The sequence below is a fragment of the Bradyrhizobium sp. KB893862 SZCCT0404 genome (assembly GCF_018130885.1).
Lineage (GTDB): Bacteria > Pseudomonadota > Alphaproteobacteria > Rhizobiales > Xanthobacteraceae > Bradyrhizobium > Bradyrhizobium stylosanthis.
The window spans coordinates 1-56104 of the sequence record NZ_JAFCLT010000016.1; the positions used below are offsets into that span (position 1 = coordinate 1).

The window sequence follows — 56104 nt, forward strand, 5'->3', positions numbered from 1 at the left end:
GGCGAATAGGCGTCGTCATACTGGATCAAATTGATCTTGCGGCCGTTGATGCCGCCCTGATCGTTGATCATCTTGAAGTAGGCGGCCTGGGTCTTGCCGATATTGGCGTAGACCGAGTAGGCGCCGGAGAACGGCACGGTCTGGCCGATCTTGATCTCGGTGTCGCTCGCGCCGGTGTCGTATTTCTTCTGGGCGAGAGCTTGGCTGGCGGAGAGTGTAAGGGCGAGCGCCGCCGTGGCAGCTAAGAAGGCTCTGCGATGGGTCATGTTGGGTTGTTCCTCCTGACGGAATTTCCGGTCGACGGTCTTTTCCCGTTGATTGCAACGGTCGCCATCGCTGCCGAAGATTGTGGAGGAAGGGCAGCGGCCGCGCAAGGCGCGCGGCGCTGCGCCGAAGCGTCTCAGGCGAGAAGCAAGGCAACCAGCGCGAGCGCCGCCGGCAGCGCCTGCACGATCAGGATCCGCACGCTGACGGTCGCCGCGCCATAGGCGCCGGCCACGATCACGCAGAGCAGGAAGAACACCTTGATCTGGAACGCGAAGGCCGGGTTGCCGTGGAACAGGCCCCAGACCAGGCCGGCAACCAGGAAGCCGTTATAGAGCCCCTGGTTGGCGGCCATCACTTTCGTGATCGCGGCCTTCTCGGGCGAATTGCGGAATATCTTAAGGCCTATCGGCTTTTCCCAGAGGACCATCTCCAGGACCAGGAACAGGACATGCAGCGCGGCGACCAGCGCCACCAGGACATTGGCGATCAGATTCAAGTTGAGCCCCCCAAAAGCGTCAGCTTTCGGGTGGACGGTAGCACATCCGGCGTGGCAAACGCGACGGGTGTGTTTCGACTGCCGGGGTCGCCGCAATGCCCGCTCGCTCAACCAGGATGCCTGAACGCTTCGGCCTCGATCGCCTGGCGACGCCGATCGGGACCGCGCTGCTCGTCACCGATGCCGACGGCAATCTGCGCGCCCTCGACTGGGACGACTACGAGCATCGCATGCGCGATCTGCTGCGCCTGCACTATGGCGCGGTGGAGCTCGGTGACCAGCCTGCGCCGACGCAAATGCGGACTGCGCTGTCGCGCTATTTCGACGGTGATCTCGGCCAGCTCTCGCGCGTTGCATGGCGTGTCGCCGGCACGCCTTTCCAGCAGAAGGTCTGGACCGCGCTGGCGCACATCCCGGCCGGCACGACGATGAGCTATGGCGCAATGGCGGCACGGATCGAGATGCCCCGGGCCATTCGCGCCGTCGGCCATGCCAACGGCTCCAACCCGATCAGCGTGGTGCTGCCGTGTCACCGCCTGATCGGCGCGGACGGCTCGCTGGTGAAGTACGGCGGCGGGCTGGAGCGCAAGCGCTGGCTGCTGCGGCACGAGGGCGTCGAGGTCCGAGAGCCCGTTCGCGAAAGTGCGAAGGATTGATTCCGAAGCCGTCAGACTTTCGACGTCATCACTTTCTGCACGATTGTCCAGGACCCGTTCACCTTCAGGCATGACAACAGGTCCGTGACGGAGCGCGGCGGAATCTGCAAAGTCACCTTCAGGAGCGCGAGCTCTCTTTCAACGTCGATCGACAGGATCCGGTCATCCCGCTCGAAGCCCTGCTGCTTCGGAGCCTTGATGTTGTGGACTGCTGCGAGCCAAGTCGCAATCGGCGTCACGTTCACGGCGCCGTCCTCGGCGACCTTTGTCACGGAACTCGAGGGGTGAAATATGGATGCAAATTTGTCGGCATCCATTTCATAGGCCGCATCGAAATAGGTTTGCGCGAGGGAGCGCAAGGCTGAAGCGTCCGTATCCATTGTCATCCTCAAAGCTGTTGCTTGCGCAAATCCCTACGGCAAGCCGGCTTATGAGACTAGACGCCTTGAATGGCACAGGCTCATGAGCGATATTCATGAACGATGACAAACGACATGAACGAGCTCGCGACATTTGCGGTCGTGGCCAGCGAACGAAGCTTTACGCGCGCTGCGATAAAGCTGGGCGTCTCTCAGTCTGCCCTGAGCCACACGATCCGGCGGCTGGAGCAGCGCCTCGAACTGCAACTGCTCGCCCGAACAACCAAGAGCGTTGCACCGACCGCTGCCGGGGCGGCTCTCCTGGCGGACTTGTCTCCGGCGCTCGAGCAGATTCGCTATGCCCTCGACAAGGCTCGAAGCGTTCGACACCAGCCCCAAGGCCGCCTTCGAATCGTCATGTCACGGTCGGCTGCCGTGATGGTGTTGTTGCCGCGGCTCAAAGCTTTTGCCGAGGCCTACCCTGACATCGTTCTGGACGTTGTCACCGTCACCGGCCCCGTCGACCTCGTCGCAGGCGAGTTCGATGCGGGCATTCAGCTTGGCGAGTACATTCAGAAGGACATGATCGCGGTTCGCGTCACGCCCGAACTGCGATTGGCGGTGGTGGGATCGCCGCGCTATTTCGCGACACGAGGCATCCCCGAGAAGCCAAAGGACCTTAGCGATCATCGGTGTATCACCCTGCGTCTTGCGGGTGGTCCCTATCGGTGGGAGTTCGAGCAGGGACGAAAGTCGGTCACGATCAATGTGAACGGTCCGCTGATCATTGACGATACCCACCTGGTGATTCAGGCGGCGCTCGCTGGAATTGGTGTTGGCCTCGCCTACGAAGACCAGGTCGCCGGATATATTGCGAAGGGCCGCCTCGTCAGGGTGCTGGAGGATTGGACGCCGCCGATCCCCGGCTTCTACATGTATTATCCCAGTCGTCAGCATCAGCCAGCCGCGCTGTCAGCGCTGGTGAACGCGCTGCGATACTCCGAACGAAAGTCGGCGCGATGAGGCCGGGACGGCGAAAGAAAGTCACGCCGCCGGTTGAACCGCCTTGTCGCCGGCCATCACGTGGGTCAGCGCGCTCTTGATCGCGGATTGCCGCGTCGGCGCGTTGATTTGGGCGCCGAGGAGATCGGTGACGTAGAACACGTCGCGGGCGCGCTCGCCGAAGGTCGCGACATGGGCTGACGCAATGTTGAGATTGAGCTTCGAGATCGCGGTGGTCAGCTCGTAGAGCAGGCCGGGGCGGTCGAGGCCGGAGACCTCGATCACCGTGTAGCGGTCGGACCATTGGTTGTTGATGGTCACCTCCGGCTCGATCACGAAGGGCCGCGCCTTGCTGCGCACGGTGCGACGCGCCACCACCTCGGGCAGGCGCAGCTTGCCCTCCAGCACGTCCTCGATCATCTCGCCGATGCGCGTGGCGCGGCGGCCCTCGTCCTCGTCGCGGTCATATTCCCGGGAGATGGAGATGGTGTCGAGCGCGCGGCCGTCGGTCGTGGTGTAGATCTGCGCGTCGACGATGTTGGCGCCGGCCGAGGCGCAGGCGCCCGCGATGATCGAGAGCAGCCAGGGATGGTCGGCCGCGAAGATCGTCAGCTCGGTCACGCCGCGCACCTCGTCGAAGCCGACATTGATCGCGAGCTTGTGGCCGGCCTGCTCGCTGGAGCGGACGAAGCGGGCATGGCGGATTTTTCGCGGCAGCTCGACCTTGAGCCAGTAGGCCGGATAGTGCCGGCCGATATAGGCGTCGAGCTCGTCTGCCGGCCACTCGGCGAAGGCGTTGCGGAATTCCGCATAGGCGGCCGTGAGGCGCTTGCCGCGATCGACTTCCGAGAAGCCGCCGGTGAGCACCGGCTCGGTCTCGTAATACAGCGAGCGCAGGAGCTGCGCCTTCCAGCCGTTCCACACGCCCGGGCCGACGCCGCGGATATCGGCGGTGGTGAGGATCGTCAGCAGCTTCATCTGCTCGACCGATTGCACCACGGCGGCAAAATTCTCGATGGTCTTGCGATCCGACAGGTCGCGCGATTGGGCGACCGTGGACATCGTCAGATGCTCCTCGATCAGCCAGGCCACCAGCTCGGTGTCGGCCGCGCTGAATCCGAGACGCGGGCACAGTCGCCGCGCCACCTTGGCGCCGGCGATCGAGTGGTCCTCGGGCCGGCCCTTGGCGATGTCGTGCAGCAGGGTCGTGATGTAGATCACCGCACGATGCTCGGGACGTGTTTTGCGCATCAGGTCGCTGGCGAGCGCGAACTCCTCGATGCCGCCGCGCTCGATGTCCTGGAGGAAGCCGACGCAGCGGATCAGGTGCTCGTCCACGGTGTAGTGATGATACATGTTGAACTGCATCATCGAGACGATCTTGCCGAAGGCGCGGATGAAATGACCGAGCACGCCGGTCTCGTTCATCCGCCGCAGCACGATCTCGGCGTTGTCGGAGGTCAGGATCTCCATGAACAGCCGGTTCGCTTCCGGATTCTCGCGCATCTGCGCGTTGATCAGGCCGAGCGAGCGCGTCACGTCACGCATCGCATCCGGATGGAAGGCGAGGTTGTTCTTCTGCGCCAGGCGGAAGATGCGGATCAGATTGACCGGATCGTGCTTGAAGACGTCGGGCGCGGCGACGTTGATGCGGTTGTTGTCGACGATGAAATCGTCGCTGTCGGGCACGCGCCGCTTCACCTGGGTCGGGCGCAGCCGCGCCATCATCCGGCTCAGCACCGGCGCGGGCTTGGCCTGCTGGTCCTCGAGCTTGGCGCAGAGGATGGCGGTGAGGTTGCCGACTTCCTTGGCGACAAGGAAGTAGTGCTTCATGAAGCGCTCGACGTCCTGCATGCCGGGATGCGAGGTGTAGCCGAGCCGCACGGCAATCTCGCGCTGGAGATCGAAGGAGAGGCGCTCCTCGGCGCGGCCCGAGTAGAAATGCAGGTTGCACCGCACCGACCAGAGGAAGTCGGCGCAGCGGCGGAAGCTGCGATATTCCTGCGCGTCAAACACGCCGCGCTCGACCAGCTCGTCGGTGTCGCGGACGCGGTAGACGTATTTCGCGATCCAGAACAGCGTGTGCAGGTCGCGCAGCGCGCCCTTGCCGTCCTTGACGTTGGGCTCGACCAGATAGCGCGACTGGCCGCCGCGGCGATGCCGCTCCTCGCGCTCGGCGAGCTTTGCGGTGACGAATTCGGACGCGGTGCCCTGCACCACTTCCTTGTCGAAGCGCTCGACCAGCTCGTCATAGAGCGGCTGGTCGCCGGTGAGGAAGCGCGTCTCCAGGATCGCGGTGCGGATGGTCATGTCGCCGCGCGCCTGCCGGATCGACTCGTCGACCGAGCGCGTGGCGTGGCCGACCTTCAGCCCCATGTCCCAGAGGCAATAGAGGATGGCTTCGGCGACCTGCTCGCCCCAGGCGGTCTGCTTGTAGGGCAGGATGAACAAGAGATCGATGTCGGACTCCGGCGCCATCAGGCCGCGGCCATAGCCGCCGGTCGCCACCACCGCCATGCGCTCGGCACCGCTCGGGATCGGCGAGCGGTAGAGATGGCGGGTCGCGGCGGAATAGAGAATGCGGATGATCTCGTCCTGCACGTGGCACAGCCGCTCGGCGCAGCGGCGGCCGTGACGGTCCTTGAGCAGGATCGCCTGCGCCGCCGCGCGTGCCGCGATCAGCTCGGCCTTGAGCAATTGCGCCATGGCGGTGCGGAACGCGTCCTCGCGTCCCTGGTGCTTTTCAGCAAGTGCATCGACCGCGGCGGTGATCCGCGCGGTGTCGAAGCGGTCGTCCACCTCGGCCTTATGTTCAGTCGCGACGCTGTCCATGTCTCACCGGATATAAGAGGTGACAGGCGCTGTCACCCGTCATTCACAGGCAATAGTCGTTCCGTGCTGGAAAAGGCCGGCTTCGGGCAAATCTGTTCTCGGCCGGCGGCCTTTCAAGGGGCGGATTTTCTCGTTGACCTCTAGATATAACTCATTGAAAAACAATGAAGTTTCGGAGGAGGCTGGGCATGACCAGGATTACACGACGCATTCTGCTGGCGGGCGCGATGACGCTTGCCTTGATCCCCGCGGCACAGGCCGCCGATCCGCTCAAGGAAATCCGCATCGACTGGGCCACCTACAACCCGGTGTCGATGGTCCTGAAGCAGAAGGGGCTGTTGGAGAAGGAGTTCGCCAAGGACGGCATCACCGTCACCTGGGTGCAGTCGGCCGGCTCGAACAAGGCGCTCGAATTCCTCAATGCCGGCTCGATCGATTTCGGCTCGACCGCCGGCTCGGCCGCGCTGGTGGCGAAGATCAACGGCAACCCGATCAAGTCGATCTATGTCTATTCGCGCCCGGAATGGACCGCGCTGGTCACGGGCAAGGATTCCAAGATCGCTGGCGTTGCCGACCTCAAGGGCAAGCGCGTCGCGGTGACGCGCGGCACCGATCCGCACATCTTCCTGGTGCGCGCGCTGCTTGGTGCCGGCCTGACTGAAAAGGACATCACGCCGGTGCTGCTGCAGCATGCCGACGGTAAGACCGCGCTGATCCGCGGCGACGTCGATGCCTGGGCCGGCCTCGATCCCATGATGGCGCAGGCCGAGGTCGAGGAAGGCGCGAAGCTGTTCTATCGCAAGGCCGATGCCAACACCTGGGGCATCCTCAATGTGCGCGAGCAGTTCCTGAAGGACTATCCGGACGCGGCCCGCCGCGTGCTCGCGGTGTATGAGGACGCGCGCAAATATTCGCTGGCGAATTACGACGAGCTGAAGAAGACCTTCATCGCGGTGACCAAGCTGCCCGAGGCGGTGGTGGACAAGCAGCTCAGGGAGCGCACCGAGCTCACTCACAGCCGCATCGGCGCACCGCAGCGCGAGTCGATCCTCGCCGCCGGCCTCGCGCTCCAGCAAGCCGGCGTCGTCGACGCCAAGGTCGACGTGAAGGCAACGCTGGATGCGCTGATCGACGACCAGGTCCCGCTGCCGACGAATTGATGGTCTTAACCCTCCCCCCGTGCGGGGGAGGGTGGCTTCGCGGAACGCGAAGCCGGGTGAGGGGTATCTCTCCTCACAAATAGTCGTGCGAACGGAACGAACCCCTCATCCGGCGCTTTGCGCCACCTTCTCCCGCAAGGGGAGAAGGAAGAAAGCCGGCCGGAGCCGCGGCAAGAGTAGTGTTGCATTCCCGCCCCAGACGCGCTTCCTACCGGCCATGATCTCCGACGCGCCAGTCCTGCAACAGACCTCGGAACCCGCCGAAAGCGCCGCCGCACCGTCACGGCTGTCGCGCTATGCGCGGCCGATGCTGGGCGTGCTGCTGCCGCTGACGCTCGCGCTCGGCTGGGAGCTGGTGGTGTGGTCCGGCTGGTCCAATGGACGCCTAGTGCCGCCGCCCTCGCGCGTGTTTGCCACCATCACCGAGCTCGCCCGCTCCGGCGAGCTGGTCCGCCACATCGCAGCGACGCTGTGGCGCGTCGGGCTCGGCTTCGCCTTCGGCGTGGTCGCGGGTACGCTGCTTGGTGCCATCTCCGGCTATTGGTCGCTGGCGCGGCGGCTGCTCGACCCGACCGTGCAGGCCTTGCGCGCGATTCCGTCGCTGGCCTGGGTGCCGCTGTTCATCCTCTGGCTCGGCATCTTCGAGACCTCGAAGATCGCGCTGATCGCGGTCGGCGTGTTCTTTCCGGTCTATCTCGGCGTGATGGGCGCGATCCTCTCCGTCGACCGCAAGATCGTCGAGGTCGGCCGCACCTTCCGCCTTTCCGGCTTCGCGATGATCCGCCGCATCCTGCTGCCGGCGGTGCTGCCGGCCTATGTCGTGTCCTTGCGCGTCGGCCTCGGTCTCGGCTGGATGTTCGTGGTGGCGGCCGAGCTGATCGGCGCCTCCGAAGGCCTCGGCTATCTCCTGCTCGACGGCCAGCAGCTCGGCAAGCCCGCGCAGATCCTCGCCGCCATCGTGATCTTCGCCATCCTCGGCAAGCTCACCGACTGGCTGATCGAGGTCGCGGCCGCGCCGTTCCTGCGCTGGCAGGACGCCTTTGGCCGCGCGAGGGGAACGTAACGCGATGCTGGCGCTCGACCGGGTCAGCAAGACCTATCCCAATGGCGTCGAGGCGCTGGCGCGCTTCTCCGCACAGATCAGGCAGGGCGAGATCATCGCCATCATCGGCGGCTCCGGCTGCGGCAAGTCGACATTGCTGCGCGCCATCGCCGGCCTCGATCGCGCCAGCTCGGGCACCGTGACGCTCGACAGCGAGGCGATCGCCTCGCCGCATGCCAAGATCGGCATCATCTTCCAGGAGCCGCGGCTGCTGCCCTGGCTCAGCGTCGCCGACAATATCGGTTTTGGGCTCGCCGATCTGCCCGCCGCCGAGCGGCGCGAGAAGGTGGCGCGTGCGCTCGCCCGCGTCGGCCTTTCCGACAAGGCGCAGGCCTGGCCGCGTGAGCTCTCCGGCGGACAGGCGCAGCGCGTTGCGATCGCACGCGCGCTGGTGCCGCAGCCCGAGGTGCTGCTGCTCGACGAGCCGTTCTCCGCGCTCGATGCCTTCACCCGCCGCGACCTGCAGGATCATCTGCTCGACCTCTGGGCCGACACGCGTCCGACCTTGATCCTCGTCACGCATGACGTCGACGAAGCCGTGGTGCTGGCCGATCGCGTGCTGGTGATGCGGCCGCGGCCGGGCCGGCTGTTCGACCAGATCGAGATCAATCTGGGACGGCCGCGCGACCGCAATTCGCCGCTGTTCGAGAATTTCAAACGAAGTGTGCTGACGTCACTCGACCGTTCGCTCGACCGCAACGTCCCCGACCGTGACGCAACCCAGGGTCCCGGTCAGGCCATGTGGTGGTGACAATTTCTCCCCGAGCCGGTACATCGGGGAGCAATTTTTCCGGGAGAGAACAATGGACGCCGCCGAACTGCGCCAGATGCAGGCCCCGATCAAGGAACGCTACAAGACCGATCCCAAGACCGCGATGATCACGCTGAAGGCCAAGGGTTCCACCGACAGCGAAGGCATCGCCTGCAAGGTCGAGACCGGCCGCGCCATCGCGATGGCTGGCCTGCATCCCGCCACCGGCGGCTCCGGCCTCGAGCTCTGCTCCGGCGACATGCTGCTGGAGGCGCTGGTCGCCTGCGCCGGCGTCACGCTGAAATCGGTCGCGACCGCGATCGAGGTGCCGCTCAAGACCGGCAATGTCTACGCCGAGGGCGACCTCGATTTCCGCGGCACGCTCGGCGTCGACAAGGAGACCCCGGTCGGCTTTGCCGAGATCCGTCTCCGCTTCGAGGTCGATACGCCCGCGCCACAGGACAAGCTCGATCTCCTGCTCAAGCTCACCGAGCGCTATTGCGTGGTCTACCAGACCATCAAGAACGGCCCGAAGGTTTCGGTGTCGATGCAGCGGATGTGAGAGAAGCGGAAGACGCTGCGCCACAATTGGTGTCGTCCCGGGGCGCGCCGCTTGGCGCGAGCCGGGGACCCATAACCCCAAGGCCGTCGTGATTACGGACGGTCGTAGCTCCAGCAAACGACCCACCACAGCCCTTGATTATGGATTCCGGGCTCGCGCTTCGCGCGCCCCGGAATGACAGACAGAATATTTCGCCTTCCATCCGGATGGGTGCTTCGCCCGTCCGGGACGACAGAACAAAAATGTCCCTCGACCTCCACCTCATCCTCTTCCTGCTCCTGCGCATGGCGATCGCGGCGGCGTTCGTGGTGTCGGCGTCGGTCATCACCGAACGTTCGGGGCCGGTGATCGGCGCGTTGGTGGCAACCCTGCCGGTGTCGGCCGGTCCCTCCTACGTCTTCCTCGCGATCGACCATGACGCGTCCTTCATCGCGCAGGGCGCATTGGCGAGCCTGCCGGTGAATGCGGCGACGATCTTCATGGGCCTCGTCTATGTCGTGCTGGCGCAGCGGCAGAGCTTCGCCGTGAGTGTCGCCAGCGCGGTCGGGGTCTGGATCGTGCTGGCCTCGATCATCCGATTGTTCGACTGGACCCTTGCCGCCGGGCTCGCCGTCAACGCGGTCGCCTTCGGCATCTGCATCCCGCTGCTGGCCAAGTACCGTCACGTGAAAATGCCGCTGGTGACGCGCCGCTGGTATGACATTCCGTTCCGCGCGGCGCTGGTGGCAACGCTGGTTGCGATCGTGGTGTCGACCTCGGGCTGGGTCGGTCCGCGTGTCTCCGGCTTGATCGCGCTCTACCCGATCGTGTTCACCAGCATGATGATCATCCTGCACCCGCGCATCGGCGGCCCGCCGACCGCCGCCGTGCTGGCCAATTCCGCCTGGGGCCTGCTCGGATTCGGCATGGCGATTGCCGTGATGCACGTCGCCGTTGTGCAGTTCGGCTCGGCCGCCGGTTTGATGCTTGCACTCTGCACCTGCGTCACCTGGAATCTGACGCTGTGGTGGCGCGGCCGGCGTGCGATGCAGCGGGTGCGAAAAGAGCCGTGAGACACGGTCGCGCGCGACATGGCGTCGCGAGAATCCATTATGCCAGCTCAATCCATGCCGATGGATTCACGCGGTCTCTGCGCAAGCCGTTGAATGAGAAGTATCATTTCAAAAATTGCTATTTTTTCCCGGTTTTTGCGCTGTTGTTGATCGTCCGGACGGGTGATTCACCGGCCGCCGGATTCCGACATTTCTATTAGAACTTTGTTCGAGCTTTTCACGTACGAATCGGATTGCAGACCGCGCAAATCGGCGCGGCTCATTTTCAAGCGAACGGCTCGCGGAGATACGGCGACGCTGCCGCGCGGTCCCTTTCCCTGTTCCGACGGGCGCGTCCCCATCGGCGATATTTCGAGATGGAGATTGTTTGATGTTTGGTCGCAAGTCCCACGGTCATGCGGAAGCACAACTCGCCGCCATCGGCCGTTCGCAGGCGATGATCGAATTCAAACTCGATGGGACGATCATCACGGCCAACAAGAACTTCCTCGATGCCCTCGGCTATCGGCTCGACGAAATCCAGGGCAAGCATCACTCCATGTTCGTGCCGGCCGACCAGCGCGACAACGCCGAGTACAAGGCGTTCTGGGCCGCGCTGAACCGTGGCGAGTATCAGGCGCGCGAGTTCAGGCGGATCGCGAAGGGCGGCCGCGAGGTCTGGATCGAAGCATCCTACAATCCGGTGCTCGACGGCGAGGGCAAGGCGGTGATGGTCGCCAAGATTGCGACCGACATCACCGAGAAGAAGATCCGAAGCATGACGGATGCCTCGAAGATCGCCGCCAGCAGCCGCGCCCAGGCCGTGATCGAGTTCAAGCTCGACGGCACTGTCGTCGCCGCCAACGAGAATTTCTGCAAGGCGCTCGGCTATTCGCTCGCCGAGATCGAGGGCAGGCATCACAGCCTGTTCGTGGAACAGGCCGAGCGCGACAGCGCGGCCTATCGCGAGTTCTGGGCCAGGCTCAATCGCGGCGAATACCAGGCCGGCGAGTTCAAGCGCATCGGCAAGGGCGGCCGCGAGGTCTGGATCCTCGCCTCCTACAATCCGCTGTTCGACGAGAACGGCAAGCCGTTCGGCGTCGTCAAATACGCAACCGACGTGACCGCCGAGAAGCTGAAGAACGCCAATCTCTCCGGTCAGATCTCGGCGATCGACAAGGCGCAGGCCGTGATCGAGTTCAACATGGACGGCACGATCATCACCGCCAACGCCAACTTCCTTGCGACGCTCGGCTATTCGCTGGCCGAGATCCAGGGCAAGCATCACAGCATGTTCGTCGAGCCCGGCGAGCGCGACGGCGCCGCCTATCGCGAGTTCTGGGCTGCGCTCGGCCGCGGCCAGTACCAGGCGGCCGAATACAAGCGCATCGGCAAGGGCGGCAGGGAGGTCTATATCCAGGCCTCCTACAACCCGATCCTCGATCTCAACGGCAAGCCGTTCAAGGTGGTGAAATACGCCACCGACACCACGCGCCAGGTGCTGGTCCGCATGGGCAACGAGCGCGTCCGCGGCATGATGGAATCGGTCGCGGCCGGCTCCGAGGAGCTCAACGCCTCGGTGCGGGAGATTTCCGAGGCGATGACCAAATCGCGCGAAACCGCGATGGGCGCGGTCGAGCAGGTCGCCTCCGCCGACGCGCAGGCCCAGCGCCTCACCGAGGCCGCGCAGGCGATGACCGGCATCGTCGAGATGATCAACAGCATCACCGGGCAGATCAACCTGCTCGCGCTCAACGCCACGATCGAATCCGCCCGCGCCGGCGAGGCCGGCCGCGGCTTCGCGGTGGTCGCCTCCGAGGTGAAAAGCCTCGCCAACCAGGCCAAGCAGGCGACCGACAAGATCGGCCAGGAGATCGGCAGCCTCAACGGCATCTCCGCCGACGTCGTCAACGCGCTGGGCTCGATCAAGCAGGCGATCAGCAATGTCAGCGAATACGTGACGTCGACGGCGGCTGCCGTCGAGGAGCAGAGCACGGTCACCAACGAGATGTCGACCAGCATGCAGCGCGCCGCCGCGGAAGCCGCGGCGATCGCGGCGCGGGCCTAGCTGAGTGCTAGAACGCGTAGGGTGGGTTAGCGAAGCGTAACCCACCTCGTTGGTTTCTGCGGCGACAGAAGCGGTGAGTTACGCCTTCGGCTAACCCACCCTACGGCAACATCACTGCTTCGGCAGCTTGGCCTTCAACGCATAGAGCGCATCGAGCGCGTCGCGCGGGGACATCTCGTCGGGGTGCAGCGCCTTCACGGCTTCCATCAGCAGCTCGGCCTCGCTCGGCGGCGCGGCCTCCGCGGCGGCGCGCGAGGGCACCGCGAACAGCGGCAGATCGTCCACCAGGGCTCGCGCGGTCTGGCCGCGGTCCTGCGCCTCCAGCTTGGAGAGCACGGATTTCGCGCGCGTGATCACCGCCGGCGGCAGGCCGGCGAGCTTCGCCACCTGGATGCCGTAGGAGCGGTCGGCCGAGCCCGGCAGCACCTCGTGCAGGAACACGACATTGCCCTGCCATTCCTTCACGCGCACCGTGGCGTTGAACAGGCGCGGCAGTTTGGCCGAGAGCGCGGTCAGCTCGTGATAATGCGTCGCGAACAGGGTGCGGCAGCGGTTGCTCTCGTGCAGGTGCTCGATCGCGGCCCAGGCGATCGAGAGGCCGTCGAAGGTCGCGGTGCCGCGGCCGATCTCGTCGAGGATCACCAGCGCGCGCTCGCCGGCCTGGTTGAGGATCGCAGCGGTCTCGACCATCTCCACCATGAAGGTGGAGCGGCCGCGGGCAAGATCGTCGGCGGCGCCGACGCGCGAGAACAGACGGTCGATGATGCCGATCCGCGCGCGCGTGGCCGGCACGAAGCTGCCGATCTGCGCCAGCAAGGCAATGAGCGCGTTCTGGCGCAGGAAGGTCGACTTACCGGCCATGTTCGGACCGGTGAGCAGCCAGAGCTGGCCGGATTGTTGCGCCGGGCCTGGCGACAGATCGCAGGCATTGGCGATGAACGGCTCGCCGTTGTGCTTCAGGGCCTGCTCGACCACGGGATGGCGGCCTGCTTCGATCGCGAAGGCGAGGGAACCATCGACCTCGGGCCGCACATAGTTCTCGTCGACGGCGAGCCTTGCCAGCGACGTCGCGACGTCGAGCAGCGCAAAGCCTTGCGCGGCGGCACGCAGATCGTCGCTGATCTCGAGCGCCTTGGCGCAGAGCTTCTCGAAGATCTCGAGCTCGAGGCCGAGCGCTCGGTCGCCGGCATTGGCGATCTTGGCCTCGATCTCGCCGAGCTCGGAGGTGGTGAAGCGCACCTGGCCGGCTAGCGTCTGGCGGTGGATGAAGGTCGCGTTCAGCGGTGCCGACATCAGCTTGTCGCCGTGCTGCGCGGTGACCTCGACGAAATAGCCGAGCACGTTGTTGTGCCGGATCTTGAGACCCTTGACGCCGGTGTCGTCGGCGTAGCGCGCCTGCATCGAGGCGACCACGAGGCGCGAGGCGTCACGCAGGTTTCGCGTTTCGTCCAGCGCAGGCTCGTAACCCTGGCGCACGAAGCCGCCGTCGCGCTTGATCAGCGGCAATTGCTCGTCGAGCGCGCCGGCAAATTCGGCTGCAAGCTCGCGCGACGGACGCCTCAGCGCCGCCATCACCGCTGCGATCTCCTGCGCCGGCTGGTCGATCTCGCCAAGCCGCGCCAGCACCTGGTCGGCGGCGATGATGCCGTCGCGCAAGCCCGCGAGGTCGCGCGGTCCGCCGCGGCCGACCGAGAGACGGGCCAGCGCGCGCGACATGTCGGGCGCGCCGCGCAGGATGCTGCGGATGTCTTCGCGCGTCGCGGAATCCGCAACGAAGGTGCCGACCGCGTCGAGCCGCCGCGCGATCGCCGGCGCGTCGGTCAGCGGCGCGGCGAGGCGCTGCGCGAGCAGGCGCGAGCCCGCCGAGGTCACCGTGCAGTCGATGGCGTCGAGCAGTGAGCCGCGGCGCTCGCCGGCGAGCGTCCGCGTCAGCTCGAGATTGGCGCGCGTGGCCGGGTCGATCGCCATGGTCGCGCCGGAAGCTTCGCGCGCGGGCGGCGACAACGGCGGATGCTTGCCGACCTGGGTGCGGTCGACATAGGTGACGGCGGCAGCCGCGGCGGTGGCCTCTAACCGCGTGAGCTGAGCCAGGCCGTCCATGGTCGCGACGGCAAAATAGTCGCAGAGGCGCTTCTCGGCGGTGGCGCCGTCGAAGACGTCGCGGGTCAGCGGCGTCACCGCCGGCAGCTCGCGCAGGGTCTGGCCGAGCTCGTTATCGCCAAAGAGCGCGTCGGTGACGATCGCCTCGTTCGGATTGATGCGCGCCAGCGTCGCGGCGAGCTCACCGCCGGAGCATTCGGTCACCATGAATTCGGCGGTCGAAATGTCGATCCAGGCAAGGCCGAAGCGGTCGCCGCCCGCAGAGGAGCGGGCGCGCGCGATCGCCAGCAGATAATTGTTGGCACGCGCATCGAGCAGCGTGTCCTCGGTCAGCGTGCCCGGGGTGACGAGCCGCACCACGCCGCGGCGCACCACGCTCTTGTTGCCGCGCGCTTTCGCTGCGGCAGGATCCTCGGTCTGCTCGCAGACCGCGACGCGGTGGCCAGCGCTGATCAGACGATGCAGATAATCCTCGGAGCGTTCGACCGGCACGCCGCACATCGGGATGTCGGCGCCCTGATGCTTGCCGCGTTTGGTCAGGACGATGCCGAGTGTCCTGGAGGCGATCTCGGCGTCCTCGAAGAACAGCTCGTAGAAGTCGCCCATCCGGTAGAACAGCAGCAGGCCCTGATGCGCCGCCTTGATTTCGAGGTACTGTTCCATCATCGGCGTGACGCGCGCGGCGGCTTCCGGCTGCGGCGCGGGCGTTTCGTCGGGGGGCGGGACGGGTATCGGCTGTTGCATCGTCATGAGCGGCGCAACCTACAAAATTTCGCCTCCTGCTCCTATCGGTTTGGCCGATGGGAGAGGGTTTTCCACGTTGTCCGCACCGCGGCATGCGCTGCGGACGGCAGGCCCCTGCAAATCGCACGCGAAACCGTCAATTGACCTGCCGCGGGCGCCCTCCTAAAACTCCGCGGACATTGAAGAATTCTGGCCGGATCGCGGCATTCAGGGAGAACAACGATGCGTGACGTCTTTATCTGCGATGCCGTGCGGACCCCGATCGGCCGTTTCGGCGGCTCGCTCGCCAAGGTGCGCGCCGACGATCTGGCTGCCGCGCCGATCAAGGCGCTGATGGCAAAGCACCCCAATCTCGACTGGGCGCAGGTGGACGAAGTGTTCTTCGGCTGCGCCAATCAGGCCGGCGAGGACAACCGCAACGTCGCGCGCATGGCGCTGCTGCTGGCGGGCCTGCCTGACTCGGTTCCCGGCCAGACCCTGAACCGGCTCTGTGCCTCCGGCCTCGATGCGGTCGGCGCGGCCGGCCGCGCGATCCGCTCCGGCGAGATCGAGCTTGCGATTGCCGGTGGCGTCGAATCCATGACCCGCGCGCCCTTCGTGATGGGCAAGGCGCAGGAAGCCTTCTCGCGTTCCGCCGAGATTTTCGACACCACCATCGGCTGGCGCTTCATCAATCCGCTGCTCAAGGCGCAGTACGGCGTCGATGCGATGCCCGAGACCGGCGAGAACGTCGCCGAGGAATTCCAGGTCTCGCGCGCCGACCAGGACGCCTTCGCCATCCGCTCGCAGCAGCGCGCGGGTAAGGCGATTGCTGCCGGCTATTTCGCCGAGGAGATCACCCCGATCACCATTCCCGGCGGCAAGGCCGGTCCGATCACCATCGACAAGGACGAGCATCCGCGTCCCGAGACCACGCTGGAAGGCCTCGCCAAGTTGAAGCCGATCGTGCGCAATCCGGGCACCGTGACCGCCGGCAACGCCTCCGGCGTCAATGACGGCGCCGCCGCGATGATCCTCGCGTCCGAAGCCGCGGTGAAGAAGTTCGGCCTTACGCCCCGCGCGCGCATCCTCGGCCTCGCCTCGGCCGGCGTGCCGCCGCGCATCATGGGCATCGGTCCGGTGCCGGCGACCCGCAAGCTGATGGAGCGTCTCGGCAAGAAGATCAGCGATTTCGACCTGATCGAGCTGAACGAAGCCTTCGCTTCGCAGGGCATCGCCTGCATGCGCCAGCTCGGCGTCGCCGACGACGCCGACTACGTCAACCCGCATGGCGGCGCCATCGCGCTCGGCCATCCCCTCGGCATGAGCGGCGCGCGCCTCGCGCTCACCGCGGTCCACGGCATGGAGAAGCGCGGCGGCAAGCTCGCGCTCGCCACCATGTGCGTCGGCGTCGGCCAGGGCGTCGCCGTTGCGATCGAGAAGCTGAACTGACGAGACGCTTAGCGTCTCGTCATCCCGGAGCCGCTCGTTAGAGCGGAATCCGGGATCTCGAGATTCCGGGTTCAGCCCTGTCGGGCTGCCCCGGAATGACAATGCTGAGGTTTCGCGGGTCGCTTCAAGGACCGTCCCATGATCATCGAGCGCGAGCAGGACGTCACGACCGCGGCCCTGGCGGTGATGGAGCGGACGTCCGATCCGCGGCTTCGCCAGATCATGGTCTCCCTGGTCAAGCACCTCCACGCCTTCGTGCGCGACGTGCGCCTGACCGAGAAGGAGTTTCGCGACGCCACCGCTGTGATCGCCGAACTCGGCAAGCTGACGACCGACACGCATAACGAGGTCGTGCTGATGGCGGGCTCGCTCGGTGTCTCCCCGCTGGTGTGCCTGCTCAACAATGGCGACAACGGCAATACCGAGACCGATCAGTCGCTGCTCGGACCGTTCTGGCGATTGAACTCGCCGCGGGTCGAGAATGGCGGATCGATCGTGCGCTCGGAGACGCCGGGCGCGCCGCTGTTCGTCAGCGGCCGCGTCGTCGATAGGGACGGCCGTCCCGTTGCCGGTGCCGAGGTCGATGTCTGGCACGCCTCCCCGGTCGGTCTCTACGAGAACCAGGATCCCGAGCAGGCCGACATGAACCTGCGCGGCAAGTTCACCACCGACCAGGACGGACGCTTCGCCTTCCGCTCGGTGATGATGGTCGGCTATCCCATCCCGACCGATGGCGTGGTTGGGCGCCTGCTCGAGGCGCAGAGCCGGCACCCCTACCGGCCCGCGCATCTGCACGCCCTGATCTTCAAGCCCGGATTCAAGACGCTGATCTCGCAGGTCTACGATCCCGGCGATCCCCACATCGACAGCGACGTGCAGTTCGGGGTGACAGAGGCCCTGATCGGCAAGTTCCAGCGCCACGATACGCCGCATCCGAGCGCGGGCGACGTCACGGTCCCCTGGTATTCGCTGGATCACACCTACCGGCTCGAGGCTGGGGAAGCCGTGCTGCCGCGTCCGCCGATCAAATAGGGCGCGCATGGGCCCGCTGCCCCGGGGGCAGGAACGCCGCTAAACCCGCTTCCCCAAATTAGTTATGTCCTATAATGATTGGCGGAAATGTTGACCGGCCGGACTAAAACATGGCCGGGGAGGAGCTCGCCATGACGTTCATCTATCCCACTGACAGCAACAAGGCGCATCCGCTGCCGCTGTCGCCCGAGTACAAGAGCTCGATCAAGCGTGCGCCGAACAAGCCCTTGATCCCGATGCGCCACACGCTCTCGGAATTGACCGGTCCGGTCTACGGCCACGAGACCGTGCGCGAAGGCGATGCCGACCTCACGACCATGCATGCCGGCGAACCGATCGGCGAGCGCATCATCGTGCACGGCCATGTGCGCGACGAGGACGGCCGCGGCGTGCCGAATTCGCTGGTCGAGATCTGGCAGGCCAATTCCTGCGGTCGCTACGTCCACGTCCGCGACCAGCACCCGGCGCCGCTCGATCCGAATTTCACCGGCGCGGGCCGCACCGTGAGCGATGCCTCCGGCTATTACCGCTTCGTCACCATCAAGCCCGGCGCCTATCCGTGGGGCAACCATCACAACGCCTGGCGTCCGGCGCATATCCATCTGTCGGTGTTCGGCCATTCCTTCGTCACGCGCCTGGTGACGCAGATGTATTTCCCGAACGACCCGCTGTTTCCGTTCGATCCGATCTTCAACTCGGTGCCGGACGAGAAGGCGCGTGCGCGGATGGTCTCGTCGTTCGACCTCGAGAATACCCAGCCCGAATGGGCGCTGTGCTACCGCTTTGACATCGTGCTGCGCGGCAAGAACGCTACCCCCATGGAGAATCACTAGTGCAGGACAACGGTATCACCCCATCGCAGACCGTCGGTCCGTTCTTCAAATACGGTCTGACGCCGACCGGTGACTATGCCTGGAACGACGCTTTCACCAATTCGACGCTGACGCCCGATGTCACGGGCGATCGTATCCGCATCGAGGGCCGCGTGTTCGACGGCGACGGCGCCGTCGTGCCGGATTGCATGCTGGAGATCTGGCAGGCGGATGCACAGGGACGCTTCGCCGATCCGCAGGACAAGCGCGCGCTGCCGAACGCCAGCTTCCGCGGCTTTGCCCGCTGCGGCACCGACAAGGACGGCAATTATTCCTTCGACACCATCAAGCCGGGCGTGGTGCCCGATCCCGACGGCAAGCCGCAGGCGCCGCACATCGTCCTCGCCGTGTTCGGCCGCGGCATGCTGCGGCACCTCTACACCCGGATCTATTTCAGCGACGAGGCCGGCAACGCCGCCGACCCGGTGCTGTCGCTGGTGCCTGGTGAGCGTCGGGCCACGATCACCGCGGTGCGCGAGGCCGGCAAGCCGGTCTACCGGCTCGACCTGCGCCTCCAGGGCGACGACGAGACGGTGTTCTTCGACGTCTGAGGCAATGCATGGCGGCGACATTTGGTCGCCGCCACGCGCTTCTCATTCAGCGCAATCGCAATCCATTGCACGTTTGAGCGTCAGTCTCGCTGACCAAAATCCGATCAACCGGCATCCTATTCCCGTAGTTCTGCGGAGCTTTTCTTCGGCAACTTCCCCGCGAGGAAAGTCCGTATTTACCGTAGCAGTCTAGGCTCGGTGCGGATTTGATTCGTGCCCGGATTGCCTCATGAAAATTCGCTTGTCGTTGTCTTCCGCGATCATTGCGTTCGGGATCGTGCTCGCCATTGGCTTCACCGCGGTCGTCTCCACCAGTCTCTATGCGCTCCGCGAACTCAAGGTCGGCGGTCAGCTCTATTCCGACATCAAGCTCGGCAACGACCTCATCGCCGACATCCTGCCGCCGCCTGAATATGTCATCGAGGCCTATCTCGAAGCCACGCTCGCCATGCGCGAGCCGGATCAGCTGGCGGCCCATGGCGAGCGGCTGGTCCAGCTCCGCAAGGACTATGACGAGCGCAAGGCTTTCTGGGTCGGCTCCAGCCTGTCGGCCGACCTGAAAACGGCCCTGGTGTCGAAATCCGATGCCGAGGTGCAGAAATTCTGGAAGGCGTCCGACCAGCTCCTGCCGGCCCTCAAGGCCAAGGACACGGCCGCCGCCGAGCGCGCCTATACGCAGCTCAAGGACGCCTACACCGCGCATCGCGCCGTGATCGACAGCATCGTCGAGAACGCCAACAAGCAGAATGCCGCGATGGAGAAGCTGGCCGCGGACCGCGACAGCTCGATCCTCTATATCCTGCTCGGCGTCTCCGCCGCGGTTCTCGCCTTCATCGCCGCCGGACTGCTCGGCGTCGCTCTCGGCGTGGTGCGTCCGATCGTGCGCATGACCGGCACGATGCAGAAGCTCGCGACCGGGGATCTCGCCGCCGAGATTCCGTTCGCGCATCGGCAGGACGAGGTCGGCTCGATGGCCGGCGCCCTCGAGGTGTTCAAGCAGGGGGCGATCGAGAATTCGCGGCTGCGCGAGGAGCAATTGCAGAACGAGGAGGATGCCGCACGCGCCAAGCGCTCCGCCCTGCACCAGATGGCCGAGACGGTCGAGCGCGAAACCGGCCGTTCGGTCGATACTGCGAGCGCCGCGAGCCAGGGTGTGGAACGGGTCGCCTCCAGCCTGTCCGAGATCGCCCGCTCGCTGTCCACGGAATCACAGGCGGTGGCTGCGGCCTCGACGCAGGCGCTGGGCAGCTCGCAGACCGTTTCGGCCGCCGCCGAGGAGCTGAGCGCCTCGATCCGTGAGATCGCGACCCAGGTCGCGCGCACCTCGACCGTCACCAAGTCGGCCGTCGCGGGCCGCGAGCAGGCGCGCTCGACCATCCAGGCGCTGGCCGGATCGGTGAAGAAGATCGCCGAGGTCTCCGACCTCATCGGCGGCATCGCCGGCCAGACCAACCTCCTGGCGCTCAACGCCACGATCGAGGCGGCGCGCGCCGGCGAGGCCGGCCGCGGCTTTGCGGTGGTCGCCGCCGAGGTGAAATCCCTGTCCGACCAGACCGCCAAGTCCACCGAGGAGATCGCGCGCCTGATCGCCGAGATCCAGGCCTCGACGCAGGCTGCGGTGGATGCCGTGGAAACCATGGGCGGCCACATCGTCGAGATCGACGGCGTTGCGACCTCGGTTGCGGCCGCGATGGAAGAGCAGGACGCGGCGACGCGGGAGATCGCGCGGTCGATCTCCGAATCGGCGTCCGCCGCAAAGGACGTCTCGGCCAAGATCGGCAATGTCAGCCGCGACGCAACGTCCGTGAACGAGCGCGCCGCGGAGGTCAGGCAGGCCATCGCCGGGATGGCGGCCAATCTCGAGCAGTTGCGGTCGGTCGTGGTCCGGACCGTGCGGGACTCGACCGCGGCGGCGTAGGTCCCGCATCAGGCCCGCCGCTGGTGCCCGGGGTCGTGATCGTGCAGTATGGCGCGGGACAGAGGCATCGTGAATTTCATGACACCTCCACAATTGCCTGAAGTCGTTGAGCCCGCCCGGTTGACGGCGGCGCTGCGCCGGGGCGGCGTGCTGGACGCCGGTGCGGTGCGCGAGGTGAAGGTGCTGGATGAGCGCGACACCCTCGTGTCGCACATCATCCGCCTCGGCCTGCGCTATGTCGGCGAATCCGCCGGCGCTCCGCAATCGCTGATCCTGAAGACGGCACAGGCGAAGTTCGCCAAGACGCTTGCGCATGGCGGACGGCACGAAGTGGCTTTCTACACGCAGCTCGCACCGACGATGCCGCCCGGCCTGGTGCCGCGCTGTTTCGACGGGCATTTCGATGAGGATAGTCTCGTCTGGCACCTGCTGCTCGAAGATCTCACCGACAGCCATGAGATCGCGACGCAATGGCCGCTGCCGCCCTCGCGCGAGCAGGCGATGGCGATCGTCACGACGCTGGCGCGCTGGCACGCGGCCTGGTGGGATCATCCCGAACTCGGCGAAACCGTCGGAAGCTGGACGAGTGCGGAGGATTCCGCAAAACTGGTGGAGACCTTCGCCGGCCATTACGACCGGTTTGCAGACCTTCTCGGCGATCGGCTCAGCGAGGAGCGGCGCATTCTCTACCGCCGCTTCATCGAGCAATCGGACCGGCTGTTGCAGCGCTATCACACCCGCCGGCATCTCTCCATTACCCATGGCGACGCCCATATCTGGAATTTCATGCTGCCGCGCGCCGGCGTCAACGACAGCGTGCGCATCTTCGACTTCGACCAGTGGCGCATCAACGTGCCGACCGGCGATCTCGCCTACATGATGGCGGTGCAGTGGTATCCCGAGCGCCGGCAGGCCCTCGAACGCCTCCTGCTCAACCGCTATCACGAGACGCTGATCGCGCATGGCGTCAGCGGCTATTCGCGCGGCACGCTCGACCAGGATTATCGCCGCTCGGTGCTGTGGCACATCACCAAGCCGGTCTGGCAGTGGAGCATCAACATCCCGCCGCTGATCTGGTGGAACAATCTGGAGCGGGTGATGATGGCCGTGGACGATTTGGGCTGCGAGGAATTGCTGTAGGGGGCGCTTGTCCCGGGCGCGGTGCAGCGCGCAGCGGTGCGCCGCAGAACCGGGACCCATCGTGCCGCGAATATGGGCCCCGGCCCTGCGCTGCGTCCGGGGCGCGAGACCGAACCGCTACTCCATCACCGCATGTTCCGGCCCCGCGGCCTGCTTGCGCAGCGTGGCCTTGGTGGAGCCGATCATCAGCGCCAGGGGGATGGTGCAGAGGATGAAGAACATGATGACCTGGTAGTCGTGCGCGAAGGCGATGATCTGCGCCTGCACGCTGACCATCCTGTCGGCCATGGCGCGGCCGGCGTCGGTCGAGAGATTGATGATGCCGCGGACGTCGGGCATTTGCAGGGCGTGGTTGAACGGGTTGATGTGCTCGGACAGGATCGCGTAGGTCTTGCGCGTGCCCTGCGTCAGCTCGGCGATGACGATGGAGATGCCGACGGAGCTTGCGACGTTGCGCAGCAGCGTCAGCATCGAGGTGCCGTCGGTGCGCAGATGGTTCGGCAGCGTCAGGAAAGACACCGTCGAGAGCGGCACGAAGACGAGGCCGAAGCCGAAACCCTGGATCACGCTGACGATGACGATCTCCGGCACCTGGGTCTGGTCGGTCCAGCCGGTCATCTGGAACAGCGAGGCCGCGGTCAGCGTCAGGCCGCAGATGATCAGGGTGCGCGCCTCGATGTAGCGCATGATGCGGCCGACCATCATCATCGCGAAGAAGGTGCCGAAGCCGCGGCTCGCGAGCAGGCCGCCGGCGGTCATGATGGGATAGCCGATGACGTTCTGCAGGTAAGGCGAGGCCAGCGCCATGGTCGAGTACAGCACGAGGCCCATCACCGTCATGAAGATGCAGCCGGTCAGGAAGTTGCGGTCCTTGAACAGCGCGAACTGGATGAAGGGGCGCGAGGTCGTGAACGAGTGGGCGAAGAAATAGTAGAAGGCGATGCCCGAAACGATGAACTCGGTGACGATCTCGACCGATTCGAACCAGTCGAGCTGCTCGCCGCGGTCGAGCGCGAGCTGGAGCGCGCCGATCCCGACCGCCAGCGCGGCAAAGCCGAACCAGTCGAATTTCAAACTGAGATTCTTGTCGGTCTCGTCCATGAAGACGGCGAGCCCGAGCACGGTGATCGCGCCGAACGGCAGGTTGACGAAGAACACCCAGTGCCAGGAATAGGTCTCGGTCAGCCAGGCGCCGAGCGAGGGGCCCATGATCGGGCCCATCATCACGCCCATGCCCCAGATCGACATCGCCGTGGCGCGTTCCTGCAGGGTGTAATAGTCGAGCATCACCGCTTGCGACAACGGCACCAGCGCCGCGCCGAACACGCCCTGCAGCAGGCGGAACAGCACCATCTGGTTGATGTCCTGCGCGAGGCCGCACAGCACCGAGGCGACCGTGAAGCCGGCCGAGCAGATGATGAAGATGCGCTTGCGGCCGAAGCGGTTGGCGATCCACCCCACCGGCGCCGTCATGATCGCGGCGGCGACGATGTAGGAGGTCAGCACCCAGTTGATCTGGTCCTGCGAGGCCGACAGCGAGCCCTGCATGTAGGGCAGGGCGACGTTGGCGATGGTGGTGTCCAGCGCCTGCATGATGGTCGCGGTCATGGCGCAGATCGTCACCATGTTCCGGCGCAGGCCGGGGACCATCAGGCTGGCATTGGGGCCGGACATCGCGTCAGTCCTTGTCCTTGAACCTTACTCTTTGTCCTGGCCCGCGGTGGCCGACAGGCCGAGCAGGCTGGCGAGCGAGCGCTTGTGGCCGGTGTCGATGGTCGCATAGACGCTCATGCCGGCCTTCAGCTTGCGCACGTACTTGTCGGTCTCGTCGAAATAGATCCGGACGGGCACGCGCTGCACCACCTTGACGAAATTGCCGGTGGCGTTCTGCGGCGGCAGGATCGCGAACTGCGAGCCGGTGCCGGGCGAGAGCGAGCCGATCTTGCCCTTGAAGACGTGGTTCGGGAACGCGTCGACCTCGAGCGTCACAGGCTGACCTTCGGTGACATAGGTGAGGTCGCTCTCCTTCGGATTGGCGTCCACCCAGGGATGGGCGATGTCGACGATGGAGAACACGGCCATGCCGGCGGTGACGAAGCGCCCGAGCTGGATCTGCTCGACCTGCGTCGCGACGCCGTCCATCGGCGCGCGCAGCACGGTGTGATCGAGATTGCGCTGGGCGTCGTCGAGCTTCGCCTTGGCCTGCGCGTAAGGAGGAAACTGCTCGAGCGGCAAATTGGTATCGCCGAGCAATTGCGTCTTCGCATTGGACAGCTGCTGCTTGACGAACTGGGTCTGTGCACCGGCGGTCACCAGCGCGTTGGCGGCGTTGTCGAGATCGAGCTGGGAGCCGTAATTGTTCTTCACCAGCGCCTGCTTGCGCTCGACGTCGCGCTGCTTGAGGTCGACGCCCTGCTGGGCGAGGTTCAGCATGTCGCCGTAGATCTTGATGTTGGCGATGAGGTTGTCGTAGGTCGTGCGCGCCTGGGCGAGCTGCGCCTTGGCCTCATCCACCGCATGGCGGAACGGAGCGGGGTCGATCTCGAACAGCTCGTCGCCCTGCTTGACGACCTGGCCTTCCTTCACGAGGACCTTCTGGATCTTGCCGGAGATGTCTGGCGTCACCAGCACCTTCTGCGCGCCGACATAGGCGTCGTCGGTGCCGACATAGCGGCCGCCGTTCAGATAGAAGGTGAGGCCGCCGACGGCGACGAAGACGGGAAGCACGACCATCAGCAGGAAGCGGCGATGGCGGCGCAGGCCGGCCACGAAGCGGCGGCGCGGATCGGTGCCGGCCTTTTTGGTCGGCTTGCCGCTGTCGCTCTTCTGCTCTGGCGGGAACTTGAGAACCTGATCAGCCATAGCGCTGCTCCTTACGTGCTTGTTCCGCGCCCGATGTCTGGATCGCGCCGCGCACGTTTTCCTTGATTGCTTCGAGTTGAGTGAGGAGACGGTGGGCGTCCGCCGGACTGATGCCGTCGAGCGCGTTGGCCGTGAGCTCCGACTTCAGGCCGCTCATGCGGCCAAGCAGCTGCCGCCCCGCCTTCTTGAGATAGAGCCGCTTGACGCGGCGGTCGGACGCGTCGTTGCGGCGCTCGATCCAGTCATTGTCGCAGAGCTTGTCGATCAGCCGCGTCAGCGTGATCGGCTGCACTTCGAGCAGCTCGGCGAGTTCCGACTGCTTCATGCCCTCGCTGCGCTCCACCTTGGCCAGCACCGCCCATTGCGCGCGGGTGATGCCGAAGCGCGAAGCTTCCTTGTCGGCATAGACCCTCAGCAGGCGGTAGAGCTCACCGAGCGTGAACAGGAAATTGTGGTCGACCGAGCCGCGGCTCATAAGCTTCGTCTCCAATAAGCTTGGGATATAATAAGCAAGCTTATGATTATTTCACACCGGGTTATTGCGGTGCTGTCCCGCGGCATGAGCATGGCTGGCAGCCGCGCGGCCGGTCGCGCTTTGGGTTCCCCCGCTGAAATGCTAGAAAGCGGCCACATGACCCTCGCAAAGCCGGCCTTTCCCGCGCCTGACCATGATCACGGCCGCTGTACTGCGGACGCGCTGGCGCATGCGGAAGCGGTCTGCGAGCAGCGCTCGCAGAAATTCACGCCGATCCGCCGCCAGGTGCTGGGGGCCTTGCTCTCCAGCCACCGCCCGCTCGGGGCCTATGAGGTGATCGACGAGCTAGCGAAATCGATGGCACGGCCGGCGCCGATCACGGTCTATCGTGCCCTCGATTTCCTGATGGCCAACGGCCTCGTGCACCGCATCGAAAGCCGCAACGCCTATCTCGCCTGTGCCGCCCATGACCACGACGCCACCTCGGCGGTGGCGTTCCTGATCTGCGAGCGCTGCGGCCTCGTCGGCGAGATTCCGTCGGGGTCCTTTGCCGGCAATCTCAATGCCGCCGCGCGCAGCTCAGGCTTCGCGCCAAAGCTGTCCGTGGTGGAGATCACGGGCGTCTGCACCCATTGTCAGAAAAAATCTTGAAACAACAACGGCGCAAAGCCGGATTCCAGGAAGAAATGTCCGCACCTCAAGCCATAACCTCCGCCAGCCGTCCTCTCAGCGCCGGCGCCGTCGCCCTGATGCTCATGCTGTGCCTGACCTGGGGATTCAACCAGATCGCGGTGAAGCTGGTGCTGCCGGACATCCCGCCGATGCTGCAGGCGATGATCCGCTCGATGGGCGCGCTGCCGGTGCTGTTCATCATCGGCACCCTGCGCGGCGTGAGATTCTTCGAGCGTGACGGCACCTGGAAGGCGGGCCTGATCGCCGGGCTGATGTTCGGCATCGAGTTCGTGCTGATCTTCCAGGGCCTGCGCCTCACCTCCGCCTCCCGCGCCGTGGTGTTCCTCTACACCGCGCCTTTCTTTGTCGCGCTCGGCTCCTATCAGGTGCTCGGCGAGCGGCTCGGCGCTTCGCAATGGCTGGGTCTCGCGGTCAGCTTCGCCGGTGTCGCGCTCGCGATCGGCGTGCCGCAGCCCAATGTCGATTCGCATGTCCTGCTCGGCGATCTCCTGATCGTCGGCGGCGCCGGGCTGTGGGCGGCTACCACGCTGGTCGCCAAGGGCACGCGGCTGCGCTTCGCCGCGCCGGAGAAGGCGCTGGGCTATCAGGTCGCGACCTCGATCCCGATCCTGGGGCTGGCAGCCTGGCTGTTCGGCGAAACCATCACCCACACCCCGGCGCCGCTCTCGATCGGCCTGATGGCGTTCCAGGCGATCTGGGTGGTTGGAACCACGTTCACGCTTTGGTTCGCGCTGGTGAAGGCCTATTCGGCCAGCAAATTGTCGGCTTTTACCTTCATCACCCCTTTGTTTGGCGTGGTGGGTAGCTATTTCATCATGCACGACACGTTGAGCCTGACATTCGGGGCCGCTGCGGTCCTTGTAATTGCTGGGCTTTTTCTGGTTAACCGTCCCAGCCAAACGGCTGCGGCGCCGCGCGATGCATTGCTGAACGTCACCAAAACCTGATATTTGGACGCCATGAACAAGCTCGAAAACCCTCTCGATTCAGACATCGCGGGCCCCGCGCCCCGGCATCGGACCACCCAGGTCAAGGTCGGCGACGTCGCCGTCGGCGGCGGTGCGCCGATCGTCGTGCAGTCGATGACCAACACCGACACCGCCGATATCGACGGCACCATTGCCCAGGTCGCAGCGCTCTCGCGCGCGGGTTCCGAAATGGTCCGCATCACCGTGGACCGCGAGGAAGCCGCGGCCGCCGTCCCGCATATCCGCGACGGCCTCGCCAAGCGCGGCATCACCACGCCGCTGATCGGTGACTTCCACTATATCGGTCACAAGCTGCTCGCGGCCTATCCGGCCTGCGCCGAGGCGCTGGCCAAGTACCGCATCAATCCCGGCAATGTCGGCTTCAAGGACAAGCGCGACACCCAGTTCGCCGACATCATCGAGATCGCGAACAAGAACGGCAAGCCGGTTCGCATCGGCGCCAATTGGGGCTCGCTCGACCAGGAGCTGCTGACCAAGCTGATGGACGAGAACGCCGCTTCGCCGAATCCGCGCGACGTCCGCGCGGTGACGCGCGAGGCCATGGTGCAGTCCGCGCTGCTCTCGGCCGCACGTGCCGAAGAGCTCGGCATGCCCAAGGACCGCATCATCCTCTCCGCCAAGGTCTCGGCGGTGCAGGATCTGATCGCGGTCTATCAGGATCTCGCCAGCCGTTCCGATTACGCCATCCATCTCGGCCTCACCGAAGCCGGCATGGGCTCGAAGGGCATCGTGGCGTCGTCCGCGGCGCTCGGCATTCTGCTGCAGCAGGGCATCGGCGACACCATCCGCATCTCGCTGACGCCGGAGCCCGGCGGCGATCGCACCCGCGAGGTGCAGGTCGGCCAGGAGCTGCTGCAGACCATGGGCTTCCGCACCTTCGTGCCGCTGGTTGCGGCGTGCCCCGGCTGCGGCCGCACCACCTCGACCACGTTCCAGGAACTGGCGCGCTCGATCCAGGATTTCATCCGCGACGAGATGCCGGCCTGGAAGACCAAATATCCCGGCGTGGAAGAGCTCAACGTCGCGGTGATGGGCTGCATCGTCAACGGCCCCGGCGAATCCAAGCACGCCAATATCGGCATCTCGCTGCCGGGCACCGGCGAAGCGCCGGCCGCGCCCGTCTTCGTCGATGGCAAGAAGTTCCGCACGCTGCGCGGGCCCACGATCTCCGCCGACTTCAAAGCGCTGGTGATCGACTACATCGACCAGCGCTACGGCCAGGGCGCCAAGGTGCCCGCGCCCGCGGCGGAGTAGGCGTCTTCCAAGCATTGGAATCGTAAGGCGGGTTCGCGAAGCGAGACCCGCCTTATTTTTTGCGCGGCCTTAGCCCGGATGGCGCCACCGGGTTGGCGCAAAGCGCCGCCCGATGACAGGCTCCGCGAAATCCGGGGCATTGCCCACCGCGGAACGACCGTTCCCGGATTGCGCTTCGCTCCATCCGGGCTACGATGCTTCCCAATCAACAATGATCGGGAGATACGCTGATGAGCTCACTCGCCGGCAAGCAGGGGCCGCGCTATCGCCACACGACTGACGACGGCGCGCCTTACGAGACCATCGCGGTCGAGAAGCTCACCCCCATCATCGGCGCGGAAATCTCCGGCGTCGATCTCGGCGCGCTCGTCGACGGCGATGCCCGCTCCAACCGGCAGATGGACGAGATCCATCGCGCGCTCGCCGAAAACCTCGTCATCTTCTTCCGCGACCAGAGCATCACGCCAAAGCAGCATCTCGCTTTCGGCCGCAAGTTCGGCGAATTGCATTTCCACCCCGCAGCGCCGCACGAGGACGAAGACCCGGCCTTGATGAAGATCTACGCCGACAAGAACTCGCCGCGCGCCAATGGCGAGGGCTGGCATTCCGACGTCTCCTGCGATCTCGAGCCGCCGATGGGTTCGATCCTCTACATCAAGCAATGCCCGCCGCGCGGCGGCGACACGCTGTTCGCCAACATGTACGCGGCCTACGAGGCACTGTCGGACCGCATGAAGGCCTATCTGGACGGGCTCACCGCGCTGCATGACGGCGAGCCGATCTATCGCGGGCTCTATGCGAATTACGGCGTCGCCGACCGTCCCTCCTATCCGAACGCCGAGCATCCCGTGGTGCGCACGCATCCGGTGACGGGCAAGAAGGCGCTCTATGTCAACCGCGGCTTCACCCGCCACATCAACGGCATCCCCCGCGACGAGAGCGACGCGATGCTCGCCTATCTCTACCAGCACGCCGAAAACCCGCTGTTCCAGTGCCGCTTCCGCTGGACCGAAAACGCCATCGCTTTCTGGGACAACCGCTGCACCCAGCACCGCGCGATGTGGGACTACTGGCCGCACACGCGCTCCGGCACGCGCGTGACGGTGAAGGGCGAACGGCCGGTGTGACGGGGCTGCACTGCGGGCAGCCCTGCATGAAAGAAGAAAGCCTCGGTCGACGCCGAGGCTTTCAAAGTCTTTCGGTCGGCAGGTGGTCAGTACTTCGCGACGATAGCGCCGCCACTGAAGCGATAGTTGACGCCCAGGCGCACCACGTCTTCACGGAAATTATTCGAGATCGACCAGGCCGAACCCGCTCCCGGTCCCGCAGCGGGACCGGGAGGAGTCGGAGCAATTCCGGACGAGCTTCCGAAATCCATGTGCAAATATTCGACTTTGGCGGACCAACTGTTGTTGAACGCGTACTCCCAGCCGGCGCCCACGACCCAGCCGAGCTTGCTCTCAGACGCGCTGGCTTGATACCGGAAGCCTGCGAACCCGGGAAAATCGAGTGCCTTGAGCCAATTGTATTCGGCAAAGGCCGCGCCGCCGGTCACGTACAGCAAACTGCGCTCGGCGAGCACGACGCCGGCCCGCGCTCGCGCCGTTGCAAACCAGTTGGAATGGAAACGCTCTTCCCAGGTGTAGGGAACAACGGGTGCGGCGTTGGCAAAGGGGCCTCGAATTTGTTGTGCGCCAAGGTCGCTGTAATTGATGTCGCCTTCGGCGCCGATGACGAAGATGCCCCTTTGGTAGTTGCAGCCGATTCCGAGACCTGCGGTGAAGCCATCCGGCGTCACTTTTGCGGCGGACGCCGACGTCAATATTGCGGCGGTCCCAGCTGGCGCCGTGCCCGTAAAAATGGCGTTGGGGGTGCCGTCCGACCTGACCTCCGCGCGCGAGTAGCCCGCGTTGCCGCCGACATAGCACCCGCCCCAGGAGAAAGCGGGAACCGGGGCGGGTACAGAGCGAGCTTTCACCGCCATGTCGGCGGCGGAAGCGGTGCCGGCCATCAACACGGAAACAGAAATTGCCGCGGCCCTCAGCGCGTTTTTCACCATCTTTGGCCCCCAGCCAAATCAGATTTCCAAATCAGATTTCAATGTGCCCGCAAGTTACGGCGTCCACTGTGCCCAAGTCCGTCACCCGTCTGCAACACCTGGGGAAATTTCCCGAAACGGGGGGGCGCCATGAGGACAAAGGAGGGGCCAGGGCGCTCCAAGCGCCCGCGTTGACGTCCCGCGTCGCCTGCGCCAATCTTTCCGAACGGAGGTCGGGAGGATCAGCCATGCTCCGCGCCGAGGACAACAAATTCCTGACCGAGTCCGGCCCAGGGACGGGCATGGGCGAATTGCTGCGGCGGTTCTGGATTCCCGTCCTGCTGTCCGAAGAACTCCCCGAGCCCGACGGCGAGCCCAGGAAGATCGTCGTGCTTGGCGAAGAGCTGCTGGCCTTTCGCGATTCGCGCGGCGTGGTCGGGGTCATCGATCAATACTGCCCGCATCGCGGCGCCAATCTCTGGCTCGGGCGCAACGAGGAATGCGGCATCCGCTGCGTCTATCACGGCTGGAAGTTCGACACCGATGGCCGCTGCGTCGACATGCCGACCTCCTATCCCGATCTCAACGCCAAGGATCTCATCCGCATCAAATCCTATCCGGTGCGCGAATGGGGCGAGATGATCTGGGCCTATATGGGTCCGGCGGACGCCATGCCCGAGCTGCCCGATCTCGAAATGGCGCTGCTGCCGGCTTCGCATCGCTACGTCAGCAAGAAGTGGCAGGACTGCAACTGGGTGCAGGCGCTGGAAGGTTCGATCGACACCGCGCATTTCACCTTCGCCCATCTCTCCTTCGACAAGGAAGAGAACGAGATTCTCGACATCAAGAAGCACTTCGTGAATCCGATCGCGCGGATGTCGAGCGATCACATGCGCTGGATCGCCGAAGACCCGCGTCCGGTGATCAAGGTCAATTCGCACGAGGCGGGGCTGACGATCGCCGGCGGCCGGCTCACCGGGAGCGACAACATCTACTGGCGCATCGCGCAGTTCCTGATGCCGTTCCACGCCTATGCACCGAGCGCGATGCCAGGCGAAAACATCTTTGGCCAGACCTTCGTGCCCGTCACCGACACCAATTGCTGGATCTACACTTATGTCTGGAATCCGGAGCGGCCGCTGACGCAGGGCGAGCGCGATGCCTATGATCGCGGCAACGGCGTGATCGCAGAGGTCGACGACAATTATGTGCCGCTGCGCCACAAGGGCAACGACTATCTGATCGACCGCAAGCTGCAGAGGACTCGCAGCTACACCGGCATCAAGGGCGTCTCCGAGCAGGACGCCGCCGTGCAGGACAGCCAGGGTCCGATCGCCGACCGCACCCGCGAGCATCTCGGCCCGACCGATCTCGGCATCATGCATTTCCGCAAAGTCGTGATGGAGCTGGCGCGTGCGCTTCAGCAGGGCGAGCCGCCGCCGCAGGCCGCGCATCAGGACCGCTGTGCGGTGCGCTCCGGCGCCTGCGTCACCAGCAAGACCAAGGACCTGCCGGCCGTGATGCTAGAGCGTTTCGGCGACGTCGCCGGCTTCGTCGGCCGTCCGAGGATCGCGGCGGCGGAGTAGCGCTTGGGAGGATCACGCAGCATCATCGCCGGACTGGTCGCCTCGCTCCTGGCCTCGTCGCTGGTGCCTGTCGGCGAGGCTGCGGCTGCGAGAAAGCCGGAGAAGACCAGGCCGAAGCCGCCGCAGCCGTCGGCTGCATGCGAGGCGCCGAAATTCCGCATCGTCGTGGATGTCGGGCACACGCCGGACTCCTATGGCGCGCTGAGCGCGCGCAACGATCCCGAGTTCGGCTTCAACTTCCGGCTTGCGCGGCTGATCGCGGCGAAGCTCAAATCCGAGGGCTTTGCCGCAACCCGTCTGCTCGTCACCGACGGCAAGGCGCGGCCGAGCCTGTTCAAGCGCGTCGGCGCGGCGAACGATGGCCGGGCTGATCTGTTCCTGTCGGTTCACCACGATTCGGTCCCGGACAAGTTGCTCGAGGCCTGGGAGTTCGACGGCGCGAAGAGCTATTTCAGCGACCGGTTTTCCGGTCACTCGCTATTCGTCTCCGAACGCAATCCGCACTTCACCACCAGCCTGAAGCTGGCCCGGATGATCGGCCGGCAGCTGAAGGAGCAGGGCCTTCGCTATGCCAGCCAATACAGCTTGCCGGTGATGGGCCGCTACCGGCGCCAGCTGCTCGACAAGGATGTCGGCGTCTACCGCTACGACGGCCTGGTCGTGCTGTCGCAAACCAGAAGCGCCGCCGTGCTGCTGGAAGCCGGCTCCATCATCAACCGCGACGAGGAGATGGAGATGAACTCGGCGGAGCGGCAGGAGCAGATCGCCGGGGCCGTGGCGGCGGCAGTGGGAGAGTTCTGCGAGCGGCGGTAGGGTGCGCCGTTGCTTCAGCAACTGTCGCTGCGCTCGCAATGACGGGAGGCTACAGCGGCCCGCCTCGATACTCCCGGTTCGCCAGGCTTGCCTCTTCCAGATCCAGATCCCGCTCGATCCGCCGCCGCGTCTCGTCGGTGATCTGGCCGTCGCGCAGCAGGTCGTGGATGAACTTGCGCTCGGCGTCGATCAGGTTGCGGGTCAGTGCGGTGCCGGCGGCGGAGACGTCGTGGTGGGCGGGGTCGAGCGAGTCAGGCAGCTGGTTGGCGCGGATCTCGTGGCGGGCGCGCAGGAGCTGCATTACCTCGTCGGAGACTTCCTTTTCCGCGGTGAGCGCATCCAGCGATCTCAGTGCGGCATCGAGCGCCTGGCGCCGGGCCGCGATCTCGGCCTCGTGCTCGGCGACATGCTCGTTGCGGCCGGCTTCGGCGACGCCGAGCCAGCGCACCACCGGCGGCAGCGTCAGGCCGACGCCGATCAGGGTGACGAAGATGACGCCGAAGGCGACGAACAGGATCAGGTCGCGATAGGGAAAGGCATCCCCATCAGGCAGCGTGAACGGCAGCGCCAGCGCGGCCGCCAGCGACACCGCGCCGCGCACGCCGGTGAAGGCGAGCACGAACGGCCATTGCCATGGCGGCGACGGATCGCGCTCACGCAGCGATTTGGAGAGGATTCGCGGCAGATAGGTCGCGGGATAAAGCCAGACAAAGCGCGCGGTCACGATGATCGTCAGCACGACGGCGGTCGCGATCAGGATGTCGTCGAGCGGAAACGCCTTCGACTTCTCGTAGAGCGCGCGCATCTGGAAGCCGGTGAGCAGGAACAGCAGGCCCTCGATCAGGTAGATGATGAGGTCCCAGAAGAAGATGCCCTGCAGGCGCGTCGCCGACGAGATCAGGAGCGGGCCGTTCCAGCTCACATAGAGGCCGCAGGCCACGGTCGCGATCACGCCGGAACCGCCGACATGCTCCGGCAGCCAGTAGGAGACGTAGGGCGTGATCAGCGACAGCGTCAGCTCGACCTGCGGGTCCCTGGACCATTTGCGGAAGCGAAGGGAGAGCCAGCCGACGCCGATACCGAAGGCAATCTCGCCGGCGACGATCAGCACAAACTCGCCGGCCGCCAGCGGCAGCGAGAAGTGCCCGACCATGATCGCGGCGAGCGCGAAGCGGTAGAGGATCAGCGCGGTGGCGTCGTTGGCGAGCCCTTCGCCTTCGAGGATGACGACGAGTCGGCGCGGCAGGTTCAGCCGACGCGCGATCGCGAGCGGCGCCACCACGTCGGGCGGCGCGACGATGGCCCCGAGCAGGAAACCCACGGTCAGGGGCAGGCCGATCAGATAGTGCGTGGCGGCTGCCACCATTGCCGCGGTGAAGATCACCGCGCCGACCGCCAGCAGCACGATCGGCCGCAGGTTCTTCCTGAACTCGCGCCAGCTCATGGCGACGCTCGCCGAGTAGATCAGCGGCGGCAGCACCATCAGCAGCACAAGTTCCGGCGGCAGCTCGACCGGCGGCATGCCCGGCACGAAGGCAAGACCGACGCCGGAGAGCATCAGCAGGATCGCAGGCGCGATGTTGAAACGGCGGGCGAGGAGGGCGGTGCCCGCCAGCACCGCGAGCAGGATGAGGAAAGTCTGGAATTTCGCTGCGATCATGACCTGTCTTGGCCCGGAAGCGGCCAAGAGGTCAATGTTTGGGCCTTACGCCAGCCGCTCTGCCACCATGCGTCCGATGCGGGCGAACGCGGCCTCGATCTGCGGGGCCGTCGGCGAGCCGCCCTGGGTGTAGGCTGCGATCAGGATCGGCGCATTGGGTTTGGGCCAGACGACGGCGATATCGCCCGACGCATCCTTGCCGTTGTTGCCGGTCTTGTCGCCGATCGTCCAGCTTGACGGCAGCCCGCCGCGCAGCCGGTTTGCGCCGGTCTTGCAGTTCACCATCCAGTCGGTGAGCTGGGCGCGCGAGGCCTGCGACAGCACCTCGCTCGTCACGAGCCGCCGCAGATTGCCTGCCATCGCCGCCGGTGTCGTGGTGTCTTGGGGATTGCCGGGCGGGGAGCGGTTGAGCTCGGGCTCGTTGTGGTCGAGCCGCGAGGTGGCGTCACCGAGCGATCGCCAGAATGCGGTGAGCGCGGCGGGGCCGCCGATCCGCGCCAGCAGCAGATTGGCGCAGGTGTTGTCGCTGAGTTCAACGATCGCCTTGCACATCTCGGCGACCGACATCTTGCCGGCCGCGAGATTCTGCTTGGCGACCGGCGCGTAGTCCAGCAGGTCGGCCTGGCCGTAGGGGATCATGGCGACAAGCTGCTCCTCGCCGCGATCGACCCGTGCCAGCACGCAGGCCGCAAGCGAAGCCTTGAAGGTCGAGCACATGACGAAGCGCTCGTCGGCGCGCCAGGCGAGCTTCTTGCTGGTCGCAAGATTCTCCGCGTAGAGCCCGATACGCCCGCCGCTTTCGCGCTCGTAGGCTTCGAGCTCCGGCGGCGCCTCCGCGGCAAGCGCGGGAGCAGCGGCGATCCAGCAGAGCGAGGCGAGCAAGGAGCGGCGATCGAGAGGCATGAGGGACTTTCGGGCGAGGGGAGGCAGGAAACGTAGCGTGCGCTTTTTCCGCGTCGTCATTGCGAGCGCAGCGAAGCAATCCAGAGGCTCTCCGCGGAGGGATTCTGGATTGCTTCGTCGCGAGGGCTCCTCGCAATGACGTGTGGCGAGAGTTGCGCTCGCAATCGCGGAGAGTGGCGAGCGAGTGCGTCCGATTTCAGGCGGTGGAGCGAGTAGCCCCTCAATCCCTCAGGTCGTACCGGTACGATTTCGACACGATCTGCCAGCCGTCGGCGAGCTTCATCGCCACCAGATAATCGGTGAAAAAGCGCGGCGGCAGCTGGCAGCGCACCTTGATGAAGGCGGTCTTGTCGTCGGAGCGGTCGATGGTGACGATGAAATCCTCGCGCGGCTTGCCTTCGGCCTTGCCGGAGGGACGCTTGCGCACGCGGTCGAGCCAGTCTGGTACGGTCAGGACCTGCAGCTCGCCCTTCTCGACCCAGCGCAGATCGGCGGAGGGATGGAAGATGGCGCCGAGCTTCTCGGCATCGCCCTCATAGAGCCCGTCAAAATAGGATTGCACGACGGCTTCGACGCTCGAACGGTTCTGGCTCATGGGTCATCCCTTTGAATGATGGCTGGGGGCGAACTTAGTCGTACAGTGCAAGATGCGCTATGGGTGTGTCAGCCATTTGCGCAGAGGCCTCGTCATGACCGGATCAGAAAATTCGAACGCTCGTATCCTGACCGGCGAATGCTATTGCCGCGCCGTGCGCTTCGAGGTGACCGACGCGTTCTCCTATGCGCTGAACTGTCATTGCTCGAACTGCCGCCGCACCACCGGGGCGGCCTTCAAGCCGTTCGCCGGTATCCCGCAGGACAAGCTCCGCATCGTTCGGGGCGGCGAGCAGCGGCTCATTTACGGGGACGAGGTCACCCATGACGCCCACTGCGCCCGATGCGGCTCGCTGCTCTATTCCCGGGTGCGCGAGGGGAAATGGGTCCATGTCGCCATGGGAACCCTGGTCGATGCCCCCTCGATCCGGCCGAGCGCCCACATTTTCGTGGGCTCGAAGGCGCCCTGGCACGAGATTACGGACGATCTGCCTCAATATCGGGGGCATATCGGCGATCCCTAGGGAACCCGGCCGTTTGGCGGCGAACCCCGACCGCGCTGGCGCGACAAACCAGAGGGAACCTTCGTTTTGTCGCCGGACGCCGCCTTCGTGACGTCGGTCACAAGCGCCGGTACCCGATCCTGCTAAAGCGGTCCCAAAGGCCCAGTCGGGTCCTGAACTTCGGAAGTCGTGTCATGCGCAGTTTGCTCAGACTTTGTCCGCTTCTCCTCGCCGCCGCGCTGGTGTTCGGCGCCGGGCCCGCTCACGCAGGTAAGCGCGTCGCTCTGGTCCTCGCCAATTCGGCCTACCAGCACGCGCCGTCGCTGGCCAATCCCGTCAACGACGGTGCGGTGATGGCGAAGACGCTGAAGGAGGCTGGTTTCGACGTCGTGGATTCCCGGCACGATCTGACCGCCCAGGATACCCGGCGCGTGCTGCGCGACTTTGCCGATGCGACCCGTACGGCTGATATCGCCGTGGTCTACTATGCCGGCCACGGCATCGAGGTCGAAGGCTCCAATTATCTGATCCCGGTCGACGCTAGGCTCGAGCGCGACACCGATGTTTACGACGAGGCGCTGTCGCTCGACCGGGTTCTGGTCGCGGTCGAGCCCGCCAAGCAGCTCCGCCTGGTGATCCTCGACGCCTGCCGCGACAATCCGTTCGGCAAGACCATGAAGCGCACGATCGCCTCGCGCGGCATCGGTCGCGGTCTCGCCCAGGTCGAACCGACCAGTCCCAATACGCTGATCGCCTATTCCGCGAAGGCCGGCTTCACGGCGCAGGACGGCGACGGCGCCAACAGCCCCTTCACGGTGGCGCTCTCCAAGCACCTGACGACGCCGGGCCTCGACGTCCGCCGTGCCTTCGGTTTCGTGCGCGACGACGTGCTCAAGTCGACCGGCAACAAGCAGGAGCCGTTCGTCTATGGCTCGCTCGGCGGCGACGATGTCCCGCTGGTGCCGGTCAAGGCGGTGGCCGCCGCACCGGCGGCGCCCGTCGCGAACCCGCAGGCCGATATCCGCCGCGACTACGAGCTCTCGCTCCAGGTCGGCAACAGGGCGGCGTGGGAAGCGTTCCTCGCCCAGCATCCCGACGGTTTCTATTCCAACCTCGCAAAACTCCAGCTCGAGAAGATCGGCGCCGAGCAGGCTCACGCGGCGGCGATCGAGAAGGCGAAGCAGGCCGAGGCCGAGCGCGACCGTCTCGCAGCCGTCGGCGCGCAGAAGGATGCGCAGGCCAGGGCCGCGGCCGATGCCAAGGCGGCCGAGCAGGCCCAGCTTGCCGCGCAGAAGGCCAAGGAGCAGGCGCAGCAGCAGGCCGCCGCCGCCGAGCAGCAGCGCGTCAATCTCGCCGCTGCCGCGCCGAGCACCGCGCCGGCCAGCACTGCGAGCCCGGCCGGTACCAACGTTGCCTCGCTGACGCCTGCGACTGCGCCGGCCGATCTCAGCCGCTCGGTGCAGACCGAGCTTGGCCGGGTCGGCTGCTTCTCGGGGCAGGCCGATGGCAACTGGAATACGTCTTCGCAGCGCTCGCTGTCGCAGTTCAACCGCTATGCCGGCACCAAGCTCGACGTGAAGGTCGCGAGCAGCGACGCGCTCGACGCGGTGAAGGCGAAGCCGTCACGCGTCTGCCCGCTGGTCTGCGAGCACGGCTTCAAGGTCGACGGCGACAAGTGCACCAAGATCGTCTGCCGCGAGGGCTTTGCGATCAACGACGACAATGAGTGCGAGAAGCAGCGCGCCGCCAAGCCGGCCAAGCCCGCAACGGCCAAGCGCGACGACAGCGAGGAGCGCCCTGCGCGGCAGCGTCGTCAGGCCGGCGGTGCGGCGGGCGAAGCGGCAGGCGGCTACGGAGCGGCTGCCGGCATCGCTGCCGCAGCCGGCGCCGGCCGTCGCTCGGGCGGCGGGCAGGTCTTCTGCAACAGCAGCGGGTGCCGTCCGGTCAGCCGCGGCTGCCATCTCGAATATCGCGGCGGCGGCGGCCCCGGCAACGATGCCAATGCCGAGGTGTGTTACTGAGGGAAACTCTCTGGGGTCGTCCCGGCGAAGGCCGGGACCCATACCCCCAGGGAAAAGTTTGGCGAAGACCGGCAATTAGAGATCTTCGCCTGTACTCGCACCGCTCGAATGCGAGGGATCACGCGGTATGGGTCCCGGCCTTCGCCGGGACGACGTCATGTCGCGATAGCGCTCGCCGCGATGTTCACCGTCAGCGCCAGCAAGGCCGTGTTGTAGATGAAGGACACGATGCCGTGGGCGGTGGCGGTGCGGCGGATGGTCTTGTCGGTGATGCCGACGTCGGAGACCTGCGCGGTCATGCCGATGACGAAAGAGAAATAGACGAAGTCCCAATAGTCCGCGTGGACTTCCTTGTCGCCGCTTGGAAACTGCAGGCCGCCCGGCTTGGCGTCGCGGTAATAATCATGAGCGTAATGCAGCGCGAAGGTGGTGTGCACGGTGGCCCATGACAGCGCGATCGTGGTGATCGCGACGGTCAGCTCCAGCACGCCGCGATGCGGCGTGCCGAGCTCGGAGACGATCGCCGCGATACTGGCGAAGGCGCCGATGGCCGTCACCAGCAGGATCACGAAGCGGCCGTCGTCCTGCATCGCCGCGGCGCGGCGGATGTGCTGGTGGTCGTTGCACAGCATCATCGCATAGACCAGCACGAGATAGACCGTGATCAGCGCATCCCAGCCGAACAACAGCCGCGTCACCAGCCGGTGCGAGCCCGGCAGCAGCAGGGCGACCAGGATGCCCGCCGCGAGCGCGATGAAGGTCCGCGGCCGCGCATAGATCAGCCGCACCGGCCGCGACATCTTGCGGAAGCGGACGAGGACGGGATCGTCTTTGCCCTCGGCCGCCATCGGGATGCGCTAGTTCTTCCGCTCGGCGACGAAGCGCGCGGCGGCTTGCAGCACGGCGGCGCGGTCGCCGAAGATCGAGACGGCGCTGTCGGCGCGCGCGAGCAGGTCGCGGACGCGCTGCTTGGCACCGTCGATGCCGAGCTGGGTGACGAAGGTGGTCTTGCCGAGCGCGGCATCGGCGCCGGCCGGCTTGCCGAGGGCGGCGGCATCGCCTTCGACGTCGAGCAGGTCGTCGGCGATCTGGAAGGCTTCGCCGAGCGCGCGGCCGTAATCGTCGAGCGCCTGATATTCCTTCTGCGAGGCCTGGCCGAGGATCGCGCCGGCGATGCAGCCGTAACGCAAGAGCGCGCCGGTCTTCATCTGCTGAATGCGCGCGACGTCGATCGGCTCGTTGCCGCCGAAGCGGCCTTCGCCGGCGAGATCGAGGATCTGGCCGCCGACCATGCCGCCGATGCCGGCGCAGCGCGCCAGCGCGCGCGTCAGGAGCAGCCGCACATTGGCGTCGCGATGGATCTCGTCCCGGGTGACGATGTCGAAGGCGAGTGTGAGCAGACCGTCACCGGCGAGGATCGCGGTGGCGTCGTCGGTGTGCTTGTGCAGGGTCGGGCGGCCGCGGCGCAGGTCCGAATTGTCCATCGCCGGCAGATCGTCGTGGATCAGCGAATAGCAGTGGATGCATTCGAGCGCGGCGCCGACGAGCAGCGCGGCCTCGCGGGGAACGCCGAACACGGCGGCGCTCTCGACCACCAGGAACGGCCGCAGGCGCTTGCCGCCGTTCAGGCTGGAATAGCGCATTGCGTCCATCAGTCGCTTGGGCCGGGCGATCTCATCGTGCAGGATGTCGTCCGTGAGCAGGCGCCCGAGCAGCGCTTCGGTGTCATCAGCGGTCTTGTCCAGACGTTTGGCGAAATCGGACGGGGACGTGCCGGTCATCAAGAAAGGCTCCAGAACTAAAATTCGGCGGGACAATCCTTTATGCGCCCGCCCCAGTCAATCGTTTGGAAGGCCTAAAAAGTGCTGGAAAAGGCCCGAATTATCACAGACTTAATGGTCCAGCCCGTGGCCGCGGTTCAGTTTGCGCCGGAAAGGTCGATTTGCGCATCGTCAAAATCCTGCTGGTGGCGCTCGCGGTCGTGGTCCTCGCGCCCTATCTGATCGCGCCGTTCTACCGCGCCGGCCACCCGGTTTCGACGCTGATGGCCTGGCGCAGTTTGCGGGGCGCACCGATGCAGCGGGAGTGGATCGACCTGGCCGACATGTCGCCCTATCTGCCGCGCGCGGTGGTGGCGGCCGAGGATGCCCATTTCTGCAAGCATCACGGCATCGATTGGGGCGCGCTGCGCGAGGCGATCGACGATGCGAAGGAGGATGGCACCCCGTTCCGGGGCGCCTCCACCATCACCCAGCAGGTGGCGAAAAACCTGTTCCTCTGGCAGGGGCGGGATTTCGTCCGCAAGGCGCTGGAATTCCCGCTGGCGCTGTGGATCGACCTGGTCCTGCCGAAGCCCCGGATCCTGGAAATTTACCTCAACATCGCCGAGCTCGGCCCGCAGGGCCAGTTCGGGGTCGAGACCGCCAGCGCCTATGCCTTCGGCAAGTCGGCCGAGAACCTCTCCCCCCGGGAGGCGGCCCTTCTGGCCTCGATCCTGCCGAATCCGGTCAAACGCAGCGCCCGGACCCCGGGACCGGGTGTCCGGCGGCTGGCGGCCACCTATATGGCGCGGGGGCAGGCCAGCTCATTGGTCACCTGTTGGCGCGAAAATCGCTGATTTCGGGCCCTTTTCGGGCGCATTTTCCGGCCCAAGAGCCTAGCTTTACGGTCGGCCTTCCTCTATAAGCGCGGCCTTGATCGGCATTCAGCTCGCCCCGTATTGCGGGTGCTGAGCCGTCCCTCGGGGACGATGCCCTGATGACACCAATCCCTAGAGGATATTGAAATGGCCGTTCCGAGAAGAAAAACCTCGCCGTCGCGTCGTGGCATGCGCCGCTCGGCAGACGCCATCAAGAAGCCGACCTATGTGGAAGACAAGGACTCCGGCGAGCTCCGTCGTCCGCACCATCTCGACCTCAAGACCGGCATGTACAAGGGCCGGCAGGTCCTGAAGAAGAAAGAGTCCTGAGAACGGACTGTTTCTTTGGGCGGGTTATCCTCAATCAGGATGACGTGAGCCGCCTGATTTCGGCCAACCCATGAGATATGACAGTGACGGCGGCGGAGCTAATGCTTCGCCGCCGCATTGTCCTGTCTGCATATCTTGATCGAGAAGGCGTTTTGCCGATGGTCGGTTTCCCGCTGCTCCTGATTCCGCTCGCGGTCTACAACATCATCGCCTTCCTGATGCCCAGCGTGTCCTTTACGGACGTGCTGTTCAAGGTGCCGATGATCACGGGCGAGACCTGGCCGGTCACGCTCGCCGACCTCCTGCTTGCGCTCGGCGTCGTGCTGCTGCTGCTCGAGGTGGTCAAGGGCGCGCGGCCTGGCTCGAAATTCCTGATGGATCATCTGCTGTCGCTGATCATCTTCGGCGCGGCCGCCGCCGAATTCGTGATGTGGCCGAAATTCGGCAACTCCACCTTTTTCCTGCTGGTGCTGCTTTCGATGGCCGATTTCCTCGGCGGCATCGCCCAGCGCACGCGCCGCCGCGTCACCTATGTCGCCGAGACCACGGTGCCGGCGCCGCGCAAGGCCAAGCGCCGGGCTGACCCGCCGGCGGACGATGTGGCACCCGAACCCACGTTCGAGCCTTTGACGAAGGTGGAGCCGGTGGTGCCGCCCGCACCTTCCGCGCAGTCGGTCGCCGAATCCGTTTTGATGGATCATCCGGCGCCGAAGCCTGTGCCGAGCATTCCGCCGTCGCCGGAAATCCCCTCGCCGCATCTGCAGCCGGGCAACGGCACGCCACCCTCGCCCGATACGCCGCGCTGATCAGTCTTAGGCCACCTGCCGCGTGCGGGCGCTGACGCTCGGAAGCGGGAGCTTGCTGCCATAGGCGATGCGCGCGTCCTCGGAGGAGGCGCGGCGGAGCCGGCTGGTCTGCGGCACGTGCTCGGCATTGGCGATCAACTGGGTGACGAAGCTCGGATCGGGGCGGGGCAGCGGCACCTTGTGGAGCCATTGCACAGTCGGGACCAGCGGCACCAGGGCCGTGCCCATGCTGCCTGCCAATTGGTCCGATCGATCAGTACTCAACATCGCGATCACCGTTGATCCGGCAGATAGTGTCGCGTTTCGGGACGCGGGCGCCGGTTGCGTGTCAGTACTCGCAAGGCCTATGCCGGAGGGGCCGATTTGGTTCCCACCTCGCTTCACAACGTGGTTTCCAAATTGTTTATCAACTTTGCCTAGGGTCGGGGGCGAATCTAGCCGTATCCTGTGCCGGCTCAGGACTCCCCGCTGTCCCGAAACGAGGCGATTTTGACCCCCGCATTGCCGCAAGCCTCCGACATTCTGGCCGCGCTCGGTCAGGCCGTGTTCGCCTGGGACATCGCCAGTGACGTCATCGTCTGGGGCGAGCAGGTCGGTGCCGTCTTCCCAACCATCCCCGCCGAGCGGCTCGCGACCGGTTCCGAATTCGCCAAGCTGATCGAGCCTGCGCAGTCGCTGCGGACCGCCGCCCTGGCGCAGACCTCCGCCGTCCACGGCGCCGACGGCACGCCCTACCGGGTCGAGTACGGCGTGCGCATGAGCGCCTCCGATCCCGTGGTCTGGGTCGAGGAGACCGGCCGCTGGTTCGCCGGCCCTGACGGCCGCCCCACGCGCGCGATCGGCTCCGTCCGCATCAACAATGAGCGCCACGCCCGCGACGAGGAGCTGGCCAAGCTCGCCCGGCTCGATCCGCTGACCGGCGAGCTCAACCGCTCGCATCTGGTCGCGGCGCTGGCCGAGGCGATCGAGGAGACCACCCGCTTCCGCTCGACAGCGGCCTTCATGCTGGTCGGCATCGATCATCTCGCCCGCGTCAACGATGCCTTCGGCTTCGACGTTGCCGATGCCGTGATCCTCGACATCGCCAAGCGCATCCGTGCGCGCCTGCGCGGCGGCGATGTGCTCGGACGCTTCTCCGGCAACAAGTTCGGCCTGATCCTGAAGAACTGCACCACCGACGACATGAACGTCGCCGCCGAGCGCTTCCTCGCCGGCATCCGCGACGAGGTGGTGCCGACCAAATCCGGTCCGGTCTCGGTCACTGCGTCGATCGGCGCGGTGAGCCTGCCGCGTTATGCCCGCAACACCGACGAAGCGGTCAATCGCGCCCATGAGACGCTCGACGCCGCCAAGCGCCGCCGCGCCGGCTCGTTCGCGGCCTGGCGTCCGGATGCCACGCGCGATGCGCAGCGCCGCGTCAACATCCGCGTCACCGACGAGATCGTCACCGCGCTGAACGAGCGCCGCATCAAGCTCGCCTACGAGCCTGTCGTGTCGGCCGTCTCGCGCGAGCGGGCCTTCCACGAATGCCTGGTGCGGATGGACCAGGGCGACGGCCAGGTGCTGCTCGCACCCGACATCGTGCCGGTCGCCGAGCGGCTCGGCCTGATCCGCCTCGTCGATCATCGCGTGCTCGAGCTCGTGGTCGCCGAGCTCGCGGCCGCGCCCGACGTCAGCCTCAGCCTCAACATCTCGCCTGATACCACCATGGATCCGGATTGGTGGGCGAGCATCGAATCGCTGATGCGAGCGCATCCCGGCGTCGCCGAGCGGCTGATTGTCGAGATCACCGAGACCGTCGCGATCCAGGATATCGACGACGTCCGCGGCTTCGTCACGCGGCTGAAGAATTTCGGCAGCCGCATCGCCATCGACGATTTCGGGGCTGGTTACACCTCGTTCCGGAACCTGCGCAAGCTCGGCGTCGACATCGTGAAGATCGACGGCGCCTTCGTGCAGAACATCACGCACTCCGCCGACGACCGCGCCTTCGTGCAGACGCTGATCGACCTCGCCCGCCGCCTCGACATCAAGACCGTCGCCGAATGGGTGCAGGACGATGACGCCGCCAACATGCTGCGCGACTGGGGCTGCGACTACATCCAGGGCCGCCTGATCGGCCTCGCCTCAGCCGACCGCCCCTGGGGCGCGCCGGCCGAGAATGCGCTGCCTGCGGCAGGCTGAGATGCCGTAGGGTGGGCAAAGGCGCGAAGCGCCTGCCCACCATCTCTCTCCAACTCAGGCAGATCGTGGGCACGGCGCAAGTGCGCCTTTGCCCACCCTACAATAGTGCGCGTGGGGGCAACTCTCCCTTCCGTCATTGCGAGCGCAGCGAAGCAATCCAGAATCTTTCCGCGGTGGCAGGCTGGATTGCTTCGCTGCGCTCGCAATGGACGGTGCGGCACCTACGCCACGCAAATCCCGGCGACCGCGACCTTCTGGAACAGATGCGGGCTTGCGACGGCCGACGCCGGATAGTCCGCGATCTTGGCGCGGAATTCCGGGTGGGTGAACGCCGCGCGGAAAAGCGCATTGGATTCCCACACCGCGTAATTGAGATAGGTCGGATTGTCGCCGACGGCGCGGTGGAGCTGGGTCGAGATGAAACCCGGCTGCCGCTTCATGAAGGCGGCATCGTCCTGCCATCCCTTCAGGAAGGCTTGTTCGTCGGCCGCATCGAGCGTGAACAGGTTCACCAGCACCACGGGGCCGGCATCGAGCGCGATCTGGCGGTCGATCGGGAAGGTTGGGTCGAGCGGACGCATCTGGGGCATGGCATCACTCCGTGTAAATTGGTATCATCATGTCAATTCGACATGGTGTGACATAGATAATTGACATCATGATGTCAATATAGGGCGATCATTACAAATGACCAGAACCAAGCGGACCCCGGCCGGCGACGCCCTGACCGGCTTCATCCTCGACCTGTTCCGGGCCAACGGCCTGCTGCTGACCGCCGGCGACCGGCTGGTCGCCTCGCTCGGCCTCACCAGCGCGCGCTGGCAGATTCTGGGGACCATCGTCGACGCCGAGCGCCCCGAGCCGGTGGCCTGGCTGGCGCGCAATCTCGGCGCCAACCGCCAGAACGTGCAGCGCATCGTCAACGACCTCGAGCGCGATGGCCTCGTCGCGTTCGAGACCAATCCGCATCACCGTCGGGCGCAGCTCGTGGTGCTCACCGACAAGGGCAAGCAGGTCTACGATGCCGCCGGCCGCTTGCAGTCGCCATGGGTCAATGGCCTCGCGGACGGCTTGTCGGTGAAGGAGATCGAGACGGCCCATCGCGTGATCGGCGCGCTGCGCGATCGGCTTGAAGGGAGCGGCGAGGGGTAATCGCATCTGCCCGCGCTTCTTGCGCAGGCGCCGTAGGGTGGGTTAGCCGAAGGCGTAACCCACCATTCTACTATCCGCATGGAGAGAGAAGAGGTGGATTACGCCAGCGGACTGCGCTTCGCGCAGCCGCGGACTAATCCACCCTACGAAGCTACGCCCCTTCATCCAGCGCCACCAGCTCGCGCTTCTTGCGCAGTGACGGCAGCAGCGGCGCGATCAGCAGCACCAGCGCCAGCATCAGGCACGCCGCCGAGATCGGCCGCTGCACGAAGGTCCAGAGGTCGCCCTGCGACAGGATCAGCGACTTGCGCAGATTGTTCTCCAGCATCGGGCCGAGTACGAAGGCGAGCACCAGCGGCGCCGGCTCGTAGCCGAGCTTGCGCATGAAATAGCCGATGATGCCGAAGGCGATCATCACATAGACGTCGAACACGTTGTTGCTCGAGCAATAGACGCCGAGGATCGTGAACAGGATGATCAGCGGGAACAGGATGTTGTAGGGCAGCTTCAGGAGCTGCACCCACATGCCGATCATCGGCAGGTTCAGGATCAGCAGCATGACGTTGCCGATATACATGCTGGCGACGATGCCCCAGAACAGGCCGGGATTTTGCGTGATCAGCAGCGGGCCCGGCTGCAGGCCGTGGATGACGAACGCCCCGAGCAGCAGCGCCATCACCACGTTCGGCGGGATGCCCAGCGTCATCAGCGGAATGAACGCGCCACCGGCGGCGGCGTTGTTGGCGGATTCGGGGCCCGCAACGCCCTCGATTGCGCCGTGACCAAAACGCTCCGGCGTTTTCGACAGCCGCTTCTCTAGCGCATAGGACGCGAACGAGGCGACCACGGCACCGCCGCCCGGCAGGATGCCGAGCAGGAAGCCGAGCAGGGTGCCGCGCGTCACGGGGCCGGCGCTCGCCTGCCAGTCCTCCTTGTTGGGCAGAAGCTGGGTGATTTTGGCATTGATGATGTCGCGCTTGATCGCCTGCTCGGTGTTGAGGAGCACCTCGGCGACGCCGAACAGGCCCATCACCACCGGCACGAGGCCGATGCCGTCGATCAGCTCCATGCGGCCGAAGGTGAGACGCGGCTGCGCCGTGATGCTGTCGAGCCCGATCAACCCGAGCACGACGCCGATGCAGGCCATCAGCAGCGCCTTCGGCATCGAGCCCTGGGTCAGGAAGGTGAGCACCACGAGGCCGAGCACCATCAGGCTGAAATACTCGGCCGGACCGAACGCGATCGCGATGCTGGCAAGCCGTGGCGCCACCAGCATCAACGCGACCAGCGCGAAGGTGCCGGCGATGAAGGAGCCGAAGGCGGAGATGCCGAGCGCGGGACCGGCGCGGCCCTGCTTGGCCATCTGGTGGCCGTCGATGCAGGTGACGACGGAGGCCGCTTCGCCGGGGATGTTGACCAGGATCGATGTGGTCGAGCCGCCATACATCGAACCGTAGTAGATGCCGGCCATCATGATGATTCCGGATTCCGGCGTGCCCGACAGCGTCACGGGCAACAGCAGCGACATCGCCGAGATCGGTCCGATGCCGGGCAACACGCCGACCAGCGTGCCGATGAAGACGCCGATGAAACAATAGAGCAGGTTGATTCCGGTCAGAGCGACGCCGAAACCATGGGCGACATTGGCGAGTGTATCCATGGGTCAGCCGATCCCGAACAGGCCGGAGGGCAGCTGGATCAGCAGCAGCCGCTTGAGCACCCACCACATGCCCGTCGGCACCAGCACGGCGATCGGGATCGCCAGCGTCCAGCGCACGGGATCGATCAGGCGCAACAACAGCAGCATCAGCGGGATCGATGATAGCAGGAATCCCAGCGGCTCGAGCGCGAAGGAGAATGCGGTGAGGCAGGCGATGACGAGCAGCGGCTTGCTCCAGCGCGCGTTCTCCCAGCGCGAGGCCAGCGTCGGCCCGCCCTCGGTGATCGCCGAGATGATGATGGAGGCCGCGAACACGCACATCAGGATGCCCGTGTAGAACAGCACGTAACCGGAGCCGGGATCGTTGATGGTGCCGAGCTTGAGCTTCAATCCCTGCCAGATTACGAAGCCGCCGAGCGCCAGCCCGATCAGGCCGCCCCAGAGTTCGGAGTTGTTGAGGCGGAGTTTGACGTTGGTTTGGTCGTTCATCGCGATCCTCTCGTGCCCCGGACGCAGCGCAGCGCGAAGTGGTGCGCTGCAGAGCCGGGGCCCATGAGTGTGGACGAAAAAAGGTGGGTCCCGGCTCTGCGCAGCAGCGTTTCACGCTGCAGCGCGTCCGGGACACAGAGGTGGCTCAGTCCTACTTCTTCGCCAGCCCGAGCGTGTCGATCACCTTGCGCTCGGACTCGGTGACCTCGACGACGAATTTCTTGTAGTCCTCGGTGTTCTTGTAGTTCGGCACCATGTCGTATTTGGCGAGCGTCGCGATCACCGCGGGGTCCTCGACCGCCTTCTTGAAGGCGTCGTGCAGCTTGGCGACGATCTTTGGATCCATGCCCTTCGGGCCGGCGACGCCGAACGGGGAATCATAGACCATGGGATAGCCGAGCTCCTTCAGCGTCGGCACGTCGGGGTAATTTGGCGACCGTGCGCCGGTCCACACCATCAGCAGTTTTAGCTTGCCGGCATCGACCAGCGGCCGCCACCCCGTCGAATCCGCCTGCAACATGGTGTGCTGGCCGAGCACGGCCGCGTTTGTCTCGGCGCCGCCCTTGAACGGCACCTGCGTGAGCTTGATGCCGGACATCGCCGCAATCTGCTCCATGCCGATATGCAAGGAGGTGCCGGTGCCTGGTGTCGCGTAGGTCACCTTGCCCGGGTTCGCCTTCGCGAAATCGACGACGTCCTTCCAGGACTTGAACTGCGACTCCGCGCTGGTGGTCACGCCGAACGTGTAGCCGGTGAGGTGAATGATGTAACTGAAGTCCTTGGCCGGATCCCACGATACTTCCTGCATCAGGGGCAGGCGGAACACCGTGATCGGGATCTGCGCGATGGTGTAGCCGTCGGGCTTGGCGGCCGCCGCCATGGTCGCGGGACCCACGGTGCCGCCGCCGCCGGCCTTGTTGTCGATCACGATCGGCTGCCCCAGCACCTTCGAGGCGCTGTCGGCGATCGCGCGCATGGAGATGTCGGTCGATCCGCCGGCCGGCCACGGCACGATCAGCGTGATGGGTTTGCTGGGATAGTCCTGCGCACCGGCGGCCGTTGCGAGCAGCATCCCTGCGGCTTGCACGGCGGCAAAGGCAATCGTCTTCAGCCCAAATCGCGACATCGAAACACCTCCCTCGCAGCGGTCTCGCTGAACCGCCGTTTCTCATTGTTATGAGGGGATTGTCCCCGAAATCATCGGAGAAGAAAAGCGCATTGCGCCGGTCGCGCGCGGGGGCGCCGCGGCGATCCCCGCGGAAACGCGACGTGCGACAATTGGTCGTTTGGAGACGTGCCGAGAGGCGGAATTTGAGGCCCGAAAGACCTTACGCCACGCGCCGGACCGCGCTCAGCGTCTCGATGGTGCGGCCGACCTCGGCGGCCGGGCAGGGCTTGCCGAAATAATAGCCCTGCACCGCGGTGCAGCCGCATTCGCGCACGAAGTCGAGCTGCTCCTCGGTCTCCACACCCTCGGCCGTGGTCTCGACGCCGAGCACGGAGCCGAGGCTGGCGATGGTGCGGACGATGGCGACGCTCTCCGGGCTTTCGCCGAGCGTGCCGACGAAGGAGCGGTCGATCTTGATGCGGTCGAACGGAAACTTGCGCAGATAGCTCAGCGAGGAATAGCCGACGCCGAAATCGTCGAGGCTGACGCGCACACCCAGCGCGCGGAGCTGATGCAGGATCTCGATGGTTGCCTCGCTGTCGTCGAGCAGGGCCGTCTCGGTGACCTCGAGCTCGAGCCGTTGCGGCGGCAGGCCGGCTTCCGCCAGCGCGCTCGTGACCAGCGCCACCAGCCCGCGGGAGCGGAATTGCACCGGCGACAGGTTCACCGCGACGGTGACGTCGGGCCAGGAGGCTGCCGTGGCGCAGGCCGTGCGCAGCACCCATTCGCCGATCGGGACGATCAGCCCGTTCTCTTCCGCGATCGGAATGAACTCGGCGGGCGAGACGAAGCCGCGCGACGGATGCTTCCAGCGCAGCAGCGCCTCGAAGCCGGTGAGCTCGGACGAATCCAGCCGCATCTGCGGCTGGAACACCAGATGGAACTGGTTGGCCTCCAGCGCGCCGCGCAGGTCGTGCTCGAGCGCATGCCGGCTGCGCGCTTCTTCTTCCATCTCCGGCTCGAACAGCTGGTAGGCGCCGCGCCCCCTGGCCTTGGCCTGGTACAGCGCAAGATCGGCGCACTTCATCAGCTCGTCGGCGTCCAGGCCGTGATCGGGTGCGATCGCGATGCCGACGGAGACGCCGACATGGATCGCCTGGCTCTCCAGCGGCGGCGGATGACCGATGATCTCGACCAGGCGGCGGGCGAGCCGTTCGGCCGCTTGCGGCTGCGGTCCGCGCTGAAGCACCGCGAATTCGTCGCCGCCGAGGCGCGCGACGGTGTCGTGCTCGCCGACATTCTCCTTCAGGCGCGCCGCGACCCAGCGCAGCAGGCGGTCACCGGCGGCGTGGCCGAGGCGGTCGTTGACGGTCTTGAAATTGTCGAGGTCGAAGCAGAGCACGGCCATCGCGCCGCCGGCGATCGCGACCTGGTTCAATCCCTCACCCATCTTCTCGCGGAACAGGGTGCGGTTGGGCAGGTCAGTCAGGGAATCGTGCCGCGCCATGTGCGCGACGCGGGCCTGGGCCTTGTGGCGCTCGGTGACGTCTTCATAGGTGACGACCCAGCCGCCATGCTCCATCCGCTTGTGGTTGAGCTTGATGATGCGGCCGTCGCTTAAGTGACGGTGCAGCGTGTGCTCGCCCTCGCGCAGCCGCTCGACATAGTCGGCGTAGATCTTCGCGGCCGTGGTGTTCGGATGGATGCCGAGGTCGCAGCTGTGCTCCATGATCTCGCGCATCGTCACGCCCGGCTTCACGATGTCCGGCGACAGCCCGTACATCTCGATGTAGCGGCGGTTGCAGACGATCACGCGCAGGCTCGAATCGAGCATGCACAGGCCCTGGCTCATGTTGTTCAGCGCCGCGTCGAAGCGCCGATACTGCTCGCTCAGCTCCTCGACCGCGTGCTCGCGCTCGGTGATGTCCTCATAGGTGGCGACGAAGCCGCCTTCGGCCAGCGCGCAGTAGCGGACCGAGATCACGGTGTCGTTCGACATGCGCCGCCGCATCGGCGAGCAGTCGCGGCTCGCGATCCGCGCGCGGGCGGATTCCAGAATCTGCTGCGGGCTGTATTCGGAGGCGAACGCGCCGTTCGCCATCGATCGCTCGATCAGCTCGGCGAGATGCGTGCCGGGCCGGGTCTCCTCCTGCGACAGGTGGTAGATGGCGCGGTAGGTGGTGTTGCAGACGCGCAGGCGCATGTCGCTGTCGTAGAAGGCGAGCCCGTGCGCCATGTTCTCCAGCGCCGCGTCGAGGATGAAGTTCTGCTGCCTGAGCGTTTCCTCGTATTGCAGCCGTTCGGTGACGTCTTCGTGCACCGTCACCCAGCCGCCGTCGGGAAGGAAGCGGGAGACTGCCTGCACCATCCGTCCGTCGTAGCGCATGACCAGGAGAGTTTTCGCCTTCCTGTCGCGCACATCTTCGAGCCTGGTGCTGCGGAATTCGTCGGCCGGTACGCCCGGCAGATTGCCGCGCGAGAGCCAGTGTTCGATGGCCGCATCGTGCGTGATGCCGGGCCTCACGATCGCGGGGTCGAGATTGTAGAGCTTCAGGAAGCGCTCGTTGCAGACCACGACGCGGCTGTTGGCGTCATACATGATGAGGCCGTGCGACATGTTGGCGAGCGCATGCTGGCTGCGCTCCGTCTGCACGCGCAATTCGGCTTCGAGCCGGGCGAGGCGGCTGACATCGTCGCAGATCGTCATCCAGCCGCCGCCGGGGAGCGGCTTCAGCTCCAGCGACATCACGAGGCCGCTCGCCAGCCGCTGCTCGGTCCGGAACGGTTTGCCGCCGGCGATCTGCGCGATCCGCGCCGAATACAGCGCGTCGATCTCGCTCTCCGGAAAGTTGCCGCGCATCGCACTGTGGGCCAGCACTTCGCGATAGCTGGTGCCGACGTGCACGACGTCGTCCGACATGTCGAACAGGCTGAGGTAACGCTGGTTGACCAGCACGATCCTGTTGTCGGCGTCGTAGACGCAGACGCCCTGCTCCATGCGATCGAGCGCAAGCTGACTCAGCGCAACCAGGGCCTGCGGGCCCTGCTCGCGGCTTGCACCAAGCTCGTTGTCGCAGGTCGACGTCATGGGATCGGCGTGATCTCGGCGGGCAATAGACTTAACGCAACGTAATTCCGCCACCGAGCGTAGCGAAGAGGCGGGAAAATTCCCTTAAGCGCGTTAGTTTACGGAGGGTGACTCGCGATGGAGAGAGATCGCTTCGCGCGCGCGAATGATGAGGGGCGTGCAAGCCAGAGTTGGCCGGGACGGCGATGAGTATGGGATAACCTACGGCCCGTACAGCACCAGCTCCGTGTCGGTGAGATCGCCGAGTTGCGGCCGGTGCGGGCCCTTGAAATATTTGCGGCCGCGCCGCTCCGTATAAATACCGGCGAGGCCGGGAATCGGGCCGTTGGCGTCGACGGCCACCGCGATCTTGCCGAGTCGCAGCAGCAGCCGGCCGATGCGGCCGGCGCATTCGGCGTATTCGGCGGCGCTGCGGCAGTAGATCAGCTTCATCGCGGGCGGCGCGATGAAGCCGCGACGGATGCGCACCGGTTGCAGGATGAAGGGGAACGTTCCCTTCGGCGTGCGGCAGACGACGCTGAGGCAATTGTAGCGCGCATGCCGCGTCAGGATCTCGGTCTCGTCCGGAGAGAGCCCGTCGATCGTCTTGGCGTGCTGGGAGATCACCTCGATCTTGCTCCAGCGCGGGGCGCGCGCCAGCGCGGGCACCGAGAAGAAGATGCCGCGGCAGTAATTGCGGAAGCCCTGGGCCTCGATGATCGGCCAGGTCCACGGCGCCGGGCTGATGTTGAGATAGGTGACGTCCTTGTGCCGCTGCGCGACCTTGGTCAGGAACGGCGCGTAGTTGCGGTAGGCCGCGTCGACATACCAGCTCGACAGATTGCACTGGATGGCGGTCTCTTCGCCGTGCTTTCGCGTCGTGTAGATCAGCAGCAGCACGCCGACGGGCTCGCCGTCATTGTCGAGCATGTAGCCGAAGCGCGGATAACCCTCCGGTACGGGCCGGAAGGCCTGCCGGCGCAGGCCCTGCATCCAGTATTCGCGTGAGCGGCCGACGAAGCCGCGCGTCAGCAAGTCCGCGATCTTCTCGACGTCGGACTCGGTGATCTCGCGGCAACGGACCTTGGTATGGATCACGCTCGTCTTGCCCGTGGAAATGGTCGGCCTCGTCTGATCTAACGTTTCAGCATCATGTTTCCGGAAGACCGCTTCGCGCGTTTCGCCATGCGGTCCTCCGAATGCGCTAGCGCCAGCCTTCGCCATGGGCTTCAGCCGCGGCCTGCGGCTGCAGGCCCAGCATGTCCCGCACCTTGGCGGGCCAGGCGGAGAGGTCGGTGCCGTGGGTGTGGAACATGGCGACGGCCAGGCGGTCCATGCCGAAGGCGACGCAGCCGGTGTGAGCCGGCTCGCCATTCGCGTCCTGGATGCCCCAGGTCGTGCCGAAATGCTCGCGGTGATAGTTGAAGCTCATGCAGGCGGTCGGCTGTTCTTCCGAGCGCAGCGGGATCAGGAGCTCGAATTTGAGCTGCTGCTGCTTCTGGCTCACCGCCTTCATCTGGCCGACGCGGCCGAAGAAGGGATCGCTGGCATAGTCGACACGGAAGGTGAGGCCGAGGTCGGTCGCGATTTTCTGCGCACGCACCATCCAGCGCTCGCGGAAATCGGCGACGTCGTCGGGCGTGCCGATGCAGACATATTCGCGCATCCGGAACGATTGCAGCCGGTCGAGATGCTTGGACGGCTCGCGGCGGAAGCAGTCGGCGGCGACGTCGAAGCGCAGGCCTCCCTTCGGCAGCTGGCCGCGGCTCGCCGCGATCGGGTAGACCGGATAGCAGGCGGCGGGTGAAAGCACGAGGTCGGCCGGCGACAGCGACGTGGTCCAATCGCCGCCGGCATCGAAGCGGCTCACGGCGGCGTTGATCTCGCGCTCGGTGCCGTGCAGGCCGCAGACGCAGCCGAGCAGGTTCGGAAAGCTCTTGAGATAGCCGGACTTCTCCAGCTGCGCGCGGCTCATCACCGGCGGGAAGCGCAGCGCTTCGGTGCCGGCTTCGCGATGGCTGGTGATCAGCGCGGCGAGCTTTTCGACGATGCCTTCATAGAGAGCGGTGCGGGCGTAGACGCCGTCCGAGCCCATGCGGTGGAACAGCTTGTCGGCGAGATGATCGAGCGGATCTGCGATCTGCGGCGCGGTCGTCGGCGAGTCGGGAAGGACGGCAATATTCATGGGATGATGTCCTGCTATCTGAAAATCTGTTCTTGTTGTTTCAGTCGTGAAGGCTCGACGGCACGCCGCTCATCAGGGTCGAGGTCGCGGCGTTGGCCAGAATGCGGTCATTGTTGATCATGATCGGCGACGACAGCACGTCGCGCAGGTGACGGCCCATCGTGAACTCGCCGTCGTTGCGGTAGCCGGACAGGCCGGCGGTGCGCATCGCATGCATCACGGTCTCGACCGCGAGCTCGGAGGCCTGCACCTTCAGAAGGGTGATCGAGGACTGGAAGTCGAGCGAGCTCAGCGCGCGCTCGTCATGCTCGGCGCGGGAGAAGGCGTCGATATTGGCCGATATCAGCGCACGCAGCTTGGCGAGCGACATCTTGGCGGCGGTGAAATGCGCGGCGGCCGGGGGCATCTGCCCGCCCGACGTGCGAGCCGCCTTGCGGATGAAAGCCTGCGCGCGCGTGACCGCGGCGGCAGCGATGCCGGCCCAGGCCGAGGACCAGCACAGATGCGCGAACGGCGTCATGGTCTGCGCGTGGATCTTGTCGTAGGCCTCCGGGAAGACGCGATCGGCGGGGCAGTCGACCTTCAACTCGAAGCCGGTCGAGCAGGTGCCGCGCATGCCCAAGGTTTCCCAGCCCTGCGTCTGCTTCAGCGAGTAGTCGTCCTTGGCGAGCGCCAGCAGTACCTGGTCCGAAGCCGCGGCGCTGGTGGCGCGACGGGCGATGGTGACGAGACCGTCGGCCTGGGCGCCGTAGGAGATCACGGTGGCGTCGCGTACCAGCGACACGGTGTCGCCGGCATGGTCGACCGCGGCCGCGCTGGCGCGGATGTTGCCGCCGTTCTGGCCTTCGGTGGTGGAGGAGGCGAGCAGCCACTGGTCGCGCGCGACCCGGCGCATCATCGTTTCCATCCAGGGAATGCCGTGGCCGTGCCTGACGACGCAGGCGACCTTGGTCTGGTGCATCGCGTAGATCATCGCCGTGGAAGCGCAGGCGCGTCCGAGCGTGTAGCAGATGTCGGTGACGTCGTGGATCGAGGCGCCGAAGCCGCCGAACTCGACCGGGATCATCACGCCGAGCAGCTTCTGCTCGCGTGCGACGTCGAAGGCTTTATGCGGGAAGCGGGCGTCGCGATCGACGCCGTCTGCGTCGGCTGCGGCCGCGGCGGCGGTCCGGGCGGCGCGCTCGATCAGGGAAGGACCCTGCTCGAGAAAACTCGTCTGTGTTTCGTCGACAGTGAGGACCGCTTCACGCACGTTCATACTCGTCCGCCTCCGGTTCGCCGTTCAGGATCGCCGGCATCATTCGCGATGCGCGCAAGCGATCTCCGGCCATCTTTGCTTGTGAGACGAGGCTACGGATTTAATTCAAATTCGTCGATCAAATAGAGGGTAAACGAAGTCCAATTCCAAATGGACAGTTAAAGCCCGGTTTTTCGCACCGCAGGATTTTCCGCGATCGCGTTAGGGATCTGGAAGAGGGCTGAATTCCAGACAATCTGAGTCATCGTTTACTAAGAAACGCGAGTTAATGGTGACGCCCATTGCGGGATCGGCCGTCCCTGCCCATCGTACCCGGCAGTTCGGTCCGACCAAACAAATGGGAATTTACCGATGCAGGCCTTCGATACCGAATTGCGCAATCGCGTCATCAAGCTGGTGAAGGGCATCCTCGCGCAGAACTCGCTGCCCGCTGACGTCACCCCGTCCGCCAAGCTGGTCGACGTCGGCCTGACCTCGATGGACATGGTCAATCTCATGCTCGGCGTCGAAGCCGAGTTCGACTTCACCATCCCGCAGTCCGAGATCACGCCGGAGAATTTCCAGTCGGTCGAGACGCTGGAGCGCATGGTCGCGACGCAGCTGCGGCTGGCAGCGGCGGCGTAGTTTCGGCTGTCGTCCCGGCGGAAGCCGGGACCCATACCGCGTGATTTATCGATCGCGGATGATAGCAGTACTGAACGACCACTCCTCGTCAAATTACTCCCTGTGGTTATGGGTCCCGGCATCCGCCGGGACGACAAC

51 protein-coding genes are annotated in these 56104 nt (G+C 65.6%); 28 read left to right on the top strand and 23 right to left on the bottom strand.

Annotation, left to right across the window (positions count from 1 at the left end; genetic code table 11):
- On the bottom strand, positions 1-266 hold a 266-nt coding region (locus JQ617_RS37240), incomplete at its 3' end, for an ABC transporter substrate-binding protein (protein ID WP_212030691.1).
- Positions 267-400: 134 nt separating this feature from the next.
- The gene (locus JQ617_RS37245; RefSeq protein WP_212030798.1) at positions 401-757 is read right to left on the bottom strand and encodes a DUF1304 domain-containing protein; all 357 of its coding nucleotides are present in this window, start codon (positions 755-757) and stop codon (positions 401-403) included.
- A gap of 101 nt (positions 758-858) precedes the next feature.
- Between JQ617_RS37245 and JQ617_RS37250 the strand changes: the two genes are divergently transcribed.
- Positions 859-1419: a methylated-DNA--[protein]-cysteine S-methyltransferase gene (locus JQ617_RS37250; protein WP_212030692.1), complete on the top strand. Its 561-nt coding sequence runs from the start codon at positions 859-861 to the stop codon at positions 1417-1419.
- Between the two features lie 11 nt (positions 1420-1430).
- Here the strand turns inward: JQ617_RS37250 and JQ617_RS37255 are convergent, their stop codons facing one another.
- Positions 1431-1799, bottom strand: coding sequence for a nuclear transport factor 2 family protein (locus JQ617_RS37255; RefSeq protein ID WP_249157831.1), 369 nt, complete (start codon positions 1797-1799; stop codon positions 1431-1433).
- Between the two features lie 114 nt (positions 1800-1913).
- Between JQ617_RS37255 and JQ617_RS37260 the strand changes: the two genes are divergently transcribed.
- Positions 1914-2801 (top strand): LysR family transcriptional regulator, encoded by an 888-nt coding sequence (locus JQ617_RS37260; protein WP_249157832.1) that lies wholly within the window; start codon positions 1914-1916, stop codon positions 2799-2801.
- 21 nt (positions 2802-2822) lie between these two features.
- Here the strand turns inward: JQ617_RS37260 and JQ617_RS37265 are convergent, their stop codons facing one another.
- Positions 2823-5612, bottom strand: a complete 2790-nt coding sequence (locus JQ617_RS37265; RefSeq protein WP_212030695.1) for a [protein-PII] uridylyltransferase — start codon at positions 5610-5612, stop codon at positions 2823-2825.
- A gap of 188 nt (positions 5613-5800) precedes the next feature.
- Between JQ617_RS37265 and JQ617_RS37270 the strand changes: the two genes are divergently transcribed.
- The 6 genes from JQ617_RS37270 (at position 5801) to JQ617_RS37295 (ending at position 12286) form a co-directional block, all read left to right on the top strand.
- Positions 5801-6772 carry an aliphatic sulfonate ABC transporter substrate-binding protein gene (locus tag JQ617_RS37270; protein WP_212030696.1) on the top strand — a complete coding sequence of 324 codons (972 nt, stop codon included), beginning with the start codon at positions 5801-5803 and terminating at the stop codon, positions 6770-6772.
- A 217-nt stretch (positions 6773-6989) separates the two neighbouring features.
- Positions 6990-7835, top strand: a complete 846-nt coding sequence (locus tag JQ617_RS37275) for an ABC transporter permease (protein WP_212030697.1) — start codon at positions 6990-6992, stop codon at positions 7833-7835.
- A 4-nt stretch (positions 7836-7839) separates the two neighbouring features.
- On the top strand, positions 7840-8625 hold the full coding sequence (locus JQ617_RS37280) for an ABC transporter ATP-binding protein (RefSeq protein WP_212030698.1): 786 nt from the start codon (positions 7840-7842) through the stop codon (positions 8623-8625).
- Positions 8626-8677: 52 nt separating this feature from the next.
- Positions 8678-9187, top strand: coding sequence for an OsmC family protein (locus JQ617_RS37285; RefSeq protein WP_063686102.1), 510 nt, complete (start codon positions 8678-8680; stop codon positions 9185-9187).
- 242 nt (positions 9188-9429) lie between these two features.
- Entirely contained in the window at positions 9430-10239 is an 810-nt protein-coding gene (locus JQ617_RS37290; RefSeq protein ID WP_212030699.1) for a hypothetical protein, read from the top strand.
- A gap of 370 nt (positions 10240-10609) precedes the next feature.
- Positions 10610-12286 carry a methyl-accepting chemotaxis protein gene (locus JQ617_RS37295; protein ID WP_212030700.1) on the top strand — a complete coding sequence of 559 codons (1677 nt, stop codon included), beginning with the start codon at positions 10610-10612 and terminating at the stop codon, positions 12284-12286.
- Between the two features lie 111 nt (positions 12287-12397).
- On the opposite strand, the gene mutS is transcribed toward JQ617_RS37295, so the two are convergent.
- Positions 12398-15136, bottom strand: a complete 2739-nt coding sequence (gene mutS / locus JQ617_RS37300; RefSeq protein ID WP_212030701.1) for a DNA mismatch repair protein MutS — start codon at positions 15134-15136, stop codon at positions 12398-12400.
- Positions 15137-15352: 216 nt separating this feature from the next.
- Here mutS and pcaF point away from each other — a divergent pair, with 216 nt between their 5' ends.
- The 6 genes from pcaF (at position 15353) to JQ617_RS37330 (ending at position 22074) form a co-directional block, all read left to right on the top strand.
- Positions 15353-16561 (top strand): 3-oxoadipyl-CoA thiolase, encoded by a 1209-nt coding sequence (gene pcaF / locus JQ617_RS37305; protein ID WP_145657283.1) that lies wholly within the window; start codon positions 15353-15355, stop codon positions 16559-16561.
- 138 nt (positions 16562-16699) lie between these two features.
- Entirely contained in the window at positions 16700-17593 is an 894-nt protein-coding gene (locus tag JQ617_RS37310) for a dioxygenase family protein (protein WP_212030702.1), read from the top strand.
- A gap of 131 nt (positions 17594-17724) precedes the next feature.
- Entirely contained in the window at positions 17725-18426 is a 702-nt protein-coding gene (gene pcaH, locus JQ617_RS37315; RefSeq protein ID WP_063686117.1) for a protocatechuate 3,4-dioxygenase subunit beta, read from the top strand.
- Positions 18426-19016 carry a protocatechuate 3,4-dioxygenase subunit alpha gene (gene pcaG, locus JQ617_RS37320; RefSeq protein WP_063686119.1) on the top strand — a complete coding sequence of 197 codons (591 nt, stop codon included), beginning with the start codon at positions 18426-18428 and terminating at the stop codon, positions 19014-19016. The genes pcaH and pcaG overlap by 1 nt, the downstream gene beginning before the upstream one ends.
- 229 nt (positions 19017-19245) lie before the next feature.
- Positions 19246-20934 (top strand): methyl-accepting chemotaxis protein, encoded by a 1689-nt coding sequence (locus JQ617_RS37325; protein WP_212030703.1) that lies wholly within the window; start codon positions 19246-19248, stop codon positions 20932-20934.
- Positions 20935-20982: 48 nt separating this feature from the next.
- Positions 20983-22074, top strand: coding sequence for a phosphotransferase (locus tag JQ617_RS37330; protein WP_212030704.1), 1092 nt, complete (start codon positions 20983-20985; stop codon positions 22072-22074).
- Positions 22075-22191: 117 nt separating this feature from the next.
- Here JQ617_RS37330 and JQ617_RS37335 read toward each other — a convergent pair whose 3' ends face one another.
- From JQ617_RS37335 to JQ617_RS37345, 3 genes are read right to left on the bottom strand one after another with little or no spacing between them, the layout of a single operon-like run.
- Positions 22192-23748 (bottom strand): MDR family MFS transporter, encoded by a 1557-nt coding sequence (locus JQ617_RS37335; protein ID WP_145657269.1) that lies wholly within the window; start codon positions 23746-23748, stop codon positions 22192-22194.
- Between the two features lie 24 nt (positions 23749-23772).
- Positions 23773-24936, bottom strand: a complete 1164-nt coding sequence (locus tag JQ617_RS37340) for an HlyD family secretion protein (protein WP_212030705.1) — start codon at positions 24934-24936, stop codon at positions 23773-23775.
- Entirely contained in the window at positions 24929-25411 is a 483-nt protein-coding gene (locus JQ617_RS37345; RefSeq protein WP_212030706.1) for a MarR family winged helix-turn-helix transcriptional regulator, read from the bottom strand. The genes JQ617_RS37340 and JQ617_RS37345 overlap by 8 nt, the downstream gene beginning before the upstream one ends.
- A gap of 156 nt (positions 25412-25567) precedes the next feature.
- Between JQ617_RS37345 and JQ617_RS37350 the strand changes: the two genes are divergently transcribed.
- The 4 genes from JQ617_RS37350 to JQ617_RS37365 all read left to right on the top strand — a co-directional run bounded on the left by JQ617_RS37350 (position 25568) and on the right by JQ617_RS37365 (position 29474).
- Positions 25568-26062: a Fur family transcriptional regulator gene (locus JQ617_RS37350; protein WP_212030707.1), complete on the top strand. Its 495-nt coding sequence runs from the start codon at positions 25568-25570 to the stop codon at positions 26060-26062.
- A 35-nt stretch (positions 26063-26097) separates the two neighbouring features.
- A complete protein-coding gene (locus JQ617_RS37355) occupies positions 26098-27051 on the top strand; it encodes a DMT family transporter (protein WP_212030708.1) in 954 nt (317 codons plus the stop codon).
- Between the two features lie 12 nt (positions 27052-27063).
- Positions 27064-28347: a flavodoxin-dependent (E)-4-hydroxy-3-methylbut-2-enyl-diphosphate synthase gene (gene ispG / locus JQ617_RS37360; RefSeq protein ID WP_063686133.1), complete on the top strand. Its 1284-nt coding sequence runs from the start codon at positions 27064-27066 to the stop codon at positions 28345-28347.
- Between the two features lie 230 nt (positions 28348-28577).
- Positions 28578-29474, top strand: a complete 897-nt coding sequence (locus JQ617_RS37365) for a TauD/TfdA dioxygenase family protein (protein ID WP_063686135.1) — start codon at positions 28578-28580, stop codon at positions 29472-29474.
- Positions 29475-29560: 86 nt separating this feature from the next.
- On the opposite strand, the gene JQ617_RS37370 is transcribed toward JQ617_RS37365, so the two are convergent.
- Positions 29561-30406 (bottom strand): outer membrane protein, encoded by an 846-nt coding sequence (locus JQ617_RS37370; RefSeq protein ID WP_212030709.1) that lies wholly within the window; start codon positions 30404-30406, stop codon positions 29561-29563.
- Between the two features lie 227 nt (positions 30407-30633).
- On the opposite strand from JQ617_RS37370, the gene JQ617_RS37375 reads away from it, so the two are divergent.
- Both JQ617_RS37375 and JQ617_RS37380 read left to right on the top strand, forming a co-directional pair.
- Positions 30634-31971: a Rieske 2Fe-2S domain-containing protein gene (locus JQ617_RS37375; protein WP_212030710.1), complete on the top strand. Its 1338-nt coding sequence runs from the start codon at positions 30634-30636 to the stop codon at positions 31969-31971.
- Between the two features lie 3 nt (positions 31972-31974).
- Positions 31975-32784, top strand: coding sequence for an N-acetylmuramoyl-L-alanine amidase (locus JQ617_RS37380; protein ID WP_212030711.1), 810 nt, complete (start codon positions 31975-31977; stop codon positions 32782-32784).
- A gap of 49 nt (positions 32785-32833) precedes the next feature.
- Here JQ617_RS37380 and JQ617_RS37385 read toward each other — a convergent pair whose 3' ends face one another.
- The 3 genes from JQ617_RS37385 to JQ617_RS37395 all read right to left on the bottom strand — a co-directional run bounded on the left by JQ617_RS37385 (position 32834) and on the right by JQ617_RS37395 (position 35942).
- Positions 32834-34444 carry a Na+/H+ antiporter gene (locus JQ617_RS37385; protein ID WP_249157833.1) on the bottom strand — a complete coding sequence of 537 codons (1611 nt, stop codon included), beginning with the start codon at positions 34442-34444 and terminating at the stop codon, positions 32834-32836.
- 45 nt (positions 34445-34489) lie between these two features.
- A complete protein-coding gene (gene bla / locus JQ617_RS37390; protein WP_212030712.1) occupies positions 34490-35347 on the bottom strand; it encodes a class A beta-lactamase in 858 nt (285 codons plus the stop codon).
- 220 nt (positions 35348-35567) lie between these two features.
- On the bottom strand, positions 35568-35942 hold the full coding sequence (locus JQ617_RS37395; RefSeq protein ID WP_063686144.1) for a nuclear transport factor 2 family protein: 375 nt from the start codon (positions 35940-35942) through the stop codon (positions 35568-35570).
- 94 nt (positions 35943-36036) lie between these two features.
- Between JQ617_RS37395 and JQ617_RS37400 the strand changes: the two genes are divergently transcribed.
- The gene (locus JQ617_RS37400) at positions 36037-36465 is read left to right on the top strand and encodes a GFA family protein (protein WP_212030713.1); all 429 of its coding nucleotides are present in this window, start codon (positions 36037-36039) and stop codon (positions 36463-36465) included.
- Positions 36466-36638: 173 nt separating this feature from the next.
- Positions 36639-38465 carry a caspase family protein gene (locus tag JQ617_RS37405; protein ID WP_212030714.1) on the top strand — a complete coding sequence of 609 codons (1827 nt, stop codon included), beginning with the start codon at positions 36639-36641 and terminating at the stop codon, positions 38463-38465.
- A gap of 155 nt (positions 38466-38620) precedes the next feature.
- Here the strand turns inward: JQ617_RS37405 and JQ617_RS37410 are convergent, their stop codons facing one another.
- On the bottom strand, positions 38621-39313 hold the full coding sequence (locus JQ617_RS37410; protein ID WP_212030715.1) for a DUF1345 domain-containing protein: 693 nt from the start codon (positions 39311-39313) through the stop codon (positions 38621-38623).
- 9 nt (positions 39314-39322) lie between these two features.
- Positions 39323-40246 carry a polyprenyl synthetase family protein gene (locus JQ617_RS37415; protein ID WP_063686152.1) on the bottom strand — a complete coding sequence of 308 codons (924 nt, stop codon included), beginning with the start codon at positions 40244-40246 and terminating at the stop codon, positions 39323-39325.
- Positions 40247-40407: 161 nt separating this feature from the next.
- On the opposite strand from JQ617_RS37415, the gene mtgA reads away from it, so the two are divergent.
- The 3 genes from mtgA to JQ617_RS37430 all read left to right on the top strand — a co-directional run bounded on the left by mtgA (position 40408) and on the right by JQ617_RS37430 (position 42239).
- Entirely contained in the window at positions 40408-41082 is a 675-nt protein-coding gene (gene mtgA, locus JQ617_RS37420; protein WP_063686154.1) for a monofunctional biosynthetic peptidoglycan transglycosylase, read from the top strand.
- A 168-nt stretch (positions 41083-41250) separates the two neighbouring features.
- The gene (gene rpmF / locus JQ617_RS37425; RefSeq protein WP_007598106.1) at positions 41251-41433 is read left to right on the top strand and encodes a 50S ribosomal protein L32; all 183 of its coding nucleotides are present in this window, start codon (positions 41251-41253) and stop codon (positions 41431-41433) included.
- A 158-nt stretch (positions 41434-41591) separates the two neighbouring features.
- The gene (locus tag JQ617_RS37430; protein ID WP_063686156.1) at positions 41592-42239 is read left to right on the top strand and encodes a hypothetical protein; all 648 of its coding nucleotides are present in this window, start codon (positions 41592-41594) and stop codon (positions 42237-42239) included.
- 6 nt (positions 42240-42245) lie between these two features.
- Here JQ617_RS37430 and JQ617_RS37435 read toward each other — a convergent pair whose 3' ends face one another.
- Positions 42246-42506, bottom strand: coding sequence for a hypothetical protein (locus JQ617_RS37435; RefSeq protein ID WP_212030716.1), 261 nt, complete (start codon positions 42504-42506; stop codon positions 42246-42248).
- 222 nt (positions 42507-42728) lie between these two features.
- Here JQ617_RS37435 and JQ617_RS37440 point away from each other — a divergent pair, with 222 nt between their 5' ends.
- Positions 42729-44423 (top strand): bifunctional diguanylate cyclase/phosphodiesterase, encoded by a 1695-nt coding sequence (locus tag JQ617_RS37440; protein ID WP_212030717.1) that lies wholly within the window; start codon positions 42729-42731, stop codon positions 44421-44423.
- A 221-nt stretch (positions 44424-44644) separates the two neighbouring features.
- Here JQ617_RS37440 and JQ617_RS37445 read toward each other — a convergent pair whose 3' ends face one another.
- Positions 44645-45013 carry an antibiotic biosynthesis monooxygenase family protein gene (locus tag JQ617_RS37445; protein ID WP_212030718.1) on the bottom strand — a complete coding sequence of 123 codons (369 nt, stop codon included), beginning with the start codon at positions 45011-45013 and terminating at the stop codon, positions 44645-44647.
- A 97-nt stretch (positions 45014-45110) separates the two neighbouring features.
- Between JQ617_RS37445 and JQ617_RS37450 the strand changes: the two genes are divergently transcribed.
- On the top strand, positions 45111-45575 hold the full coding sequence (locus JQ617_RS37450) for a MarR family winged helix-turn-helix transcriptional regulator (RefSeq protein ID WP_212030719.1): 465 nt from the start codon (positions 45111-45113) through the stop codon (positions 45573-45575).
- A gap of 151 nt (positions 45576-45726) precedes the next feature.
- On the opposite strand, the gene JQ617_RS37455 is transcribed toward JQ617_RS37450, so the two are convergent.
- The 7 genes from JQ617_RS37455 to JQ617_RS37485 all read right to left on the bottom strand — a co-directional run bounded on the left by JQ617_RS37455 (position 45727) and on the right by JQ617_RS37485 (position 55342).
- Positions 45727-47235 carry a tripartite tricarboxylate transporter permease gene (locus JQ617_RS37455; RefSeq protein ID WP_212030720.1) on the bottom strand — a complete coding sequence of 503 codons (1509 nt, stop codon included), beginning with the start codon at positions 47233-47235 and terminating at the stop codon, positions 45727-45729.
- A 3-nt stretch (positions 47236-47238) separates the two neighbouring features.
- Positions 47239-47724 (bottom strand): tripartite tricarboxylate transporter TctB family protein, encoded by a 486-nt coding sequence (locus tag JQ617_RS37460; RefSeq protein ID WP_212030721.1) that lies wholly within the window; start codon positions 47722-47724, stop codon positions 47239-47241.
- A 151-nt stretch (positions 47725-47875) separates the two neighbouring features.
- Positions 47876-48850 carry a tripartite tricarboxylate transporter substrate binding protein gene (locus tag JQ617_RS37465; protein WP_212030722.1) on the bottom strand — a complete coding sequence of 325 codons (975 nt, stop codon included), beginning with the start codon at positions 48848-48850 and terminating at the stop codon, positions 47876-47878.
- A 202-nt stretch (positions 48851-49052) separates the two neighbouring features.
- The gene (locus JQ617_RS37470) at positions 49053-51920 is read right to left on the bottom strand and encodes a PAS-domain containing protein (RefSeq protein WP_212030723.1); all 2868 of its coding nucleotides are present in this window, start codon (positions 51918-51920) and stop codon (positions 49053-49055) included.
- Between the two features lie 201 nt (positions 51921-52121).
- Positions 52122-52997, bottom strand: a complete 876-nt coding sequence (locus JQ617_RS37475; protein WP_212030724.1) for an acyl-CoA acyltransferase — start codon at positions 52995-52997, stop codon at positions 52122-52124.
- Between the two features lie 106 nt (positions 52998-53103).
- The gene (locus JQ617_RS37480; RefSeq protein WP_212030725.1) at positions 53104-54084 is read right to left on the bottom strand and encodes an amino acid--[acyl-carrier-protein] ligase; all 981 of its coding nucleotides are present in this window, start codon (positions 54082-54084) and stop codon (positions 53104-53106) included.
- A gap of 40 nt (positions 54085-54124) precedes the next feature.
- Positions 54125-55342, bottom strand: coding sequence for an acyl-CoA dehydrogenase family protein (locus JQ617_RS37485; RefSeq protein WP_212030726.1), 1218 nt, complete (start codon positions 55340-55342; stop codon positions 54125-54127).
- A 351-nt stretch (positions 55343-55693) separates the two neighbouring features.
- Here JQ617_RS37485 and JQ617_RS37490 point away from each other — a divergent pair, with 351 nt between their 5' ends.
- Complete coding sequence (locus JQ617_RS37490) at positions 55694-55966, top strand: phosphopantetheine-binding protein (protein WP_212030727.1); 273 nt, start codon at positions 55694-55696, stop codon at positions 55964-55966.
- The last annotated feature ends 138 nt before the right edge of the window (positions 55967-56104 follow it).

What these genes read in the sequence shown, in the direction of transcription:
- JQ617_RS37455 (WP_212030720.1), bottom strand. Translation starts at nt 47,235, where the DNA reads ATGGATACACTCGCCAATGTCGCCCATGGTTTCGGCGTCGCTCTGACC.
- JQ617_RS37355 (WP_212030708.1), top strand. Translation starts at nt 26,098, where the DNA reads ATGTCCGCACCTCAAGCCATAACCTCCGCCAGCCGTCCTCTCAGCGCC.
- JQ617_RS37385 (WP_249157833.1), bottom strand. Translation starts at nt 34,444, where the DNA reads ATGATCGCAGCGAAATTCCAGACTTTCCTCATCCTGCTCGCGGTGCTG.
- JQ617_RS37340 (WP_212030705.1), bottom strand. Translation starts at nt 24,936, where the DNA reads ATGGCTGATCAGGTTCTCAAGTTCCCGCCAGAGCAGAAGAGCGACAGC.
- JQ617_RS37395 (WP_063686144.1), bottom strand. Translation starts at nt 35,942, where the DNA reads ATGAGCCAGAACCGTTCGAGCGTCGAAGCCGTCGTGCAATCCTATTTT.
- JQ617_RS37350 (WP_212030707.1), top strand. Translation starts at nt 25,568, where the DNA reads ATGACCCTCGCAAAGCCGGCCTTTCCCGCGCCTGACCATGATCACGGC.
- JQ617_RS37435 (WP_212030716.1), bottom strand. Translation starts at nt 42,506, where the DNA reads ATGTTGAGTACTGATCGATCGGACCAATTGGCAGGCAGCATGGGCACG.
- JQ617_RS37295 (WP_212030700.1), top strand. Translation starts at nt 10,610, where the DNA reads ATGTTTGGTCGCAAGTCCCACGGTCATGCGGAAGCACAACTCGCCGCC.
- JQ617_RS37275 (WP_212030697.1), top strand. Translation starts at nt 6,990, where the DNA reads ATGATCTCCGACGCGCCAGTCCTGCAACAGACCTCGGAACCCGCCGAA.
- bla (WP_212030712.1), bottom strand. Translation starts at nt 35,347, where the DNA reads ATGCCTCTCGATCGCCGCTCCTTGCTCGCCTCGCTCTGCTGGATCGCC.
- JQ617_RS37460 (WP_212030721.1), bottom strand. Translation starts at nt 47,724, where the DNA reads ATGAACGACCAAACCAACGTCAAACTCCGCCTCAACAACTCCGAACTC.
- JQ617_RS37405 (WP_212030714.1), top strand. Translation starts at nt 36,639, where the DNA reads ATGCGCAGTTTGCTCAGACTTTGTCCGCTTCTCCTCGCCGCCGCGCTG.
- JQ617_RS37310 (WP_212030702.1), top strand. Translation starts at nt 16,700, where the DNA reads ATGATCATCGAGCGCGAGCAGGACGTCACGACCGCGGCCCTGGCGGTG.
- JQ617_RS37400 (WP_212030713.1), top strand. Translation starts at nt 36,037, where the DNA reads ATGACCGGATCAGAAAATTCGAACGCTCGTATCCTGACCGGCGAATGC.
- pcaF (WP_145657283.1), top strand. Translation starts at nt 15,353, where the DNA reads ATGCGTGACGTCTTTATCTGCGATGCCGTGCGGACCCCGATCGGCCGT.
- JQ617_RS37325 (WP_212030703.1), top strand. Translation starts at nt 19,246, where the DNA reads ATGAAAATTCGCTTGTCGTTGTCTTCCGCGATCATTGCGTTCGGGATC.
- JQ617_RS37345 (WP_212030706.1), bottom strand. Translation starts at nt 25,411, where the DNA reads ATGAGCCGCGGCTCGGTCGACCACAATTTCCTGTTCACGCTCGGTGAG.
- JQ617_RS37415 (WP_063686152.1), bottom strand. Translation starts at nt 40,246, where the DNA reads ATGACCGGCACGTCCCCGTCCGATTTCGCCAAACGTCTGGACAAGACC.
- JQ617_RS37370 (WP_212030709.1), bottom strand. Translation starts at nt 30,406, where the DNA reads ATGGTGAAAAACGCGCTGAGGGCCGCGGCAATTTCTGTTTCCGTGTTG.
- JQ617_RS37335 (WP_145657269.1), bottom strand. Translation starts at nt 23,748, where the DNA reads ATGTCCGGCCCCAATGCCAGCCTGATGGTCCCCGGCCTGCGCCGGAAC.
- JQ617_RS37280 (WP_212030698.1), top strand. Translation starts at nt 7,840, where the DNA reads ATGCTGGCGCTCGACCGGGTCAGCAAGACCTATCCCAATGGCGTCGAG.
- pcaH (WP_063686117.1), top strand. Translation starts at nt 17,725, where the DNA reads ATGACGTTCATCTATCCCACTGACAGCAACAAGGCGCATCCGCTGCCG.
- mutS (WP_212030701.1), bottom strand. Translation starts at nt 15,136, where the DNA reads ATGACGATGCAACAGCCGATACCCGTCCCGCCCCCCGACGAAACGCCC.
- JQ617_RS37285 (WP_063686102.1), top strand. Translation starts at nt 8,678, where the DNA reads ATGGACGCCGCCGAACTGCGCCAGATGCAGGCCCCGATCAAGGAACGC.
- JQ617_RS37410 (WP_212030715.1), bottom strand. Translation starts at nt 39,313, where the DNA reads ATGGCGGCCGAGGGCAAAGACGATCCCGTCCTCGTCCGCTTCCGCAAG.
- JQ617_RS37270 (WP_212030696.1), top strand. Translation starts at nt 5,801, where the DNA reads ATGACCAGGATTACACGACGCATTCTGCTGGCGGGCGCGATGACGCTT.
- JQ617_RS37290 (WP_212030699.1), top strand. Translation starts at nt 9,430, where the DNA reads ATGTCCCTCGACCTCCACCTCATCCTCTTCCTGCTCCTGCGCATGGCG.
- JQ617_RS37445 (WP_212030718.1), bottom strand. Translation starts at nt 45,013, where the DNA reads ATGCCCCAGATGCGTCCGCTCGACCCAACCTTCCCGATCGACCGCCAG.
- JQ617_RS37490 (WP_212030727.1), top strand. Translation starts at nt 55,694, where the DNA reads ATGCAGGCCTTCGATACCGAATTGCGCAATCGCGTCATCAAGCTGGTG.
- JQ617_RS37365 (WP_063686135.1), top strand. Translation starts at nt 28,578, where the DNA reads ATGAGCTCACTCGCCGGCAAGCAGGGGCCGCGCTATCGCCACACGACT.
- rpmF (WP_007598106.1), top strand. Translation starts at nt 41,251, where the DNA reads ATGGCCGTTCCGAGAAGAAAAACCTCGCCGTCGCGTCGTGGCATGCGC.
- JQ617_RS37375 (WP_212030710.1), top strand. Translation starts at nt 30,634, where the DNA reads ATGCTCCGCGCCGAGGACAACAAATTCCTGACCGAGTCCGGCCCAGGG.
- JQ617_RS37330 (WP_212030704.1), top strand. Translation starts at nt 20,983, where the DNA reads ATGGCGCGGGACAGAGGCATCGTGAATTTCATGACACCTCCACAATTG.
- JQ617_RS37260 (WP_249157832.1), top strand. Translation starts at nt 1,914, where the DNA reads ATGAACGAGCTCGCGACATTTGCGGTCGTGGCCAGCGAACGAAGCTTT.
- JQ617_RS37485 (WP_212030726.1), bottom strand. Translation starts at nt 55,342, where the DNA reads ATGAACGTGCGTGAAGCGGTCCTCACTGTCGACGAAACACAGACGAGT.
- JQ617_RS37430 (WP_063686156.1), top strand. Translation starts at nt 41,592, where the DNA reads ATGGTCGGTTTCCCGCTGCTCCTGATTCCGCTCGCGGTCTACAACATC.
- JQ617_RS37450 (WP_212030719.1), top strand. Translation starts at nt 45,111, where the DNA reads ATGACCAGAACCAAGCGGACCCCGGCCGGCGACGCCCTGACCGGCTTC.
- ispG (WP_063686133.1), top strand. Translation starts at nt 27,064, where the DNA reads ATGAACAAGCTCGAAAACCCTCTCGATTCAGACATCGCGGGCCCCGCG.
- JQ617_RS37265 (WP_212030695.1), bottom strand. Translation starts at nt 5,612, where the DNA reads ATGGACAGCGTCGCGACTGAACATAAGGCCGAGGTGGACGACCGCTTC.
- JQ617_RS37465 (WP_212030722.1), bottom strand. Translation starts at nt 48,850, where the DNA reads ATGTCGCGATTTGGGCTGAAGACGATTGCCTTTGCCGCCGTGCAAGCC.
- JQ617_RS37255 (WP_249157831.1), bottom strand. Translation starts at nt 1,799, where the DNA reads ATGGATACGGACGCTTCAGCCTTGCGCTCCCTCGCGCAAACCTATTTC.
- JQ617_RS37470 (WP_212030723.1), bottom strand. Translation starts at nt 51,920, where the DNA reads ATGACGTCGACCTGCGACAACGAGCTTGGTGCAAGCCGCGAGCAGGGC.
- JQ617_RS37250 (WP_212030692.1), top strand. Translation starts at nt 859, where the DNA reads ATGCCCGCTCGCTCAACCAGGATGCCTGAACGCTTCGGCCTCGATCGC.
- JQ617_RS37480 (WP_212030725.1), bottom strand. Translation starts at nt 54,084, where the DNA reads ATGAATATTGCCGTCCTTCCCGACTCGCCGACGACCGCGCCGCAGATC.